This is a genomic window from Pseudomonas sp. NBRC 111123, assembly GCF_001320205.1.
Taxonomy (GTDB): Bacteria; Pseudomonadota; Gammaproteobacteria; order Pseudomonadales; family Pseudomonadaceae; genus Aquipseudomonas; species Aquipseudomonas putida_J.
On record NZ_BCAZ01000009.1, the window covers coordinates 55,352 to 113,022 of the forward strand.

Genomic DNA, 57,671 nt, shown 5'->3' on the forward strand with positions numbered 1-57,671 from the left:
ATGACCGAACCGAGGGTATCGAGCGAACGCAGCAAGGTGTACAGCTGCGGCGCACCGGCATAGGCCTTGCCGTAGATGTCCGCCGCCTGCACCTGCGACTGCGCCTGGATCTGCGCAGCCTTCACGCTCGCATCGGCCTGCAGGATCCTGGCATCGCGCTCGGCCGCCGACTGGATCTCGGCCGCCTTGCGTTTGCCTTCGGCAGTGCGCTCGGTGGCGATGGTCTCGCGCTCGGCGCGCATGCGGTCAACCGTGGCTTCAAGGGTGACCTTGGGCAAGGTCAGCCGCTCGATGCCCACTTGCACCACATGCACCCCATAGCTGTTGATCAGTTGCTGCTCGATCTGCTCACGCAGGCGCTGCTCGAAGCCATCGATGCGCACCCGGCTGGCATCGACGTTGACCAGGTCGGCCAGTTCGAAACCGCTGGCCGTGGTTTCCAGGGCCGAGCCCACCAGGGTGCGGATTTGCCGCGCTGCCTCGTCGGGCTGGTTCTGCACCGCTCGCATGAACAGCTGGATGCTCTGCGGGTCGGCCGCCACCTGCCAGGCGACATAGGCCTGGACGATGATGCGCAGGCCATCCCGTGTGCCGACATCCTGCAGCCCGCTGGAGGTGGTGCGCAGGCGCAGGTCGACCGGCACCGCGGCCTCGAACGGCACTGGCCAACGCCAGTTGAGCCCGGGCTCGATCAATACCCGCGACGGGTTGCCAAAGCGCGTGATGACCGTTGCTTCGCCGACACGAACCTGCACGAAACAGGCTGCCGCGGCCATGATAAGGACCAATAGCAAGGCGATACCGACACGCAGCCAGGCGGGACGGGCACGGTCGTGAGTGTCGGCATGATCGTGATTGTGGTCGTGGTCGTGGTCGTGGTCGTGGTCGTGGTCGTGGTCATGACCATGGGCGGTATGGGAATTCACTGGTTACGCTCCTGGGTACGGCCGGATGCGGGTTTCGGCTGCGAAGGGTCGATGGGCGCTGCATAGCTGCGCAGGTCCAGGGTCGGCGCCTGGTTCGCCGTCAGGCGGTGATCGATGATCAGGCTGTTCGCTTGCGCCATGCCTTGGGACAGCCGCTCCAGGTACTGTTCGAGGATGAACGCCTGGCCTGCGTGCAGCCAGGCGGTGTGCTCGGCGTCGAAGCGCAATGCGCCAGTGTCAGCTTTGGTCTGTGTTTCGTGGGCTTCGGCGGTGGCCTTGTCGGTCAACGTCGTGGCGCTCTGGCGGGCTTCGTCAACCTTCTGCACAGCTTGCCCGCGGTCACGGGCGACCAGTGCCTGGGCAGTGATCTGCGCCGCCTGCACGGCGTGGTAGGCATTTGCCGCACCGGCTGGCGGGTGGATCGCCTCCACCGAGGTCGCCAACAGCTCCACTCCGGTATCCATGCGGTCCAGGTCGGCCTGCACTGCCTGGCCGATGTCGCGGCCGAGCGCGGCACGTTCGGCGCCCAGCAAACCATCCAGCGAGCGAACGGCAAAATCGTGGACCAGCACGCGGTTGGCAACGCTGCGCAGCAGTTGCTCGACGTCAGCGGTGTGATAGGCCGCCGCCAGGGCGGCCGCGTCGCTCAGGCCGATACGGTAGATGAAACGCACGTCCATGTTGACGATCTGGAACCCCTGACGCCCGCCATCGGCACCGGCAATCACCTGCGAGTTCTCGCTCAGGTGGGTGGCGTCCCACAACCGGTTGGCCGTTGTCGGCGGCGTACCATCGGCGGCCGCCAAGGGTTCGGGGGTACCTTCGGCTGTTGTGGTCGCCAATTCATGGATGATGCTGTTGTCCACCCACAGCACCTTGCCAAATGGCCAGGGCAAACCAGCATGCAGGCCCGGCGGGTACACCGCCACGGGCTTGCCAAAGCGTTCGTATACCGCGCGGTTGTTGGTCGGCACCTCGATGATGCCGGTCAGCAACCAACCGACCAGCGCCACCAGCGCCGCCACCGGCAGGAACGCCCGACGCATGAAGGCAAACGCCCATACCTGGCGCAGGTCGATGCCCAGGCGCTGGTGCAGTTCGTCCTGCAGCACGGCCAAGGGCCGCGGTGGCCATTGCAGGAAGTCACCCGCCAGGCTGCGTGCCACCAGCGCCGGCTCTTCACTTGGGCGCGAGGGGCGGAACATCGACAGCGCGGCGCGTATCAGCAGTTCGAGCGCTGCCAGGCCAGGCAACACACCAATCAGCACCGCCAGGCGCGCCGGCCACAGCCGCTCGCCGTCAACACAGGCCAGGCAGGCAATGGTCAGCACCTGCACGGCAATGGCCAGCCGCAACGTGGCTGCAAGCGCGCCGGCCTCGGGCCAGGTCGCCTCGCTTTCGGCCATCAGGTGGCGTTCGAGCACGACCAGGCCGAATGCGCAAACGGCCAACAGGCCGATGGCAACCCAGGTCACTTGCCCTGCCACCGTAGGCGTCGGCAGGTCAAAGCGCCAAGCGCCCTTGACCAGCAGCAGTGCCAGCACCGCCAGGCCCATAAGCCAGGGTGCTTCTGCGCCAAGCTTGCGCCACTGCCGTCGGCAGCCGTCAGCGACCTGCCGGCACCAGCGATCGAAACGGCTGAGCGACTCAGGCTCGACGGTTTCGCCGGCAGAGCGCCAGAACATCAGCGGGACGGGCACCTGGCCCATGGCAGTGGCACGCCAGCTGGCCACCTGCCAAGCCGACTGGGCGGCGCCCGCCAACAGCAACAGCATTGCGCCGTTGACCGCGAGCAGGACCAACCAGTAGGAGTCTGGGCTGAATATCCCGATGAGCCCCTGTATCGCCAACAGCAGCCCAGCTGCCAGCAGCGCCAGGTACATCAGCACCATCAGCTTGCGCGCATGAACCATTGCCCGCTGAAAACGCGGGAAACCATCGAGGTCGGTGGCCTCAGTGTCTAGATCGACTCTCATTAAGACTCCAGGAAATACCAGGCTTCGCAAGTCATGAGCCGAGGGGGCTGACGGCCACCGGCGACGAGCGGCGTAACGTTATAACGACAAATGTAAAAAATTTGTCGCAAAACGTAAAAACCGCTGCGTCAGTTCAAATCGCCCTCGATGATGATCAGTTCACGACGATAGGCGCGCAGCGCCCACGCCTTGGCTTCTGTGTAGGCAGGGTCCTCGTAGCACGCTTTGGCCTGGGCGTAACTTTCGAACTCGACCGCCAGCACCCGCGTACTGGTGTGCGCCTCCACCAATGCCCCCGGCTCCAGGCTTTTGAGCTTCGCTCCGTACTTTTCGGCGATAGGGCCCCATAACCGCCCATAGACCTGCTGAGCCTCGGGGTCGGTCACCGCAGCCCCCAGGATGATCCAGTAACCTTTCATCAGTCGCTCCTTGTTCCATTGTTGGTCTATCGTTTTCAGGGCGCCAGCCAGGAAGCGTGCCAGTCCCCTTGCCGGCGGTCGAAGCGCGCCCGCTGCTGAACCGGCTGTGCAAGGTCCAGCCACTCCAGTGCCGTCGCCTCGATCTGCATCAGTGCAAAGTGCTCGAAGCCATCCACGGTGATTGCGCAAGCGCTTTCAGGGCTTTCAATCACCTGCCCCGGCACAGCGCCATGGCGGAACAACGCCTGAGTCTTGTCACGCGCCGCCCCCCAGCAGCGTTGAAGCTGCCCGGCATCTTTCACCAGGTTGGCCAGCCCCTGCAGGCGGATCTGCATCACGCCGCAAGGGCTCAGTGCGGTCAGCGCCACGCGTGGCTCAGCAGTTATCTGAGCGCACTTGGCCGAGCGCTTGTCCACGTAGAAGTACAACGCACCCGCACCGGCATCGACGCTTCGCAGCACCACCGTGCGGGACACCGGCCAGCCTTGCTGGTCAAGCGTAGCCAGCTGCATCAGCCTGAAAGGGTTGCGTACCGGGCCGACCGGGATTGCCAACTGCGCCCAGATGCGCTTGAGCAGATCGTCCAGCATGGGGAACTCCCTGTTGCATGACGTGCAGGCCGCAGCAGCGCTGGCTGCGGCCATGGGTAGTCAGACGCTGCGTGTCACGCCACCGTCGACCCGGATGTTCTGCCCGGTGATGTAGGCAGCGCCGTCGCTGGCGAGGAAGGCGATGGTGGCGGCAATTTCCTCGCGGGTGCCATAGCGCTTGAGCGGTACGCTGTCGCGGCGCTGCTCGGTGGCCGGCAGGCTGTCGATCCAGCCTGGGAGCACGTTGTTGATGCGCACGTTATCGCCAGCGAAATTGTCGGCGAAGATCTTGGTAAAGGCGGCCAGGCCCGAGCGGAACACGGCCGAAGTGGGGAACAGGTCAACAGGCTCGAATGCCCAGGCAGTGGAGATGTTGATGATCACCCCACCCTTCTGTTTTTGCATGTACGGCGTCACCAGCCGCGTCGGGCGGATGACATTGAGCAGGTAGGTGTCCATGCCCTTGTGCCAGTCTTCGTCGCTGATTTCCAGGATCGCGGCGCGCGGGCCGTGGCCGGCGCTGTTGACCAGCACGTCGATGCGCCCCCATTTCTCGACCACGGCATCCACCAGCCGCTGCAGGTCTGCAACCGACTGGTTGCTGCCGGTGACGCCGATGCCACCGAGCTCGGCGGCCAGTGCCTCGCCCTTGCCTGAAGAAGACAGGATACCGACCTTGAAACCGTCAGCCGCCAGCCGACGTGCCGCTGCCGCGCCCATGCCGCTGCCACCGGCGGTGATGATTGCCACTTTTTCTACAGACATGTTGCCTCCTTCGATGATGGAACTGCTGTGTTGCAAGTTTCATCACACTAGCAGCCATCCATTGGACGAGGGAGGCAGGGGAAGTTTGCCTAGCCAGTAGTTTATCTTTCGCCCACCTGGGCTTTCAGCCACCCTCTGACAAGGCCCAGCGCTGGCGCCTCCTTGCGAGGCCATACCAGGTAGAACGCCTTGTCCAGCCTCAGCTGCTGGGGGAACACCTGCTGCAGCCTGCCGGCGGCGATGTCGTCCTTGACGAAGGCGTAGCTGGCAAGGGTGATGCCCTGCCCGCCTATGGCGGCGTCGATGGCCAGCGATGTCTGGTTGAAACGGACATTTTTCGACGTCGGTTTCGGATGATCGGGGAATAACGCGGCCGTGAATTGCGGCCAGAAGTTGTGGCCATCGTGCAAGGCGACATAGCCCTGCAAGGCGGCAAAGCTCTCTGGCGTGCCCATTTCAGCCAGCAATGCCGGGCTCGCCACCGCGACGATGCGTTGCTCCATCAGCAGCTCGACGTTCAGCCCGCCACCGAACGGCGGCTGACCGTAGCGCACCGCGATGTCGACGCCATCGGTCTGGAAATGGGAAAGACGGTCGGTGGCCAGCAGGCGCAGATCGATGTCGGGGTGCGCCTCGGCGAAGTGGCCGAGCCTTGGAATCAGCCACTTCGAGGCAAAGGTAGGTGTCACGCTGACCGTCAGCTGGGATGGCGCCGGGCGCAACTGCCGGGTGGCTTCGTCGATCATCACCAGGGCGCTGCGGATGCTCGCAGCATAGCCACGCCCGGCATCGGTCAGGCCAACGCCCCGTGGCAGGCGCTCGAACAGGCGCACCTGCAGGCTGGCTTCCAGCCCGCGCACCTGCTGGGCGACAGCCGCCTGGGTCACGCCCAGCTCCTCGGCGGCGAGGCGGAAATTAAGCTGACGCGCCACCACTTCGAATACACGCAGCGCATTGAGTGACGGCAACCCGGGGAAACCTGCAGGCATGGAATGGAATTTCTATCGGCTAAAGTCTCCCGAGGCTACCGCCATCACGGCGGGTTGGGAAGCGATACCCGTCGATGATCCATCGCAAAGGCCCCGACTAGGGGTATTCTTCCCCCGAGGCTGGGTTTCAGGGTTTGCTGCGCCAATACAGGGTGACCGCCACCACATCCACGGCCAGTACGGTCGCGACAATGAAGTACATGAAGTAGTGGTCATGCATGAGCATTGGCCTATCCCCTGCCAGGTCAGGTTTTCAGTGTTGCGAGCAATTCCTGTTCCAATGGCACGCAAAAGGAGCAACGCATGTTTTCATCCGAACGGCTGAAGGGTCTCGACGTGTTCGTCACCGTCGCAGACCTGGGCAGTTTCACTGCAGCGGCCGAACGGTTGAACCTCACAGGCTCTGCGGTGAGCAAGAGTATCGCGCGCCTCGAGCAACGCCTGAATGTACGACTGTTCAACCGTACCACCCGCACCCTGGCGTTGACCGATGCGGGTGTCACCTTCTACCGTACCTGCACGTCGGTACTGGCCGACCTGGAGCAGGTAGAGCATGCGCTCAGCGCCGAAGGCGACGAGCCGCACGGCAAGGTGCGGATAGACCTGCCGGCCTCCTACGGCCGCTTGCATGTACTGCCATTGATCCTGGATTTCATCCATCAGCATCCGCTGCTGCAACCGCACATCTCATTTACCGACCGCTTTATCGACCCGGTACACGAAGGCATCGACATCGTTGTGCGCATCGGCGGCCCGGATGCCTGGCCTGCCGGCTTGGGCCACCAGTATTTCGGCGCCCAACGCCTGATCTTCTGCGCCGCACCCAGCTACCTTGCGCAGCACGGTGCCCCGCAAAACGAGCGTGATCTCGATCAGCATCACTGTGTCGGCTATGGGCACGGTGATGGCCAGGTCAGCCCATGGTTCTTCAAAGGCCGCCAGCCGGGGGAGATGGAGCGACGCACGCTACAGGCGCGCATCGCTGTTGGTGATGGCGAGGGCGAAGTGGCCGCAGTGCTCGCCGGGCATGGCATCGGCCAACTACCGACCTGGCTGACCCAGCGGCACCTCGACCAGGGCACACTGGTCGAGGTGTTGCCTGAGCTGGCAACGGACGGTCTGCCCATGAACCTGGTATGGCTGAAGAGCCGCGAGAACCAGCCCAAGGTACGTGCACTGCTGGACTACCTGTTGCCGAGGCTGACCGCCCATGGCAGCCAGGCTGGCGATAGCTGACCGCCCTGCCCTAACGCGCAGGCGCGAGGTTGCGAACGACCAGCGCCAGCAGCAGCGCGAGAACCGCCACAGCAGCGGCCACATAGCCGAGGTAGCCGATGCCCAGGCTCGACAAAGTCATGCCGCCGACGATGGCACCCACAGCAATGCCGGCATTGGCCGCCGAGACATTGCTGGTGCCCGCCAGCGCCTGTGCGTGGCTGACCGAACGCATGACGCGCACCTGGCTGACCGGGTAAAGCGCCGTATTGGCGATGCCCCACAGCCCAAGCGCAACACCGAACAACCAGCCGCCTTGAGCCAGCGCAGCGGTCGCGGCCATACCCAGGGCAAGCAGCGCGAGGAAGCCGATGGTGGCTTTGATCGGCGAATGGTCAACAGCCCTGCCCCCCATCCAGTTACCCACCAGGCCAATGGCGCCAAAGCCCATCATCCACCAGCCAACATCGGTCGGGGCCACGCCCGCGACTCGCTCGAGGATGTCGGCCAGGTAGGTGTAGGCAATGAACATGGCACTGAACACCAGCACAGAAAGCAGTATGTTGGCCAGGAAACACGGCTCCTTGAAAATCCGCGCCTGCTTGAGGAAATCCACCTTGGCCGTGCGCGCCACACTCGGCATGCAGACCCACATGGCTGCAGCCATGATCAATGAAAGCCCGGCGAGCACCCAGAACGCCCCTCTCCAGCCGATCACATTGGCCGCGACAGTCCCTAGCGGAATGCCCAGCAGCATGGCCGCCGAAATCCCCAGGTAAACCCTTGAAATAGCCTGGCCCGCCCGCAGCGGCCCGGCCAGTTGCCCAGCGGTCTCGCTGGCAGTCCCCCAGAACACCGGCAAGGCCAAGGCAGGCAGCACGCGAGCCACGGCAAGCACCCAGAAGCTGCTTGAGGCGGCGGCAACGGCGTTGGCGGCGGCGAACAGCAGCAAGATCGCGATGAACAGCTTTTTCCGCTCCAGATGCGACAGCGCCGCCGTCAGAGGCGGACCGAAAATCATCACGGTGAAGGCAAAAAGCGTCACCAGCTGCCCTGCAACGGCCATCGAAATGTCCAGTTCCCTGGCCAGCGCGGGAAGCAGGCCCACGATCAGGAACTCGGTGGTGACAATGAGAAAGGCGGAAAAGGCCAGGATCGCGATGCTGAGTCCTGCGTTTCTGGAGGTGGAAGCAACCGGTGCGGTTGTTTCGTAGGCAGACATTGGAAGGCTCCGTTCAATGGCCTTCCAGTCTATTCATTCCCAAGCATGCAATTATTGGCGAATTCTCATATATCAATGGAATTCAGTTCATCAATTACCTGCATCATCGAGCCACTGGAATCAGGCCGGAACCCCGGGCCTTCTGCGCGGCCTGGATCAGCTGATAGTTGCGATTGCGCAGCGCGATGTTGCTGCCAACGCGCTGGTTGGAGCGCACGGCCAGCACTTCAGCTTGGTCATACTGCCCCTGTTCCAGGCGCAGCACGCCCAGGTAGTGCAGCGTGGCGGGGTTGTTCGGCTGAATCTGCAGGGCACGTTCCAGCGTGGCGGCGGCCTGGTCCAGCTTGCCTGCTTCATACTGGCGCGAGGCGGCCTCGATCAGCTGGATCGAGGCTTTGTTGCTGCGCGCTGGCGCCGAATATGGACCCGCCAGCACGCCTTGGCAGGCGACGGCGCTGAACAACAGGAACAATGCTGACAGCAGACGCGGGCTTGGCATGAAGGTGGGCACTCAACAGGGTCCGGGAAGCTTGGTGAATTCGGCGAGAGGCTACAGACCGGGCCCGCTGCACGAAGTTCCCGGGGTACAATGCGCGACCTAGGTTGCACTTCAGAGATGGACAATGAACCGCCAGAAAAAACTCAAACAGCTGCTCAAGGCCCACCAGAAAAAGGCCAATGCCAAGCTGGCACCCAAGAGCAACAAACCCAAGTACATCAGCAAGGCCGACCGGCTGAAGCTTGAAGCCGAGGCGAATGTCGCTGCCGGCACCGATATGCCAGACCTGAGGCCTTAGCGGTTCATTGCGTCATGCCCAGCTCGGCATCGTCCATCAACGCATTGGCCATTGCGCTCTGGTAGTGCGAGGCTCAGATCATCATCGGCTTCTCGTCCATCAGCCCGAGGACGGTCAGTTCCCGCACATAGCCCGTCAGCTCCGAGGCTTGCTCGCGGGCGTCGCGGCACGGGATGCCGGGCTCGATGCGGAACAATGGGTGGGTCTGGTTATCACCTTCAGCAGGTGGTCTTGCCGACGGTGCATGGGGTGTTGTCTGTAGTCACTGTTCAATCTCCTTGAAATTTCTATTGCCTGATCTGGCCTCTTCGCGGGCAAGCCCGCTCCCACAGAGATCACAACAGGCCTGAAGGCTTGCGCAGCACCTGTGGGAGCGGGCTTGCCCGCGAAGAGGACCGAGCCGCCAGCACCACCTGAGCCTTAGTGCCATGTCCGAGGCCCGGTGGGCATCTGCACCTGGATAAGCGCTGATTCGAGCAAAGCCCGCAGCGCCTCCATCTCATGCATCGAAGCCATCATCATCGACGCTGGTGACGTGGGCTGCAGCAGCAATGCCTGATGCACCACGGTCGTCGCGCACAGGGCGTAGCCTGGATCAGGGTGTCTTCGAGGGAATGAATATCGTGGGGTGGATCGGGGGCAATCTTCAGCATATGTATACCGCTGTCGATGAGGCCGACACCCATCGCTGTCACACAATGGGGTGGCAGCTGTGCATGGGTTGACAGACCGGTCGACAGAGATGCAAACCCGGCGCACACAAAGGTGCCCCACGCACAGCCACCATAGAGGTAAGCCCTACCTTCACTGTCGAATACAGCCTGTCAAAGCCGTGTCGCTGATGAGCATCGACAGGCCGAGACTAGAGCGGTGCCCAAGCGGCCGCAACGAAAAAAGGCGGGAAGCGTATCGATGGGAAATGCACAACAACTAAGGGGCAAAATCAGATTTTTTTCAAACAGTATGTATAATCCCGCGTCGCCATTCGCACCCCGTGCGAACGCCCAAGGACCGGCGCCATGACCCGCGCTTGTTAAAAACACCCGATAAGGACATCCCATGCGTCAATTCAAACTCGTGCTCGCTGCGTTGCCATTCTGTGTACTGGCCGGCTGCGGCAACGATGCCCTGGAAGGCACCTATGAACAAACCACGACGGTGATGGGTATCCAGGGCCCGAAACAGAAGATCGAGTTCTCCAGCGACTACATCATCGCCAACGGCAGCAAGATCAAGGTCGATGAGTGGGAGCGCACGGATGATGTGGTCGTCGCGCGCAACAAGGATGGCCAGGCATTGATCAACGTACGCGTGCTGGACGGCGGCAAGCGCCTGGAAGCCGTTGGCGGCAGTGACTTCGCCAAGAATGTGTTTGTACGGGTCGACTGATCAAAAAGCAAAGCGCCCCGACCCGCTATCGGGTTGAGGCGCTACCCCGCGTGGCGCCTATCTCGACATCCTTCAAGCGCCTGAGGCCTCTTGGGTCAGCTTGGCGTGAGTATTCAGCGCTTCGGCAATGAACGCCGAGATCATGGCCCGGTAGACCTGTTCCATAACCGCTGCCGAAGCTCCCGCCTCTTCGGGCAATCCACGCACCTTTCGATGACCTGCTCGACCCGCGCAGGTGCACGCACGTCATCATTGGTTTTCTTGAAGCTCGCAGCCTGCGTCACCCGCTTGCCACGCTGGGCGAGCAGTGAAACCAGGCTCTGGTCGATGGCATCGATGCGCTGCCGGACTTCATCCAGAGAGGTGCAAGGTACATCCCTTTTCTTGAATTCCTTTTCATGTGCTTGAGTTGGATCGTATCCGCAATGGGTCATGACCGCCAGAAGCGACCGGCTCAATTCGACCAGTTCTCAGGAGGGGACAGGGTCAGCTCGTGAACGGCGTTCTTCGAACGCGCGCAGGTAATCGCATTGGATGTCTAAAACGGTGCATGACGTCACCTTGGGCGCCGGTCCGATGCGAGTCTGTTCGCTACCGTACAGACGCTGCTTAACGAGCGCCGCAGACTGGCAGCTGAAAGGCTAGATCGGCAAATCAGCACACCATGGACAATCCTTGGCTCAACACACTCGCCTCCCTACGTCGCCTGTACGCACATGCCGTGCGTTGGCACTCACCCCCTGATACCTTCACCTATGAAAGCCTGCTGCGCTCGGAGCTGTACAACGCCGACCAGATGGCCGAGCACGGTCTCTGGCTGGCCCATCATCATCGCTTGAGCCGACTGCCGGCGGACGACACGCTGCTCGACCGCCTGGCCGATAACGAGCGCATGCTCTGCGCCAGTTGCACTGCCCTGGCCGGCGCCCTGCCCAGCTCGCGTCCGGCATTGCCCGCTGCGCAGTGGTTGCTCGACAACTTCTACCTGGTCGAAACCCAGATCCGTATTGCCAAACGCCACCTGCCAGCCGACTACAGCCTGCAGCTGCCAAGGCTGGACAACGGCCCCTCCAGCGGCCTGCCCCGTGTCTACGACATTGCGCTTGAGACTATTTCCCATGGTGACGGGCGGATCGACGCCGAAAGCCTCAGCCGTTTCGTCGTGGCCTATCAACAGGCCGCTACCCTGACCCTGGGAGAACTCTGGGCGATCCCGATCATGCTACGCCTGGCCCTGATCGAGAACCTGCGGCGGGTGGCGGCGCGGGTCATGGCAAACTGGGCTGACCGCGACCTGGCCAATTTCTGGGCCGATCGGCTTGGCGAAACCGCCGAGCGCGATGCCAAGAGCGTGGTGCTGGTGGTCGCCGACATGGCCCGCTCGGATCCGCCGATGACCGCCGCCTTTGTCGCCGAGCTGGCCAGGAGGCTGCAGGGCCACAGCGCTTCACTGACCCAGCCGCTGCTGTGGGTGGAGCAGATGCTCAGCGAGTCGGCGCTGAGCATCGAGCGCCATGTGCAGCTCGATGCACAGCAGCAGGCCATCGATCAGGTGTCCATCAGTAACAGCATCGGCAGCCTGCGACTGCTGTCGACCATCGACTGGCGACTGTTCGTCGAGCACCTGAGCCATGTAGAGCAGACGCTGTGCCGCGACCCGGCCACCGTCTACCCAGCCATGGACTTCACCAGCCGTGACCATTACCGGCACGTTGTCGAACGCCTGGCACGCCACTGCGCCTTGAGCGAAGCCGCCGTGGCACGCACGGCCATCGAACTGGCTGAGGCTTCCGGGGCCGCCCCCGGTGAGGAGGCCGAACATGTGGGGTTTTACCTGGCAGGTGCCGGGCTGCCGTTGCTGGAGCAGCGTCTCGCTGCGCGGGTGCCGCTGGCCGAGCGCTGGCAGCGCCTGTTGCACCGGGCACCGCTAGCGTTCTATCTGGTGCCTGTGGCGCTGCTGTGCTGCCTGTTTGCGTGGGGTTTCATACGCGCCATCGACTTGGAGGGGTGGCCCATCGCGGTGCTCGCTGGCATGGCCGTGCCGATACTGCTGAGCACCAGCCGCCTGGCCATCGGCCTGGTGAACTGGCTGGTGACCCTGACCGTCAAACCGTCCTTCTTGCCGCGGTTGGACTACTCCGTCGGCATTCCCGCAGAGGCCCGCACATTGGTGGTGGTGCCAACCCTGCTGGCCACTGCCGACGATGTCGAGGAACTGCTCGAAGGTCTGGAGGTACGCTTCCTGGCTAACCGTGACGAGCACCTGCACTTCGCCCTGCTCAGCGACTTCATGGATGCCCGCGAGCAGACACGGCCCGAAGACGAAGCACTGCTCGAACTCGCCAGCAAAGGCATCCAGGCGCTCAATCACAAGTATCCAGGCCCTGGCAGCGAGCGCTTTTTTCTGTTTCACCGGCCACGCATATGGAACAACGCAGAAGGCTGCTGGATGGGGCGCGAGCGCAAACGCGGCAAGCTCGCCGAGCTGAACGCGGTGTTGCGCGGCCACGGCCATGAGTGCTTCATGCGCATCGTCGGCAACCTGCAAACCCTTGGCCACGTGCGCTATGTCATCACCCTGGACACCGATACCCAGTTGCCTCGCGGTGCCGCCCATCAATTTGTCGGTGCCATGCAGCACCCGCTGAACCGCCCGCGCTTCGACGCACATACCGGTCGTATCCAGGCAGGTTATGCAATCTTGCAACCGAGGGTGGGCATCAGCCTGCCGAGTGTGTCGCGCTCGCGTTATGCGCGGCTGTTTGGCAGCGACGCCGGAGTCGACCCCTACACACAGGCTGTTTCGGATGTCTACCAGGACCTCTTTCTCAGCGGCTCTTTCATCGGCAAAGGCATCTATGCGGTGGATGCCTTCGAGCAGGCCCTGGAGGGCCGCTTGACCGACAATCGCATACTGAGCCATGACCTGATCGAGGGTTGCTACGCTCACTCAGGGCTGCTCAGTGATGTGCAATTGTTCGAAGCCTACCCGGCCCGCTACAGCGCCGACAGCAAACGCCACCACCGCTGGATACGCGGCGACTGGCAACTGCTGCCGTGGCTGCTGCCGTGGCTGCGCACTGGCACTCAAGGTCTGGCGCAAAGTTCGCTCAGCGCCCTGTCGCGCTGGAAGATTTTCGACAACCTGCGCCGCAGCCTGGAGCCGGCGGCGCTACTGACCCTGCTGCTGTGGGGCTGGTTGGCGAGTGCCACGCCACTTGCCTGGACGCTATCGCTACTGGCGTTGCTGCTGACGCGCCCACTGCTCGACTCTCTGCTCGAAGTGCTGGGCAAGACCACCGATGTACCCGTTTCAGAACACCTGCTGGCAGCTTTGCACACATCTGGCACCTACTTCTTGCGTACCGGTCTGTCACTGGCCTGGTTACCCTTCGAGGCCTACTTCAGCCTCGACGCAATCCTGCGCACCCTGTGGAGGCTCGTGGTCAGTAAAAGGCGCCTGCTGCAGTGGAACCCCTCGCGCGAAGACGAACGCATTAGCGCCGACACGCTACAGGCAATGTACCGTGAGCAATGGGGGCAACCGGTTTTGGTGCTGCTGCTGGGCGGTACGTTGGCGATGCAGCCAGTGATACTGCTGATGGCATCGCCGGTCCTTGCCTTTTGGCTGCTCGGCCCGGCGCTGGCCTGGTGGCTCAGCCGCCCGAACAGCCGGGCCGAGTTAATGCCAGGGGCTGAAGACCTGGCATTCCTGCATCGACTGGCCCGCGCCAATTGGGCCTTCTTCGACAGCCACGTCGGCCCTGCCGACAACTGGCTACCGCCCGACAACATTCAGGAGTCACCCTTCGCCAGCATCGCTCATCGCACCTCGCCGACCAACATGGGCATGGCCCTGCTCTCGCACCTGGCGGCCCATGACTTTGGCTACCTCAGTGCCGGTCGTCTGTTCGAACGCCTGGCCCAGATGCTCGACAGCATCGGCCGCCTGGAGCGCTTCAGAGGGCACTTCTACAACTGGTACGACACCCAGACCCTCAAGCCGCTGTCGCCGCTCTATATCTCCAGCGTGGACAGCGGCAACCTGGCCGCCCTGTTGCTGACACTCAGGCCCGGGCTCCTTGAAATGCCCGAGACGCCGGTGCTTGACCGGCGCCTGACCCAAGGTTTGCTCGACACCTTTGACACGCTGCTGGACGTCTGCCCCAGCACAAGCTGTGACGCCCCACCGATCAAGGCAATGCGCGAACAGGTGTGGCAGGCCCACGTGCAGGCCAGCAACGTACCGGCCGCACTGCTGCCCATGCTGGTCGAACAGCTGCAGGCGCTGATCACGCAACCGGCTGCCATTGCCCCAGGGGCGCAAGCGGCTGACGATTGTGCATTCTGGCTAAATGCCCTGTATGAACAATGCCTGGACCTGAGCGGCGAATTGCAGCAACTGCACCTGCCGCCTGGCAACGATCAGCAGCCCCCGGCCCCGCTTAGCTGGCGCCATCTGGCACAGCTGGACGCAGAGCAGTGGCCGCAGCCCGAGCGACTTGCAGTGGCCAACGTCAGGGCACTTGCCCGCCAGCGCATCGCCCAGGCGCACGCCCTGGCCAGCCGCATTGAAGCCCTGGCCGACATGGACTTCACCTTCCTTTACGACAACCAACGCAACCTGTTCTCCATCGGCTACAACGCCGACGAGCATCGCCTGGATGCCGCGTTCTACGACCTGCTGGCATCAGAGATGCGCCTGACCAACTTCGTGGTCATCGCACAGGGCCAGGTGCCCCAGGACAGCTGGTTCGCACTGGGCCGGCTGCTCACCAGCAATGCCGGCGTGCCTGTGCTGCTGTCCTGGTCCGGCTCGATGTTCGAGTACCTGATGCCGTTGCTGGTGATGCCGAACTATGAAGGTACACTGCTCGACCAGACCTGCCAGGCCGCTGTCAATCGCCAGATCGAACACGGCAAGCAGACTGGCCTGCCGTGGGGCGTCTCGGAGTCGGCCTACAATGCGCTGGACGCGCACTTCAACTACCAGTACCGGGCGTTCGGCGTTCCGGGGCTTGGCCTCAAGCGCGGCCTGGGTGAAGACCGGGTGGTGGCCCCATACGCCAGCGCGCTGGCCTTGATGGTGGCGCCCTCTGCCGCCCGCCGTAACCTGCAACGGCTGGCCACGCTCGGTCTGGCTGGCCGCTTCGGGCTCTACGAAGCCGTGGACTACAGCGAGGCACGCCTGCCGCCCGGGCAGGACGCCGTGATCGTCCGCTCCTTCATGGCCCACCACCAGGGCATGAGTTTCCTGGCGCTGACCGCTGTACTGCTGAACAAGCCCATGCAACGGCGTTTTGCATCCGACCCACAGTTCCAGGCCAGCATGCTGCTTTTGCAGGAGCGCGTACCGAAAACGGCTGCCCCGTACCTGCATACCCTCCAGGCCCCGCCCTTGGAGGCCGCCGAGCGCGCCGCCGAGATACGCCTGCGGGTGTTCGGCGAGCCAAACCGGCGCCACCCGGCCGTGCAGCTGCTGTCCAACGGGCGCTATCACGTCATGGTCAATCACGTGGGCAGTGGCTACAGTCAGCGCAATTCACTGGCAGTCACTCGCTGGCACGAAGACACCAGCTGCAATGACCTGGGCAGCTTCTGCTACCTGCGCGATGTTGCCAGTGGCGTTTACTGGTCCACCACCTACCAGCCGACGCGGCACCGCGCGAAAGTGCAGGAGGCGATCTTCAGCGACGGCCGCGCGGAGTTTCGCGTGCGCGAGCGCGACTTCGACTGCCACACCGAAATTGCCGTGTCGCCCGAGGACGACATCGAGCTGCGCCGCCTGCACCTGACCAACCATGGCGACCAGCCCCGCACCCTTGAGCTGACCAGCTACGCCGAAGTGGTGCTGGCACCGGCCTTGAGCGATGCCATGCACCCGGCCTTCAGCAAGCTGTTCATCCAGACCGAACTGATCCGCCCGCTGCAAGCGATTCTCTGCACGCGGCGGCCGCGCTCGCAACACGACCCCGTGCCGTGGATGTGCCACGTGCTGGCAGTGCACGGCGCCGACATCGATGCGCTGTCCTACGAAACCGACCGGGCCCGCTTCATCGGGCGTGGGCGCACGCTGGCAAGGCCGGCAGCGCTGGACCGCAGCACCGAGGTATTGTCCGGCAGCGCAGGGGCCGTGCTGGACCCGATCGTGGCCATCCGCTGCCGCATCACCTTGATGCCCGGCCATGCGGCCACGGTCGATCTGGTCACCGGCGTGGCCGACAGCCGCGACGCCTGCCTGCAACAGGTCGCCAAGTACCGCGACCGACACTTGGCTGACCGGGTGTTCGACCTCGCCTGGCCACACAGCCAGGTGCTGCTGCACCAGCTCAACGGCTCGCTGGCCGACGCCCGGCTGTTCGAGCAGATGGCCGCCTCGGTGCTCTACCCCAATGCCAGCCTGCGCGCCAGCGGAGCGCTGCTGGCCAGCAACCGGCGCAGCCAGTCCGGCCTTTGGGGCCAGGGCTTGTCCGGTGACCTGCCGATCGTGTTGGTGCAGATCGGCGACCCGGCCAACATCCATCTGGTCAAGCAGATGGTGCTGGCCCATGCCTACTGGCGCCAGAAAGGGCTGGCACTCGACCTGGTGATCTGGAACGAGGACCAGGTGGGCTACCGCCAGCAGTTGCAGGAACTGATCATGGGGATCGTCGCCTCCGGCAGCGAAGCCGCCCTGCTCGACCGCCCTGGCGGCATCTTCGTAAGCCCTGCGCAGCAACTGTCCGCCGAGGATCGGCTGCTGACCCTGTCGGTAGCGCGGCTGGTGCTCGACGACAGCCTCGGTACGCTGGCCGAGCAACTGCACCTGCGGCGCCAGCCGCCGGTTCCCCCAGCCCTCCAGGCCAGTGCGCCCAAACCCAGGCCCTCACTCGCCAGCCCTTTGTCAGCGGAGCAGACGGCGCTGATGCTGGGCAATCCTTATGGCGGGTTCAGCGCCGATGGCCGCGAATACGTCATCCCGTTGCTTCCCGGCACACCGCCGCCGGCACCGTGGGTCAACATCCTGGCCAATCCGCAGTTCGGCTGCGTGGTCTCCGAGGCTGGCAGCGCCTACACCTGGTACGAGAACGCCCACGAGTACCGGTTGACGCCCTGGCATAACGACCCGGTTGCCGACCCCAGTGGCGAAGCCTTCTACCTGCGCGACGAAGACAGCGGCGAGTACTGGTCGCCGACCCCGCAGCCCTGCCCGGGCCCTGGCCGTTACCGCACCCGCCATGGCTTTGGCTACAGTGTGTTCGAGTACGCCGAAGCCGGACTGCATACGGAGCTCTGGGTGCATGTTGCACTGGATGCCCCAGTCAAGTTCAGCCGGCTCAAGGTGCACAACACCTCAGCCCGTGTGCGACGGTTGTCTGTCACCTGCTTCGCCGAGTGGGTGCTAGGCGACCTGCGCAGTAGAACCGCCATGCATGTGGTAAGTGAGACTGACCCGGTCAGCGGCGCACTGTTTGCCCGTAACAGTTTCGCAGTGGATTTTTCCACCCAGGTGGCGTTTCTCGACTGCGACTTGCCCGTGCAGGGCCAGACCTGTGATCGCAGCGAGTTCCTGGGACCCAACGGCGATTACCAGGCACCCTTGGGCATGCGCCAGACGCGGCTGTCGGGACGCACGGGCGGTGGCCTGGACCCGTGCGCGGCGCTGCAGGTGGCGCTGCAGCTGGAGCCTGGCGAAAGCCGTGAAGTGGTGTTTCGCCTGGGCGCCGCCAAGGACGCCAGCGCTGCGACCCGCTGCGTCCAGCAATATCGTGGCGTGCAAGCCGCCAAGGACACCCTCGACAAGGTCTGCGGCTACTGGCGACAGACACTGGAAGCCGTGCAGATCGAGACGCCGGAACCCGCGCTCGATGTGCTGGCCAACGGCTGGTTGATGTACCAGGTGATCGCCTGCCGGTTCTGGGCGCGCAGCGGCTACTACCAGTCCGGAGGCGCCATCGGTTTTCGCGACCAGCTGCAGGACAGCATGGCCATGGTCCATGCAGCCCCAATGGCGGCGCGCCAACACCTCCTGACCTGCGCCGCGCACCAGTATGCCGAAGGTGATGTGCAGCACTGGTGGCACCCACCGCTGCAGCGAGGCGTGCGTACCCGCTGCTCGGACGACCTGCTGTGGCTGCCACTGGCAGCCAGCCGCTACGTGGAAGTCACTGGGGACTACAGCGTGCTCGACGAGCCGGTCGGTTATCTGCAGGGGCGTGTACTCAACACCGGCGAAGAGTCCTACTACGATATGCCCACCCACTCGGAGCGGGTCGAGAGCCTTTACCAGCATTGCCAGCGCGCCCTCACCCATGCTCTGCAGTGCGGGGCTCACGGCTTGCCATTGATGGGCAGCGGCGACTGGAATGACGGCATGAACCGGGTCGGCGAACAAGGAAAAGGCGAAAGCGTATGGCTGGGCTTCTTCGGCCACGAGGTGCTGCGGGCTTTCGGCAGCGTCGCCCTGCGACACGGCGACAGTGGCTTTGCGCTGCAGTGCGCCAACCAGGCCGGCGCACTCGCGCAAGCACTGGAGGCACATGCCTGGGATGGCGGCTGGTATCGTCGCGCCTGGTTCGACGATGGCCAGGTGCTGGGTTCAGCGAGCAACCAGGAATGCCGAATCGACTCGCTAGCGCAAAGCTGGGCCGTGCTGTCCGGGGTCGCCTCGCCCGAACGTGCCCGCCAGGCCATGGCCGCACTGGACAGTCACCTTGTACGCCGCGACATCGGCATCGTCAAACTGCTCGACCCGCCCTTCGACCAAGGTGACCTGGACCCTGGCTACATCAAAGGCTACCTGCCAGGCGTGCGTGAAAACGGCGGGCAGTATACCCATGCGGCCATCTGGGCAAGCATGGCCCATGCTCGCCTGGGCGATACCCATGAAGCCTGGGAACTGCTGCGCCTGATCAACCCGGTACGTCAGGGCTGCAGCGCGTTGATCGACACCTACAAGGTCGAGCCCTATGTCATGGCCGCCGATGTCTACGCCGTTGCGCCCCACGCCGGGCGGGGTGGCTGGAGCTGGTACAGCGGATCTGCCGGCTGGATGTACCGGTTGATCATCGAGAGCCTGCTAGGACTGAAACGCGATGGCGAAACCCTGCGCCTGCAGCCTTTGTTGCCGGCGGGCTGGCCGGGGTATGTCCTGCATTACCGTTTTGGCAGCACCCGGTACCGCATCGAGGTGCGCAACGGCACTTGCGGCGAACTGGCCCTGAGCCTTGACGGCGAGGCGCTTCCCGAAGCCTGGCTGCAGCTGGAGGACGACGGGCGCCTGCACCACGTCATCGCCCAGTGCCAGATCTGCGCCTTGCCCATCAACTGAACCGTTGGGCGAGCAACGGCCTGACGGACGCAAGACCAAGCCTGACTAGGCTAATCTTGTTCCGACACCCGTTGCCGTCAATGGTCCCACGTATGCACCGCGCGCCTCCCCGCTTGCAGAACCACTTGCTGGCTGCACTTTCGGCAGAAACGTTCAGCCGGCTGGAGCCGCACCTGGAGCGCGTGAACCTGCCCCTGGGCAAGGCTCTGTACGAGTCCGGCGACACCCTGCGACACGTGCACTTCCCGGCCGATGCGATCGTTTCATTGCTGTATGTAATGGAAAACGGCGCATCAGCCGAAATCTCGGTAGTGGGTAACGAGGGGCTGGTGGGCATCGCCGTGTTCATGGGCGGAGAAAGCACACCCAGCCGGGCCATCGTGCAAAGTGCAGGACATGCCTACCGCCTACCCGTGCAGAAGCTCAAGGACGAATTCAACCGCCATGGCGAGATGATGATGTTGATGCTGCGCTACACCCAGGCACTGATTACCCAGATGGCACAAACGGCAGTGTGCAACCGCCATCACTCTATCGACCAGCAATTGTGCCGCTGGTTACTGCTGTCGCTCGACCGCCTGCCAGGCGATCGCCTGTGCATGACCCAGGAGCTGATCGCCAACATGCTGGGAGTGCGCCGCGAGGGCGTGACCGATGCTGCAGGCAAGCTGCAGCGTCTTGGGGTGATCGAGTACAACCGCGGGCAGATCAAAGTGCTCGACAGGGCACGCTTGGAGCTGCTGAGTTGCGAATGTTACGCCGTGGTAAAGAAAGAGACCGAACGACTGCTGCCCTACATGCCAGTGCCTTGAGTCAGCACAAGGTGCTATGTCCGGGCTGGCGAAGCAGCGCATCAGCCATGCTGTCAGATGCCGACCTGTAAATTACTCCAATGGGCGCTTGTGATAGCTATAGCGCTCGGCATTGGAGGCCCGCGATGGGTCCGGCGGCCCCTGCCTCTGCTCGCGACGAAAGGGGCGCTTTTCGATGTAGTCATCGCGATCCTCGGGGAGCGTTTTTTTCCCCTCGCCACCTTGGCCCTGCGACGAACCGTCGCTTTTGGCTGGGCTACCCAACCGATTATTGTCTAACCCATATCTGTCTCTGGTCATACACACCTCTGGATGCTCAGAATTTCTGAGCTACATCGAGTGTGCGCCCACGCTGACCAGAGAAGTTTTATATCAGACCGCCGGGCCCCATCGACCATTCAGGCATGGTTATATCGGCGTGAAGGAGTGCCGCATGAATAAAAGGGGACTTTTCTCCAGAAGCCGGCACCGCGGTGGATGGCACCGGCTGTGACGGTGTTCGCGGCGGTGCGGCGATCCGACAAGCCCGCTCTCACAGGTCCGTGCAAACCAGCCTGTCATGTGCCGTGCTGTGAGAGCAGGGCCGCTTTGCGGCCCATCGCCGGCAAGCCCGGCTCCCAGGGAGGGTGCAGATCTGAAGGCCGGTGATATCCCTGTGGGGGCCGGCTGCCACAACCGAAGCCTTCGATCAGGCATACAAAAACAGATGCTCGTCAATCAACCGAGCAACTTCGATGGCGTGGCTGTTACCCAGGTCATGCCCGGCTTCGGGGAACACCTCCAGCCTTGCCCCGGGTATCAGTTGCGCCAGCCGCTTGCCAACAGCGACCGGGCTGATCGGGTCGGCGTCCCCCCACAACAGCAGTACCGGCATTCTCAATTCGTGCAGGCGGGCCGAGAGGTCGGTGCGGTCATCCAGGAACCAGCGAGGCAGGTTCGGGTTCTGGGTCTCGAACTCAGCACGCCAGTCCTCGGCGCCGGAGTCAGCGAGGTTCACGCCTCCTGAAGTGACGGTCAGGATCAGATGGGTGATCAGTTCAGGTCGCTTTAGCGCCATGTGCACGGCAACGACGCCGCCCATGGACTGCGCCACCAAGGCGGTGGGGCCGTCGAGTTCGGCGAGTGCCAGGGCGGCCAGGTGCTCAAGGCAGGTGATGTCCGGGTTGGGCGGCGTCTCACCGAAGCCGGGCCAGCCCCTATGCTGGGTAATGGCAGGCGTTTTGAGGGCATCGGCGACGGGGTGCCAGAACCGGGTGTTGCCGGAGGCGCCAGGCAGGAACAGGATTTTTTCAGCGGCAATCTTCATGGCTCAGTCCTTGAGTCAGTGTCGAAACATCGTGGGTTAACGGGTTACTGCCGGCGCATCGTGAGAATCGCCGCACCAAAGCCGATGAAGGTAGTCCCTACAACCCGGCTCACCCAGCGCGACAGCGCCGGCCGGGTCAGCACACCCTTGGCCCGTGCGGCCAGCGCGGCATACAAGCTCAGCGATGTCAGCGACAACGCCACGAAGATCCCGGTCAGGGTCAGGAACTGCGGCAGCAGCGCCGCCCCCTGGTCGATGAACTGCGGGAACAGTGCAGTGAAAAACATCGTCGCCTTGGGGTTGGTGACAGCGGTCAGGAACGCAGACTTGTACAACTTCAACGGGGTCGGCCTGCTGACCTTCGCCGCCGTCTGATCCACCAGCATCGGGCCTTTCTTGAGCAACTGACGGGCACCGAGGTAGAACAGGTAGCCGGCACCGATCAGCTTGACCGCGTTGAACAGCACCTCAGAACTGGCCAGCAAGGCCCCGAGCCCGAGCATGGCTGCCGCCGACAGGCAAAACAGCCCCGTGCCATTACCCAGCGACGACCATACGGTGCTGCGCTGGCCATGGTTGAGGCTGTTGTTGATGGCCATCAAGGTGGCAGGCCCGGGGCTTGCGATAGCGATGGCAGCGACCAGGGTAAAGGCGAGTAGCGAGTGGGTTTCCATGGGGCAGGCTCAGGCACGGTGCGGAGCCAGCATCTTACACAAGCGCAGCAGCTTCAGTCGCTGCCCTGGCGCTTGGCGTTCTTCTTGGTGATTGCCTTCATCCGTGTAGCTGCGCGTTGCACGGTGGCCATCTTCTCCGGGCGCTTCATGCCACGCCACTTGCGGATTTCTTCACGGGTACGGCCGCAGCTTGTGCACAACTCGCTATTGAGCTGGCAAAGCGAGACGCAGGGGTTTTCGATGTCTTTGGCCATGGCGGGCTCCAATCACGGCCGCGGATCATACCCTGTGGGAGCGGCCTTGCCGGGGCGCCGGACCGGTCGGAAAGGGCTGCGCAGCGGCCCCGGCAATCTATGGTGTTCCATAGATCCTGGGGCCGCTGCGCAGCCCTTTCCGACCGGTCCGGCGCCCCGGCAAGGCCGCTACACCGACCGTGCACATTCAGGCGGCAGCGCGCTCGCACTTGCTGCTGACCTCGAACTGTCCCACCAGCTTCTGCAGCTTGCTGGCATTGACCTTCACCGTCTCGGCACTGCTTTGCAACACCACGGCCGTCTGGCGCATCTCGCTGGAGGACTGGTTGACCTGCTCGATGGTCTTGCCATATGCCAGGCTGCGCTGGTTGAGCTGCTGGATGATTGCGAACATCGCCTCCACTGCCTGATGCAGCTGCACGTTCTCCGAAGAGGCGTCCTCGGCCAGGCGCAGGCTGTGATCGACGTCCTGTACCCCCTCCTCCATGAAGCTTACGGCTTGCTGTGTTTCGTTCTGCAGGCCTTCGACCATGTGCCGGATGTCATCGGCAGCACGCGAGGTGCGCGCGGCCAGGCTACGCACCTCATCGGCCACCACCGCAAAGCCACGCCCGTGTTCCCCGGCCCGCGCAGCCTCGATGGCGGCATTGAGGGCCAGCAGGTTGGTCTGGTTGGTGATGTCGCTGATCAGCCCGGTGATGTTGCCGATCTGGCCCATGCGGCTGTCGAGCAACTGCACACTCGACGACGAACGCGCCACCACGTCGCGAATCGACTGGGTGCCAGTCTGCACCGCCAGGAACTGCTCACGGGCGCGGCTGACCACCTCGTCCATGGCCTGTTTCATCTGCTCGGCGCTGACCGAAGCCTGCTGCAGCTCGCCCAGTTGCTCTTCCATGATGATCATCATCTGGTGCACCGCATCGGCCACGTCGGCGCAAGTCCCGCTCGCTTCCTGGCTGCGGCCCAGCATGGTCTGGTTGGTGGCGCCAACCGTGCGGCTGGCCTTGACCACCTGCCCGACCACCGCGTCCAGGCGGTCGATGAAACTGTTGATCCAGCGAGCCATGTCGCCACTTTCGTCATTGGCCAGGGCGTTGATGTCCAGGCGCTGACGCAGGTTGCCTTCCCCCTCGGCAATGGTACGCAGCACCGCGCTCATGCCGTTCAGGCGTGCGGCCAACGGTTTGGGCCCGAGCACGCTGAACAGCAGCGTTGCAGCGACCATGCAGAGCGCCTCGACGGCGTCGTTCAGCCCTTGTGGCAAGCCGGCATAGTGCTGCACAAGATAGTTGCAGCCGAACAGCCCGGCCATGGTTGCTACATAGGGTTTCATCAGCCCGTAGCTGAGCGAGCGGCGGCGGTAGACTTCTTCCAGGTCAGCTTCGCACATCATCCCCCAGCGGTCTGGCGAGCCGGGCAACTGGAAGGTGACGCCCTTGCCGATCACCGGCACATGGCGATAGTCCGAGTAGCCTGGGTAGGTCACGAACAGGTTGGCGCCACTACGGATGGTTTCCCGCACGCCAGGGTGTAGCTCGCGTGTCGATGGGTCGGTGAAGCGCAGCTCCAGCTCGGTGTGGCGCTGGATCTGCACCGTGGTCCAGGGCGTGTGCACGCCGCCCTTGAGGTTCTCGCCATGGGTGAAGGTGCCATCCTCGAACCGCGAACGGGACAAGGCCGTGCCGGGCTGGATGGTGCGGTCGAAGTGTGACTGCGCCATGAACAGGTAGTTGTCGCCAGATTCGGCAAAGATATGCCCGGCCTCACGCTGGATCAGGTCACCCAGCACATCGTTGGGCACCCGGCCACAGAGGCAGCCGACGGCTTTGCCATTGTGTTTCAGCGGCTGGTAGAACATCAGCGTCACTTCATCGTGGAAACGCGACGATGACGGGCCGATCTGCAGGGTCAGCGGGTCGCTATAGGGGCCGTGCAGGAACGGCGCCTCGAGGCCCTGGGCCAAAGCCTGCATCTGATCGATCCGCGCGTTGCCCCGCTGTGCCCAGGTAGAGACGATGACATTGCCGGCGGTGTCGATCACGCACAGCTCGGAAAAATCTTCAGCCTGGGCCAGCTTGTCGAGCAACAACGGCCGGTCGACCTCGGTGCCGCCGGGAGCCAAATGTTCCGCCAATTCAGCCAGATGCTCCCACTGCTCGCGGGCCCAGTTGTGCAGCAACTGCACGCGGGTCTGGGCAATGGCTTCAAAGGTTTGCTCGACCACCGGGTAGTTAGCGCGATTGAGGTGGCAGGCCCAGCCCATGCTGAACTTGCCGGTCTTGCCAAACCAGGGCAACCACCCCTTTTCACGCGATGACAACTGCATGGAACTGCTTGAAAGCGACATCATTTTCACCATACGCGACATCGGAATAGCAAAGTGACAGCAAGTTGCACGCCAACTCGTATGCAAGCTAACTATTCGCGCTGTCCAGCGTTCGACGCGCCCCGCAAGCGCACCGGCACAGTGCGCCTGCTCAGATGCGCCCCATAACAGGGCGATTGCTCCAGCGCCGCCAGACCAAGCGCCCGAAGGTGATCGACCAATTGGCCAGGGCAATCACCAACAGCAGTTGCAGCAGCGCGGGCAGGCCTGCGTGGACGATGACCTTGCCGGCCAGCAGCGGAAACCCGAACACGCCGACAAAATAGGCCAGGCTGAACAGTACAAGCGACTGCGCGGTCTGCCCGGTGGGTGCTTCGTTGGCCGCAAGGCCGTTGATCACCGAATAAGTCAGGCCATAGCCGACACCCAGTACCACCGCCGCCAGCACGTAGGCCGCCGCGCTGTCGACGCCATACATGAACATCAGCACCGACACCACCATCAACGCGGTCAGCAGGCAGGCCATGCGGTACGGGTCACGCTTGACGATGAAACCGGCAATCAGCAGCCGGCACGAAATGGCGGCCGACATGAAACCGAGGAAAAACAGCGAGTAGTCCAGTTGCCTGGCGTTGGCGTACGTGGTCTGGAAGCTCGACAACCCACCGAAGATCGCGCCGCCCAGGCCAACCATGAGGATGGCGAAGGCCGCCTTGGAGGACAGCACCGAACGCGCAGCGGTCGGGGTGATCTTGCACACGGCAACGGCGCCGCTTTGCAGCCGCTGCATGCGCGGCCCCATCAGCAGGAACAGCGCGCCACCCAGCAGGCTCGCCCCGGCAGCAACGACGAAGGCCGCCTCCACCGGATAACCCAATGCCTGCGCTGCGCGCCCCAGCAGCGGCCCGGTGCCGATGCCGGTCATCATGCTGCCCGAGAGCAAGGCAAAGTATTTGACCCGTCGGGCTGGCTCGATCAGCATCGCCACGATGATCGGCCCCAGCGTGTAGAACAGGCCCCAGCCAACGCCCAGCAGCAGGCCACACAGCAGAATCGCCGCGCCGAACCCAGGTGCGGCGGCAAAGCCCAGGCAGGCCGCAGCAAGAAACAGCGCGCCACCGGCCACTGCCTTGGGCGCGCCGATCAGGTCGGTCAGGTGCCCGGAGAAGATCACGGCAAGGAAGGTGCTGAGCATCGCGGCAGCTATCACCGAGCCGGCATCGGCTTCGCTGGCACCGTGTGCGCGCAGCGTCATCGCCAGCAGGAAGGTGATGCCGTAAGACAGCGAAAGCAGGTAGCTGCTCAGGCAGAAGGTGGCGAACAGGCCGTTGGCAGGTGGGTGGTTCGAGGACATCAGGTATTCCGCTTTTTTATTGATCTGGTTCAGGGCCGATTTCTATCAAGGCGTATTGGCCGCTTGGGTATGAAAGCAGCGGAGTAAAGCGTTGCAGACTCATAACTATTGGCCCTGCAGGCTAGCGCAGATTAAGCTCAGGCAAACTTCCGAAGGCCGCATCTTGCACTCACCCATCATCCTTCGCAGGGCCGATTTCGCTGATGTCGAAGCCATCACCGAGCTGGTTCGGGCGGCCTACTCGCCCTACATCGCGCGCATCGGCAAGCCGCCGGCACCGATGCTGGATGACTATCGCCAGGTAGTAGCTGATGCCGAGGTGCATGTGGCGCTGAAAGGTGCGCGCATTGCCGGTGTGCTGGTGCTGGAGCGTGAGGGCGACGAGATGCTGCTGGCCAATATCGCGGTGTTGCCCGAGTGCAAGGGCCAAGGGATCGGCAAGATGCTGATGCAGCTGAGTGAAACCCGCACGCGCCAGGCTGGGTGCAGCGCGGTCAGGCTCTATACCCACGAGCGGATGACCGAAAATATCGAGATTTATCGCAAGCTGGGTTATGTCGAGACTCACCGGGCCGAGGAGCAGGGGTTTTCCCGAGTGTTCATGCGCAAGGCGCTGTAAACGTGCGCCGGCCTCTTCGCGGGTAAACCCGCTCCCACAAAAAAATGTTGCTCCCACAGGGTCATCACAATCCCTGTGGGAGCGGGCTTGCCCGCGAAGAGGCCAGAGCAGTCAATCCGTTACTTGCGCCTGAGCACCGGCAACCGCACCAGCGACCACCCCGCCTCGGATTCGGCCAGCGCCAGGCGAATGCCATCGCGCGGCAAGGTGTTCAACAGGGTCTGGGCCAGGTCACCGACCATCCAGTTCGCTGTGTTCGAGGCAATCACCCGCCCGTCCGCCGAGATCAGCACTGCCTCGTGCTCCAGGCGCATCAGGCTGCGCACCAGCAGGCGTTCGACATTGTGCAACGACAGGTCCAGCCCGGCCACGCCGATGAACCGGCCCTGCACCTCGATCGGCATGGTGAAGGTCAGCACATACATGTTGGTGCCGTACAGGTCCACATACGGCCCTTCGACCACACTCTTGCCGGTCTTCATCGGCCGGCTGTACCAGGGCATTTCGGTGTAGTCGTAGTAGTTTTCGCGGCGCCGGTCGAAGTTCGGGCGCAGCGGCAGGGTCTTGCCGCCGTCGGCCAGGTACCACCATTCAAGGTGCATCTCGCGGTCGGCCAGGCCATTGGGCTCGACGATGATGCCGCCGCCACAGCCAAAGGCACCGGTGGTCAGCAACTGCTGGTCGATGGCCGGGCGCAGGGTCGCCAGGTCCTTGGCACTTGGCTGGCGGCCTTCGGCCAATACCCGCTCCCATAACGCTCGGGTTTCTTCCACAAGCTGGCGGACCTGGCCGAAGATGGTCCCCAGGGTGTGGTCCAGCTGCTGGGCACAGGCTGACAGCGGGTCGTTGTCGCTCAGGGCAAACATGGCATTACCTCACGCAGGTACAGCTTTGTTGTTATGCACGGCTCAATCCTGCTCGTCGGCCAGCAGCTCCAGGCGCAGGCTGATCAGGCGCTTGATGCCACGGCTGACGTGGGCTTCGGCCAAAGCGCCGGCCAGCACTGCATCCCCGGCGACCAACGCTTCGAGAATCGCCCGGTGCTCGTGCTCGACCACGGTCACATCACCACCGCCAGCGGCCTCCATCCACAGCAGCTCGCCGACCTCCGACTGCAGGCGCATTTCCGCGCTGGTCAGGCGCAGCGACTGGGCGGCGGCGGCCACTTCGATATGAAAGCGCGCATCGGCGCGGTGGCGGGCCAGGCGCGAACTGGCCTGGCTGAGGGTTTCGATATGCTGGGCGATGCGCGCCTGCTGCTCCGGCGAGCTGCGCTTGGCGGCCAGGCGCGCCGCCGTACCGGAAATTGCGGTCTGTTCATCGCCCAGGTCACGCAGGTCGGGGCCGCTCATGTCACGCAGGCGTTGCAGCAGCAGCGCCTCGGGCAGCTCCACTGGAGCGCAGACAAAGCTGCCGCCATTGCGCCCGCGGCGGGTCTCGATCAAGCCACGCTGGCGCAGCACCACCAGCGCTTCGCGCAAGGTCACCGTGGCGACGCCCAATTGCAGGGCCAGTTCCGATTCGCTGGGCAGTTGCTGCCCTTCAGCGAACATCCCCAGCTCGATCGCCTCCACCAGGCGGCGTGCCACTTCATCGGTCCGCCCTTCCTGGCGCAACCGGATGAAGGCGGTGTTACGAGCACTATTCAGGGCAGTCATTGCCTCTCCCTATCGAGCATTGCAAGGCTTGGCGCGGACCTCGGCTAAAAGGTTCAGTTCCGCATCTTATAGCGAACGGGCCAGCGCCCGATACCGATTGACGAGCCATTCTACCGCCTGGAAGTGGGTTTTCGCAGTGGTTGGCAAACTAAAAATATTAAGATATGGTTTCATAGGTTTAGATTTCTACCAATAAGACCGACCAAGGAATCCGCCATGCAAACCAAACTCTTGATCAACGGCCAGTTGGTCGACGGGCAAGGCAGCCCGTACGCCGTGTACAACCCGTCCGCAGGCACGGTGCTGGTGAATATCGCCGAAGCCAGCGCTGCCCAGGTCGATGCCGCAGTGCAGGCCGCCGACCAGGCTTTCGCCGGCTGGTCGCAGACCGCGCCCAAGGATCGCGCCCAGTTGCTGCTCAAGCTGGCCGACCGCATCGAAGCCGAAGCCGCCAACCTCGCCCGCCTGGAGTCGCAGAACTGCGGCAAGCCTTACCTGGCGGCACTGAATGACGAAATCCCCGCCATTGCCGACGTGTTCCGCTTCTTTGCCGGCGCCAGCCGTTGCCTGTCGGGCGCGGCCGGTGGCGAGTACCTGCCGGGCCACACCTCGATGATCCGCCGCGACCCACTGGGCGTGGTCGCCTCCATCGCGCCGTGGAACTACCCGCTGATGATGGTCGCCTGGAAGCTCGCCCCTGCGCTGGCCGCCGGCAACTGCGTGGTGCTCAAGCCCTCCGAGCAAACCCCGCTGACCGCCCTGGCGCTGGGCGAGATCATGGCCGAGCTGTTCCCCGCCGGCGTGATCAACATCCTGTTCGGCCGCGGCCCGAGCGTTGGCGAGCCACTGGTCAACCACCCCAAGGTGCGCCTGGTGTCACTGACCGGCTCCGTGGCCACCGGTGCACGCATCATCGCCAGCACCGCCAGCAGCGTGAAGCGCACCCACATGGAACTGGGTGGCAAGGCGCCAGTGCTGATCTTCGATGACGCCGATATCGATGCTGCAGTCGAGGGTATCCGTGCGTTCGGTTTCTACAACGCAGGCCAGGACTGCACTGCGGCCTGCCGCCTGTATGTGCAGCAAGGCGTCTACGAGCAGTTTGTCAGCAAGCTGGGCGAGGCCGTGGCCAGCCTGCGCATGGGCCTTCAGGACGACCCGCACACCGAACTCGGCCCACTGATCACCCGCGAGCACCTTGAGCGAGTCGAAGGGTTCGTCGAACGCGCCAAGGCCCAGCCGCACATCCGCCTGGTCACCGGTGGCCAACGGGGTGCAGGCGACGGCTTCTTCTTCGAGCCGACCGTACTGGCCGATGCCCGCCAGGACGACGAGATCGTTCAGCGCGAAGTGTTTGGCCCGGTGGTCAGCATCACCCCGTTTACCGACGAAGCCCAGGCCCTGGCTTACGCCAACGACTCTGACTACGGCCTCGCCTCTTCGGTATGGACCCGCGACGTCGGCCGCGCCAACCGCCTGGCTGCGCGCCTGCAGTATGGCTGCACCTGGGTCAACACGCACTTCATGCTGGTCAGCGAAATGCCCCACGGCGGCATGAAGCAGTCGGGCTACGGCAAGGACATGTCCATGTACGGCCTGGAAGACTACACCTGCGTGCGCCACGTGATGTTCAAGCACTGATTGTCGACTTTGGTCATAAAACATATAAAACCATAGGCAATATGGCATGGGTTCTGCTTTCACCCGTGCCCGAGCCTGAAATCAGCCCTCAACGTTACCTTCCGGCACAAGCCGGGGTATCGGGCTTACGAGGTGTGTCACCATGCTTATCACCGGCATCAAAAGCCGCCCGGTCTATGACCAGTTGCGGCCCATGGCAGGCGGCCTGCGCCACCTGATCGCGGGCCAGGGCAGCGGCGGCGCGGCCATGCTGCGCCTGGTCGCGGACATGTCCCCCGCGCAGCGCGCGCACAGCACCCTGCTCTACTCCACCGAGTCGTTCTCCGGTCACGACCACCTGCAGGCCCTGCAAGCCGCACAAGCGGCCGGGCTCGAAGTGTTCCCCAGCAACCAGGCGCTGATCGCCGCCCTGCGCGAACGGCTGGGCCAGGCCCACATGGGTACTCGCCTGTACCTCAGTGGCTCGGAAAGCTTCATCGGCACCGCCATGCAGGCCGCCAATGCGGTCGACCTGAACCGCGATGAAGTCCTGCGCGAACACAGCGGCACCTTGGTCCGCCGTGTGTGGTGCGCACACTGCGACACCTACACCGAAAACGTCACCCAGCGGGTGTTCAGCTGCCCCGGTTGCCAGCTTGACCTGGTGGTGCGCGACCACTATTCCCGCCGTCTGGCTGCCTTCCAGGGCATCAAGGCCGATGGCGAAGTCCCGGGCGAACTGCCAGCAGCCGAGGAACTCGACACATGAACACCCACAACGGCACCCTCAGTGTGCGCGTCGCCCGCATCGAAGCGCTCACTCCGGAAATTACCCGTTTCACCCTGCTCGACCCGGCCGGCAAGCACCTGCCGGCGTTTTCCGGCGGCAGCCACGTGGTGGTGGTCCTCGAAGACGGTGACAAGACCCACCGCAACGCCTACTCCCTGATGAGCTCGCCCTACGACTCCAGCGCCTACCAGATCGCCGTGCGCCGGGTCAGCGAGGGCCGGGGCGGCTCGCGCTACCTGCATGACCAGGTAGCTGAAGGCGACCTGTTGCAGATCCTGCAGCCAGCCAACCTGTTCCCGCTGGCCAAGCATGCCCGCCAGCACGTGTTCATCGCGGGTGGCGTGGGCATTACCCCGGTCTATTCGCAGCTGGAAGAACTGCAGCTCAAGCAGGCCACCTTCGAGCTGCACCTGGCCGTGCGCGGCCCCGAACACACCGCCCTGGGCCTGGAGCTGCAGGCACGTTACGGCGAGCGTGTGCACCTGTACGTGCAAGGCGTCGATGCGCGCATGGACATCCGCCACATCCTCGAAGACCGCCCGCTGGGCAGCCATGTGTATGTCTGCGGCCCGGACAGCATGATCGACGACACCCTCGACAGCGCCCACGCGCTGGGCTGGACCGACAGCCACATTCACTACGAACGCTTCGTCGAACAAGGTTCCAGCGGCCAGCCATTCAGCGTCACCCTGGCGCGCCAGGGCGTCACCCTCGAAGTGCCGGCCGAACAGTCGCTGCTCGAAGCCGCCGAGCAGGCAGGCTACAAGGTGCCTTACCTGTGCCGCGGCGGTGCCTGCGGCTACTGCGAGACCGAAGTACTGGACGTCGATGGCGAGCTCGACCATCGCGATGACTGGCTCAGCGAGGAAGACAAGCTGAGCAAGCGCAAATTCATGCCCTGCGTATCCCGCGCCAATTGCAGCCGCCTGGTCGTAGACCTCTGAGACAGGAAAACAACAACATGACCGTATTCAAGCCGATCGAGACCTACGCCGACGCAGGCCAGGGCCACACCTACAGCAACAGCCGCGAAGCCGTGCTGCGCCTGCCCTTCCCTTATCCGGAAGACCAGTACATGTACTCGATGAATGTCGAGCCACACGTGCCGTTCGGTACTGGCGCGCTGCGTGGGCAGTTCGACATCGACGAACACTACATCTCCGAGTGCCACCACCGTGCGCACACCCTCGACAGCCAGCCGGGTGTGCACTACGCCGCCCTGCCGCACATGATGGAAGCCCAGTGGGACCTACTGGAGCTGCTGATGGAGTCGTATTCGCGCGACTACCCCGAGCACTTCACCCTGGAGAAGAACGGTAGCCAGTGGCACTGGATCAACCGCCCGCTGCAGATCGACCAGACCTTCACCTTCGGCGACGCCAGCACCCTGCCGATGGAGCCGATGGAGTACATCACCCGCCAGGCCCAGGGCGAGTTCATTCTTCTTGAGGAGCGTGACGACACCCTGGTGATGGGCGCGGGCATGGCCACCCAGCGTGCCGACTACTCGCTGCGTTTCAACCTCGGCATGAGCTTCATGGAGTTCCACGGCCCGGTACCCAAGCTGCATGAAATGGGCATCCTGCAGCGGGCGTTGAAGTTCCTCCTGCGCCTGCGCCCTGGCCACCCGGTGCGCCGCACCAACTGGTCGATCACCGTCAACCCGCGCCTGGAAACCTCTGCCGAAACCCTGCCCGACTGGGCCCCGGAGCGCACCACCGTGACTGCCGAAAACGCCGGCGAACTGGTCAACCTGCGCATCGAGCTGCAACCCCTGCACCGCTTGCCACGCAGCAACGCCGTACTGTTCCCGGTGCGCACCTACCTGGTCAGCCTGCAGGAACTGGCCGAATTCGCCCCGCAATGGGCCAAGCGCATGCACCGGGTTATCCGCGACCTGGACCAGCAACTGGTCGACTACAAGGGCTTCACCCGTTACCGCGATGCCATGGTCAGCTGGCTGTCGCAGTACGACGACGGCACCCCGGTCGACGAAAGCCAGCAGTAACCCGTACCCTGCGCGCGCCAACCAACGGCGCGCGTCTACCCAACGCTGTGCATGCCATTCAGGGGTTACCCCAATGAAAACAATAAAACACTGCTTGCCCGAGAGCTGGAGCCTGGTGTTCTCCGCCGCCGCGTCTGCCTACGGCGTCGGCCTGCTCGGGCTGTGGGCCTTGCCGTTCCTGATCAGCGCCATCATTCACGATTTGCAGCTCAACGAAGCCCAGGCCGGGCTGCTGATGTCGGCCGAGTTCGGCTTCACCATGCTCGCCTCGCTGCTGGTCGCCCCATTCATGGGCCGCGCACCACGGCGCACCCTGGCGCTGGCCGGCACCGTGCTGGCGGTTGCCGCCAACCTGCTCAGCGCCAATATCGACAGCATCTATTCACTGGCGGCGGTACGCTGCATTGCCGGTATTGGCGCCGGCCTGGCGCTGGCCTGTGGCAATGCCGCGGTGTCCAGCGCCAAGCACCCCGACCGGGTCGCCGGGCATATGAACGTGCTGTCGGTGCTGTTGATGATCGTGGTGATGCTGGGTTACGCCAAGGTCATGGCCAGCCATGGCTTGCACGGCTTGTACTACGCGATGGCAGCGACCATGGCGGTGATGCTGCTGGCCATCCCGGCGATGGCGCAACGCGCGCCGCTTGCCGAGCCTGCATTGCAGGCGCCTGCCGGCAAACCTGAGTCGGGCAATATCCTTCTGAGCCTGCCGGCCCTGTGCATGATGCTGGCGATGTTCGTGTTCCAGGCCCGCGACACCATGGGCTGGGCCTTCGTCGAACGGATCGGCACCATGGTCGGCTACAGCGGTGATGAACTGGGCGTGCTGCTGTCGTTCCAGTCGTTCGTCGGCCTGATCGGGCCGTTGATCGCAGCCATGGTCGGCAAGCGCTTCGGCATGAGCACGCCGGTGATCCTGGCGATCCTGCTGACCGGTGCAACCAGCCTCAGCTATGTGCTGGGCGAGCATTCCAAGACCTTGTACACCGCCGGGGTGATGACCATCTGCATCACCTATTTCTACGCGCTCAGCTACCTGACCGGCCTGGCCGCAGCGCTGGACCGCGAAGGCCGTGTGGTAGCGGCAGCCGGCAGCTTCCTCAGCCTCGGGCTGGCGGTGGGCCCGGCGATTTCCGGTGGGTTGATTTCGCTGGGTGGTTTCAGCCTGGCGGCCTGGGGCATTGGGGTAACGGTGGTGCTGACCTTGCTGCTGGTGGCGGTGCCGCTGGCCAGCATTCGGCGCGAGCAAGCACCCTTGCCGGTTGCCGCGACCGCCTGATCACGGTGGCAGCGAGCTTGTCGGGTCACCGCACCGCCGCCGAGTGTCCGACAGGGCACTCGGCGGCGGCAGGCAGGGATAAGACAATTTTCACATCCGCTTCACTGTCGGGCCACAAACCCGAGGATAAGGTGCTGCCAGCCTTGTCCCCGGAGTGGCAACATGCTGGAAAATGTAATCGCGACGCACCCGCGCCTCCTGCGCCCGAAACGCCGAAAACTGCCTGCAGCCCTGCTGCTGGCGGTACTGCTGGCGATGACGGCGTTTGGCCTCTTGCACGTATTTCGTGCGCATGTCACCAACCTGGGCAGCTCCCAACTGATGACTGAGCACGGCGTCTACAGCGCCTGGAACAGCGGCAATGTGATTGTTCTGGTTCGCCACGCCGAACGCTGCGACCGCTCCAGTCATGCCTGCCTTGGCGACCCTGCCGGCATCACCGTGGACGGCAGCCAGGCAGCAACCGCCGTGGGCGACGGCATCCGGCACCTGGGCCTGGCCAATGCGGATATCCTCAGCAGCCCGGAAGTCCGCACCCAGCAGACCGCTTCGTTCGTCTTCGGCAAGGCCATCGAAACCCAGGAGTGGCTGGCGCGCTGTGACAGCACCTTTGCCAACGCCGCCCTGGCGCACAAACGCGAGGGCCACAACCTGGTGCTGGTCACCCACAGCGGCTGCATCGACCACCTCGAACGGCAACTGCGCGTAGCCGGCGGCGAACGCGTTGCCGGCTATGCCAGTGCGCTGTTCGTCAGCAAAGACAGCAATGGCAAAACCCACCTGCTCGGCCAACTCAACGCCAGCCAATGGCAGACTCTCAACAGCCTCACAGGGAAGTAAGCATGCCCGTTTCTTCACGCACCACGTTCTACGTCAACAACCTGCTAGTGCCACTGCTGCTGGCAGCGATCGTGTTCGTGCTGTTCGACCTTACCGAACTGGATCGCTGGATCAGCAACCTGCTGCTCGATCCGGTCACTGGGCAGTTCCCGCTGTTGCATGACCAGCTGTTCGAGAAAGTGACCCACAAATGGCCGCGCATCCTGCCGAACTGGACCGGCGAAGCGGCGATCATGGGTTCGCTGCTGTCGTTCATCTGGCCACGCCTGGCGAACCACCCCGACGCGCTGATCACCCGCGGCCTGAATGCCGCCAGAATCAGCCCGGTGCTGCGCTTCACCAGCCGTCATCGCCGTGACTTTCTGTTCGTGGTGGTCGCATTTGCCCTGTGCACCACGGTCATTCACTACCTGAAAAGCCACACCAGCGTGTATTGCCCGGTGGAAACCACCCTCTACGGCGGCCCCGAAGCACGCGTGGAGTGGTATGAGAACTTCAGCTGGTTCAGCAAGGCTGGCGAAGGCCGATGCTGGCCAGGTGGCCACGCCTCCAGCGGCTTTACCCTGCTGGCGCTGTACTTCGTGGCGCTGCGCCACCGCTGGCAGCATGCGCGCAAGCTGCTGGTGGCCATCCTGCTGATCGGTTTCATCTACGGCACCACCCGTGTGCTGCAAGGTTGGCACTACATGTCGCATACCTTCTGGGCCGGGATCTTCGTGTGGTTGACCACGTGGGCCACCGCCCTGGGCTTCTACGGGCGCCAGGCGCTTCAGGCACCGGCACGTGCAAGCGCAGACAAGGCAGCGGTGAATGCCTATGCTTGAGCAGTCCCACTGCTAAGGAACAGCAACATGGCCAACCCCGAAGACGCCCTGCTGCACAGCTGGCAGCACAACGCCCAGGCCTGGATAGACGCTGTGCGTGGCGGCGCCATCGAGAGCCGCCAGCAGGTCACCGACCAGGCGATCCTGCTGGCGATTCTCGGTCGCCAGCCTGAGCGGGTGCTGGACCTTGGCTGCGGCGAGGGCTGGTTGCTGCGGGCGCTGAGCGACCGCGGCATCGAGGTGACCGGCGTGGATGGCGACGCTGCGCTGGTCGAGGCTGCGCGGGCTGCCGGCTCGCCTCAGGTGCACCAGGCCAGCTATGCGCAGCTGGCCGAAGGTGAAGTGGATATCGGCAGCGGCTATGACCTGGTCTGCGCCAATTTCGCACTGCTGCAACAAGACATCATCCCGTTGCTGGCGGCCATCAAGGGCCTGTTGCTACCCGGTGGCGCGCTGGTGATCCAGACCTTGCACCCCTGGAGCGTGGCGGGCGGTGACTATCAGGACGGCTGGCGCGAAGAGTCGTTTGCCGGGTTTGCCGGCAACTGGCGGCCAATGCCGTGGTACTTCCGCACCTTGGCCACTTGGCTGAATGCACTGGACATGGCGGGGTTCAGGTTGCTCAGCCTGCAGGAGCCGCAGCATCCGCAGAGCCCGGGGCCGCAGTCGTTGCTGCTGGTAGCTGGCTAACCTGTTGCCCCCGAAGAAGCCGGAACGGGAAACATCAATCTTGTAGTCCTTGGCTGCAACCCTAGCCCGCGCGTTCCCTTTCTTGGGTCGTCCCTGCCCCACGCAGCCACGCGATATCGCCGCCTGCCCAGTTAGCGCTGGGCGGTGGCCTCGTCGGCGGGCGGGGTCAGCTGCAGCACGCGATTGCGCCCGCCCTCGGCGAGCAGGTAGCCGCCTTTGCCATCCGCCACGATCGACTGCGGCGCCTTGAGGAAGGTCAGCACGGTGTGCTGTTTACCCTCGGCGTCCACACGCAGCAGGCGGGCGCGGTGGGTGTTGTCTTCGCTGATCCACAGGCCGCGCTGGTCGCACATCAGGAAGGTGGGATGGCGCAGGCCCTGGACCACCACCGGGTCTTCACCGTCGTCGGACAATGCACGCACGATGCCGGTGCCCTTCTCGGTGTACAGCAGGCGGCCGTCGGCGCAGCGGGTCAGGCCTTCGGTTTCGGTCAGCCCTGAGCGCAGCACGTGGAGCTGGCCGCTGGCCCAGTCATAGCGCATCAGGCGCCCATTGCCCTTGCGGTCTTCGATGGCATACAGATGATCGCCATCGTTCCACAGCCCCTGCACGCTGTCTCCGTCGAACAGGCGGGTGAGCTGGCCATCGCGCGACAGGCTCACCGGTGCACGGCCGCCTTCCTGGCTGAATACCCAGCCACCCTGCACCGCGGCCATGCCGTCGGGCTTGGACAGGTTGTCGATCAGCACCACGCGGTCGCCGCTGGCGGTAATCTTGAGAATGCTGCCTTTGCCGTCATCCAGTTCGCGGCTGACCAGCAGGCTGCCGTCGGCCTGGGGCAGCAACGAAGCGGCTTTGGCCAGGTCACGGTGCAGCACCTCGACACGCCAGCCACTGGCGGCCTGTACCGGGTAAAACGACTGCCAGGCGAAAAAGCCCAAGGTCGCGGCAATCAGGCCGGTGGTAGCAGTCAGGGCGATACGGGTGCTGCGCCGGCGCAGGATGGGCATGTACGGGGCTCCTCAAGGTTGGCCCGAATCCTAACAAGAGGATGTGAAAAATTCGTCAACAGTCGGAGCAAACACAAAAGGATATAAAAAGAACAAAACAATCTAACAAAATGGAATTAAAAAATTGAAAGCCAAACGCCACCTCCTTAGGCTGGGGACACCGTTTCCCACCCCGTTCAAGGAGCGACGCCCATGCCCTTTTCTCCCCTGCGCCGCCTGCTGGTAGGCGGTCTCCTGGCGACTGTCGCCAGCAGCCTGCTACCGTGGTCCAGTGCCTTGGCCGAAGACGCCAAGACCCTGCGCATCGGCTATCAGAAGTTCAACAGCATCAACATCCTCAAGGGCAGCGGCGAGCTGGAAAAAGCGCTGGCGCCTCAAGGCGTGAAAGTCAGCTGGCACGAATTTGCCGCCGGCCCGCAACTGCTTGAAGCGCTAAGTACCGGCGCGATCGACCTGGGCCACGCTGCCGACGCACCATCGGTATTCGCCCAGGCCGCCGGCAAGCCGGTGGTGTACCTGGCCGCCGAACAACCCTACCCACGCGGCATCGGCCTGGTGGTGCGCGAGCAGGACCATCTCACTACAGTGCAGGACCTCAAAGGCAAGCGCGTGGCCACCGGCCGCGGCTGGAACGCACAATACCTGCTGGCGGTGGCCCTGGAACAAGCCGGCCTGAGCTATCAGGACATCACCCCGGCCTATGTCAACAACGCCGCAGATGCCGTCGCCGCCCTGCAATCAGGCAGCGTGCAGGCCGTGACCCTGTGGGACCCGTTCCTCGCTGGGGCCGAAAGCCAGCCGGGCCTGAAGAACCTGCGCGATGGCAGCGGCCTGTCCAACAACCGCACCTTCTACCTGTCCACTGCAGCCTTCGCCGACCAGCACCGCGACCTGCTCAAGACCTTCTTCGGTGAACTGGGCAAGGTCAGCCAGTGGGCCAACGCCAAGCCCGCGGAAGTCGCCGCACTGCTGGCACCGCAACTGGGCATCAACGCCAACGTCCTGGAAGTGGCCAGCGAGCGGCGCAACTACAACGCCGTGGCCATCACCCCGCAGATTGTCGCCGAGCAACAGAAACTGGCCGATACCTTCCAAGGCCTGGGCCTGATCCCGCACAAGGTCCAGGTGGCCGATGCGATCTACCCGGCTTCTGTATTGCCGTGACCAGGGAGTGAAGGCAATGCCCCGCCACATCCGTTTCAACGCGTTCAGCATGAACGCCGCCAGCCACCAGTCCCCGGGGCTGTGGCGCCACCCGCGCAACACCAGCGTGGCGTTCAACCGCCTGGGCTACTGGACCGACCTCGCCCGCCTGCTGGAACGCGGGCTGTTCGATGCGCTGTTCATCGCCGACGTGCTGGGTATCTACGACGTCTACCAGGGTGGCCCGCAAGCTGCCCTGCGCGGCGGCGTGCAGGTACCGGTAAACGACCCCCTGCTGCTGGTGCCGGCCATGGCCGGGGTCACCGAGCACCTGGGGTTCGGCGTGACCTTTTCGCTGACCTACGAACACCCTTATCCATTCGCCCGGCGCATGTCCACGCTCGACCACCTGAGCAATGGCCGGGTCGGCTGGAACATCGTCACCGGCTACCTCGACAGCGCCGCGCGCAACCTGGGCCTGGCCCGCCAGCTGGGCCATGACCAACGCTATGACCTGGCCGAGGAATACCTGGAAGTGCTGTACAAGCTCTGGGAGCAGAGCTGGGAAGACGATGCCGTGCAGCTGGAGCGCGAAACCGGCCGTTACATCGAACCCTCGAAAGTGCACGCCATCCGCCATGCCGGCGAACACTTCCAGGTGCCCGGCATGCACCTGTGCCAGCCTTCGCCACAGCGCACCCCGGTACTGTTCCAGGCCGGCGCCTCGGCACGTGGCCAGCAGTTCGCCGCCCGGCATGCCGAATGCGTGTTCATCAGTGGCCCGACGCCCACGGTGCTGCGCCGCTACGCCGACGGCATCCGCCAGGCCAGCGAGGTGGCCGGGCGAGGCCGTGACGAGGTGCTGATCTATGCCCAGGCGCTGCTGATCGTTGCGCCGACCACGCAAGCGGCCCAGGCGCGCTTTGCCGAATACCGCCGCTACGTCGACCTGGACGCCGCCCTCGCCCTGCTTTCGGGCTGGACCGGCATCGACTTCGCCGGCCTCGACCCGGATGCACCCATCGAGTATGTCGAGAACGATGCTGGCCGTGCCGCCCTGGCCGCCTTCACCGCCGCCGACCCGAACCGCCGCTGGACCGTGCGCGAAGCCGCCGAATTCGTCGGCCTGGGCGGGCGTGGCCCGGTGCTGGTCGGCTCGCCCAGCGAGGTTGCCAACCAACTGGAACACTGGCTCGACCAGACCGGCATCGATGGTTTCAACCTCACCTACGCCGTGCAACCAGACGACCTGGCCAACGTCGTGGAGCTGCTGGTTCCGGAACTGCAGCGCCGCGGCCGCTACCCACTGGGCTACACCGACGGCACCTTGCGGCACAAGCTCTTCGGCCAAGGCGACCGGCTGCCCGAGGCCCATGCAGGGCGTAAGGTTCGCATTCAGTAACTGAATGTCGAGTATTTCAACATTTAATTTGTGGATGACGCGGGCTGCCCCCTATGCTGTCCGCACATCCCCTGCACGCACCGGCCGGTGTGGTCCAAGGCACGGGGAGAGAACAACAAGTCGAGACCGCTCATGTCGAACCACTCCTACTTCGCCCCCCACGGTGGGCACCCAGCTCAGACCGAGCTGCTGACTGACCGTGCCATGTTCACCGAAGCCTATGCCGTCATCCCTAAAGGCGTGATGCGTGACATCGTCACCAGCCACTTGCCGTTCTGGGACAAGATGCGCATGTGGGTCATCGCCCGCCCGCTGACCGGTTTTGCCGAAACCTTCTCGCAGTACATCGTCGAAGTGGCCCCGGAAGGCGGCAGCGAGCGCCCTGAGCTGGACCCGAACGCCGAAGCCGTGGTGTTCATCGTCGAAGGCGAACTGGACATCACCGTCGAAGGCAAGCACCACACCCTGACCCCAGGCGGCTATGCCTTCCTGGCCCCGGGCGCCGAGTGGAGCCTGCGGAACAACAGCAAGGCCAACGTCACCTTCCACTGGCTGCGCAAGCACTACCAGAAAGTCGAAGGCCTGGCCGTACCTGAGTCGTTCGTCACCCACCGCGACAACGCCACCGTCATCGAAATGCCCGGCACCGAAGGCCGCTGGGTCACCACCCGCTTCGTCGACATGGCCGACATGCGTCACGACATGCACGTCAACATCGTCACCTTCCAGCCGGGCGGCGTAATTCCGTTCGCTGAAACCCACGTCATGGAACACGGCCTGTATGTGCTGGAAGGCAAGGCGGTGTACCGCCTGAACCAGGACTGGGTCGAAGTGGAAGCCGGCGACTTCATGTGGCTGCGCGCCTTCTGCCCGCAGGCCTGCTACGCCGGTGGCCCAGGCAAGTTCAGCTACCTGCTGTACAAGGACGTCAACCGTCACGTTCACCTGACCCTCAACCCACAGCGTTGAGTTCAGGCTGATGCCCGAAAGCCCGCCACCTGGCGGGCTTTTTGTTTGCCGCGCATACTGAACAGCCCGGCCCCGTCGCGCGGTACTCACCATGAACCGCTGCCTGATACTTGCCATACTGCTTGTCTGCACCGCCAGCCTGGCGGCCGACAACTGGAAGATCGCCTACGATCGCGAGGGCATCCGCGTGTACCTCAGGGGGGTGGCCGACTCGCCCTACCAGCAGTTTCGCGGCGTCAGCACCATGAAAGCCAGCGTGCGTACCCTCACCGACCTGCAGGAGAACCTGCGGGTTGCGTGCAAATGGCTGTACGCCTGCGAGCAGATGCGCTTGCTGGACGTGGATGGCGACAGCACCTGGGTTTACCTGACCACCAACCTGCCGTGGCCGACCCTGCCGCGCGACGTCATTCTCAAGGTCCGCACCGAGCGCCTGGATGATGGCACCCTGGTGCGGCACCTGAGCGCCGAGCCGGGCCGCTTGCCCGAAGAACCAGGGTTGATCCGCGTGCAGCACCTGTCGGGCGAATGGATCATGAAGCCACTCGGCGAGCGGGAAACCGAGGTGACCTACCAGTTGCAGGCGGACCCTGCCGGGGACGTGCCGGGCTGGCTGGCCAACCGCTTCGTCGTCGACGCCCCGGTGGTGACCCTGCGTACATTGCGTGCAGTAGCCGAGCGCCAGCCCTGAGCAGCCCTACAGCAGTGTCACCCTGGCAGCCCGCGAGCTGGGCGTGACCCAGGCGGCGGTAAGCACGCAGATCAGGCAACTCGAGGGCAACCTCGGGGGGGGCCAGCTGCTCCACTGCCTGGCCCTGTCGCGCTTTACTGAACCACACCGCAGGCCACACGGGCGCCGCCACCACCGAGCTTCTCGGGGTGGTCGCTGTGGTTGTCGCCACCGGCATGCACCATCAGTGCATGGCCTTTGAAGTCGGTAGCCTTGAGGCGGGGTGCCAATACCGGGTAAGTGGCCTTGCCGTCGGCACCGACATACAGTGCCGGCAAATCGCCGCGGTGGCCGCTGTCGTCATAGGGGCCTTTGTGTGCATTGGTGGAATCCGGGTCCCAGTGCCCACCCGCCGCGCCCGCTGGCACCGGTTTCCCGTTTTCCTCTGCCGCTGCACAGGAACCCTTCTGGTGCAGGTGGAAACCATGCACGCCCGGCGGCAGGTCCTTGAGGTCTGGGGTAAGCACGGTGCCGTACGTGTTCTGCTCAATGCTGATGGTACCGATCGACTTGCCCGGGCCATCCGCCCCGGCCAGCTTCAGTTCCACCGTCTGCGCGGCCTGGGCGAGACCGGCCGAGGCCAGCAAAGCGGTGAAGACTACTGCTTTCATGTCGTTTCTCCATGGCTTGGAATAGGCGGGTTTCGTACCCACGTGACTTATCAGACTGTGCAGCTTGCCAGGCATTCCATCCAGCCACAGACTGAAACACTTCCCTTGCCGCCCGGAGCCCGTTCGCGTGTCCCTCAAAGCCCTGCGCACCTTGGTGACCATCGCCCGCCACGGCACGTTCGCCCGTGCCGCCGACCTCCTCAGCCTTACCCCTTCAGCCGTGAGCCTGCACATCAAGACCCTTGAAGACGAAATGAAGGTCGCGCTGTTCGACCGCAGCCGCCGCCAGGTGGTGCTGACCGAGGCCGGGCAACTGGCAGTGGCGCGGGCCGAGCACATCCTGGCCGCCTACGACGAACTGGCCGATGCCATGGCCAGCGGCGCGAGCCTGCGTGGCCGGCTACGCCTGGGGGCGATTCACACCGTACTGGCCCGACGCCTGCCCAAGGCCCTGGTATGGATCAAGGCTCATCACCCGGAACTGCACATCAGCGTCAACTCCGGGATGTCTGCCGAGCTTGCACGGCGCGTCGAAGATGGCGAGCTGGATGCGGCGATCACCACGGAACCGGTCAGCCCCTACCCACAGAGCCTGGGCTTCACGCCCCTGTTCGAAGACCGCTTCTGGGCAATCGCCAGCCCCGACCTGGCAGGCCAGAGCCTGCCGCAGCTGCTGGCCAGCCAGCCATTCCTGCGCTTCGACAAGCGTGCCTGGGCCGGGCGGCAGATCGAGCAGGAGCTGCGCCGCCAACATCTGCAGGTCAGCGAACAGATGGAGCTGGACAGCCAGGAAGCGCTGGCGCGCATGGCCGTGATGGGCTTGGGGGTGGCGATCATTCCCATGGCCGATGACGACCTGCAGCGCTTGCCAGCGGCGACCTGCCTGCCATTTGGCGAGCCGCAACTGGTGCGGCGGGTGGTGTTGCTGGAACATGAAAAGAGCCAGCGGCGGCACCTGACAGCTGTTTTGAAGACCGCCATGGAGGCCTGAACGTACAGTTTTTATCAACAGTCACTGCAGAATTCAACGTTTTTCCCAACCAGTCAGCCGCGCTAACCTGTGCCCGTACCCGACCACGGAATCACACCCATGCTCCACCTGCTGCTGACCACCCTGGTACCCATCATCCTGCTGATCGCCCTGGGCACCTTCCTGCGCATCCGTGGTTTCCTTGCCGAGTCGTTCTGGCCTGGTGCCGAACGCCTGAGCTACTACGTGCTGCTGCCCTCGTTGTTCCTGCATGGCCTGGCCACGGCCGACCTCGATGGCGTGCCGGTGCTGGGCATGGTCGGCGTCCTGATGCTTTCGACCTTGCTGGGTGCCGTGCTGCTGGTGCTCTATCAGGGTGCGGTGAACCACGAGGGCGCCGACTTCACCTCGGTGTTCCAGGGCGGCGTGCGCTTCAACAACTACATCGGCGCCACCCTCGCCGCCGGTATCTACGGCAGCGCCGGGATTGCCCTGGCGGCCGTGGCCAACGCCGCCATCGTGCCCTTGGTCAATCTGCTTTGCGTGCTGGTGTTCGCCCGTTTCAGCGCGCGCCACAGCGCGCCAGCCACCGTGTTGCGGGCCATTTTCGCCAACCCGCTGATTGTCGGCTGCGCCGGTGGCCTGTTGCTGCGGGTCACTGGCCTGGGGCTGCCAGCAGGTCTGGAGCCAACGGTCAAAGCGCTGGGCCAGGCCGCCCTGCCCCTGGGCCTGCTGTGCGTGGGTGCCGCCCTCGGCGGCGCCAGCCTCGGCCAGCACGTGCGGCCACTGCTGGCGGCATCGGCCTTCAAGTTCCTGGTCATGCCGCTGACCACCTGGGGCCTGTGTCGCCTGCTTGGGCTGGGTGGCCAGGCAGCGGTAGTGGCGGTGCTGTTCCAGGCCCTGCCGACCGCTTCGTCGTCTTACGTCATGGCGCGGCAGATGGGCGGCAACGCGCCGCTGATGGCCACCATCATCGCCTTGCAAACCGTGTTGGCCGCCGTGACCTTGCCTTTGGTGCTAATGCTTGCGCTGAAGTGAAGCCGCTTGGCTAGACTGTGATTCAGCCCACACTTCGGAAGCTCGACCATGCGCCTCTCGTGGATGGTGATCGCCTTGACCTCGACCCTGCTTGCAGGCCCGTTGCATGCCGCCGACAGCGCCAAGGCCGCAGTGGCCGAAGACAAGGCAGAAAAGCTGGAGAAAAAGGTGGTGGAGGATGCCCCGCCGCCGAAAAGAACGGAAACCATCACCCCGGGCGAGGTGCAGGCGGTGGACCCGGCAGGCCAGGCGCCGATGGACGACAGCATCACCTGCCTGGCTCGTACCATCTATTGGGAAGCCAAGGGCGCCGATGCCCAGGACATGACCGCGGTGGCCAGCGTGGTACTCAACCGGCTAGGCCACGATGGCTTCCCCGACACCATTTGCGGCGTGGTCAAGCAGGGTGTGGAGACCAAGGCCTGCCAGTTCTCCTGGTGGTGTGACGGGCGCCCCGACCAGGTCGAGGAAGCGCAGCGGTACGACGTGGCCAAGGAAATCGCGCGCAAGGCATTGAACCAGCAGCTCAAGGACCCGACCGGGGGCGCGCTGTATTTCCATGATCGCAACGTGCATCCGGACTGGGCCAAGGCTTATCGCAAGACGGCCGAAACCCGGCACTTTCTGTTCTACAAACCGAACCAGGCACTGGCGCGTTGACACGCCATCGCACTTTTCTGGCGCTCACCGGTCTACTCCCTCTTTTGCCGCCAGCAAGTCATTGCTGGCGTTTCCTTTGCTTTGCACGAGACTGGGCCAAAAGCCTTGCGCTTGTGTAGGATGAGCAGCGCATACCAAGACGCTGCCAGTCACAGGGAGATCCACATGCGCGTCGTGTCAACCGTTGCCGCCTTGTCGCTGGGCCTGGTCATGTCAACCGGAGCCCTGGCCGTCACCGGCGAAGAGGCGCAGCTGATCGCTTCGATCAATACCTACCGCAGCCAGGCCCAGCGCTGCGGCGACGAGGTGTCGGTGGAACTGCCGCCGCTCAACAGCGATACGCGCCTGGCATTGTCGCCGGAAGGTACACGCGACCTGCAGCAGGCCATGAGCCGTGCGGCCTACCCAATGGTCAACGTCCAGGCCATCAGTTTGTCTGGCCCGCGTGATGCGAACGCGGCCATGAATGCCATCAAAGAGAGCTTCTGCCAGGTGGTGCTCGACCCGCAGTTCGTCGATATCGGCGTCAGCCAGGAAGGCCGCGACTGGCGCATCGTGCTTGCCCGGCCCCTGCTCAGCGGGCGCCTGGGCGACTGGCAGGCCGAAGGGCAGAAGCTGCTGCAGGCCATCAACAGCGCGCGCAAGGCCCCCCACCAGTGCGGTGGCCAGCCATTCCCCGCAGCGCCGGCGTTGAGCTGGAGCACCGCACTGGCGGGCGTGGCGGCGAACCACACGCGGGCGATGGCCAACCAGAACTTCTTCGACCATATCGACAAGGACGGGCGCACGCCTGGTGACCGGGCAGAGCTGGCTGGTTATCTGTATCGGCAGATTGGCGAAAACATCGCTGCCGGCCGTGACACGGCACAGAAGGTGGTGGATGGCTGGCTGGACAGCCCCGGGCACTGCGCTACCTTGATGAACGCAGATTTCCGCGAGATGGGCGCGGCCTATGCGGTGGACCCGAAGAGCGATGCGGGCATCTACTGGACCGGCTTGTTCGGCACACCGCAATGACCCTGTAGGAGCGGCCTTGCGTCGCGAAAGGGTCGCGTAGCGGCCCCAGGGCTTCAGCGTTGCAACTGATATCGCCGGGGCCGCTACGCGACCCTTTCGCGACGCAAGGCCGCTCCTACACGGTGTGCGAAGTACTTTTGCGCAACGCTAGCGCCGTGCAGCCAAACCGCCGGCGTACACACTTGCCCAGGTAACTGGCATCCCCCAACCCAACCTCATCGGCGATCTGCGCCAGGCTGTGGCTGGAGTTGAGCAATCGCCAGCGTGCCTGCTGCAGGCGCATTTCCAGCCACCAGGCCTTGGCGCTCATGCCGTGGCTGGCCTGAAACTGACGATCCAGCTGACGCCGGCTGATGCCCAGCTCCGCAGCCAGCTGTTCGATCGACCACTGTGCCCCCAGGTGATGGCGCATCAGCGCCAGCGCGCGCTGCACCTGGCGCCCCTACCCCGCAACAGTTTCCAGCGAACGCAGGGCATGGCGACTGTCACGCGATTCGTCGACAAGCATGTCGGCCAGGCCCTTGAGTGCCCGGGCGCGCCCACAGGTGCGCGCCAGCAGTTCCACCGCCAGGTCGATGGCTGCCGTGCCACCGGCGCAGGTGATGCGCGCGCCATCCATGCAGTACAACTGCTCACGCAGCACTTGCAGGTGCGGGAAACATGCCCGGAACTCTGCCTCATGGCGCCAGTGCACCACGACCTTGTGGCCGTCCAGCAGCCCGCAGGCGGCCAGCAAGAAGGCGGCGTTGTCGATGGCGACCAGTTTCACCCCCGCCTTGGCCGCACGCTTGAGCATGCGCTTGTAATGGGGCGCCAATGCAGCGGTGGCTTCGGCATTGCGGCTGCCGAACAGCACCAGGTAGTCGTAGTCATCCCACTGCAGCTGTTCGGTAGTGGCCTGCACCTGCATCACCGCGCCACTGCTCGACGGCACCGGCTCGCCGCTGAGGCTGGCCAGGGTCCAGCTGCAGTAGCGCTGCTGGCTGTAGTCCTCGTCGTCTGCGCTGAAGCGCAGCTTGTCAAGAAACGCACCGAACGGCAGCAAGGCGAAATCCGGCAACGGCAGGATCAGCAGGCGGATATCAGGGGGCATTCGAAACAGGTCCAGAAAACACCATTGAATGTCCAGATCATACCCTTCACTTGCAGCACCGTCGCATAGACTGGCCGCTCGTGAATACCCAAGGCACACATCATGGCTCTGGATACCTGGTTCATCTACCTGCTGGCGAGCATCGGCCTGTCGTTGACGCCAGGCCCGAACAGCCTGCTCGCCCTGACCCACGGCGCACGGTATGGCGCGCGCCGCACGCTGTTCACCATCTTCGGCGGGGTGTTCGGCTTCAGTGCCCTGATTGCCCTGGCGATGTTCGGGCTGACGGCACTGCTGCAGACATCAGCCTCGGTGCTGACTGTGCTCAAGTGGGTGGGCGGCGCCTATCTGGTGTGGCTGGGCATTCAGCTCTGGCGCAGCCCTGCTCTGCATCTGGAGATGACCGAGCGCGCTGCACGCCTGAGCAACCTGGGGATGTTCCGTCAGGGCCTGCTGTCTGCCATCGCCAACCCCAAGGTACTGCTGTTCTACGGTGCCTTCCTGCCGCAGTTCATCGATCCGCAGCGGGGGCTGTTGGTGCAGTTCGCGATGATGGCTGCGACCTTTGCCAGCGTGGAATGCGTGGTCGAATACCTGCTGGCGCGCCTGGCGTTTCGTATCCGGCCATGGCTGGCCAAGGGCGGCAAAGGATTCAACCGTTGCTGCGGCAGCCTGTTCGCTTTGATTGGCGTGGCCTTGCCCTTGGGCCGGTGACACTGGTAGCCCCATCGCTGGCAAGCCAGCTGCCGCTTTCCTGTGGGAGCCGGCTTGCCGGCGAAATGGGCGCTGAGCGCTCCCTCTCAAGCGCGCCGCGACACCCACAGGAAGACCACCAGCGCCATGCCCGGCAATGCCGCCCCTACCAGCGCCACCCCCTGCCAGCCCTGTTGGGCGAACACCGCACTGGCCACCGCCGACCCCGCTGCCCCGCCCAGGAAGATGCTGGTCATGTACAGCGCATTCAGCCGCCCGCGGCTGGCCGGGTCCAGTGCATACACCTCTCGCTGGCCGATGACCATGTTCATCTGCACCGCAAAGTCCAACAGCACGCCGGTCAGCCCCAGGCCAATCACGCTGTAGCCGGGCGTGGTCAACCCCATCAGCAGTGCCACCGGCGCCAACACCAGCGCCAACAAGGAACCGGCACGGGCATGACCGGCGTCGGCCAGGCGGCCCGCCATGGGCGCAGCGATGGCGCCCACCGCGCCGACCAAGGCAAACAAGGCGATCTGACTTTGCGACAGGCCATGCTCGGTGGCCAAGGCCAACGGTACCGCGGTCCAGTAGAGGCTGAACGCTGCGAACATCAACGCCTGGTACAGCGAGCGCTGACGCAGCACCGGGTGTTGGCGCAGTAGCGCAACCAACGACAGCATCAGCCCGGCATAACTCGCCTTGTGCTCAGGCACCCGGCGTGGCAGCGTGAACGCCAGCAACAGGATGATGGCCAACATCAACCCGGCAGCGCCAATGAACACCGTGCGCCAGCCAAAGTGGTCAGCGACCAGGCTCGACAACGGCCGCGCCAGCAGAATGCCCAGCAACAGGCCACCCATGATGTTGCCCACCACCCGCCCGCGCTGTTGCTCAGGCGCAAGGTGCGCGGCCAATGGAATGAGCATCTGCACGGCCACCGAGCTGAAACCGATCAGCAAGGCATAGCCCAGGAACAGTTGCCCCTGGCCGCTGCTGCTGGTCCCCGCCAGCAACAGACTGACGCAGGCCAGCACGGCGGTGATGATCATCAAGCGGCGGTTTTCCACCAGGTCGGCCAGCGGCACCAACAGCAGCAAGCCCAGCGCGTAGCCCAGCTGGGTCAGCGACACGATAAGGCTGGCACGCTCGGTGGACAGGCCCAGGTCCGGGGCTATCAGCCCGACGATGGGCTGCGCATAATAGATATTGGCGACAATCGCGCCACAGCAGAACGCCAGCAGCGCGACCAAGGCACGGCTGAGGCCGGCATGGGCTGGCTGGGCAGCGGCAAGGGAGGAATTCATGCGAGGTACCTCGGCATCGGGTTGGTGTATGCCGGGCACCTTACCGGGCGCTTGCCGGTGAGAGAATCCGGCCCTGGCGCAACGGGGCTTTGCGCCTAGCGCAACGGCAGGGATCAGGGCTTGAGCAGGCCTTCGCAAAAACCGATGAAGGCGTTGACCCGCCGTGAGCCACGGTGGTTCGGCAAGTACAAGGCATTGATGCTGTCGTTGGCATTGCCCGGGCTGACTTGCCAGTCCGCGAGCAGCCGTTGCAGCCGCCCGGCGGCGACCTCTTCACGCACCAGCCAGTCGGCCAGCAAGGCGATACCGCTGCCGGCCAGCGCTGTTTCACGCAACAGGTCGGCGTTGGCGCTGCGCAACGGCCCACTCACTTCCAGTTCCAGCACCTCATGTGCGCGTTGCAGGCGCCAGGCGCGCGCCTTCTGCCCGTAGCGAAAACGCAGGCAGGCATGCTGCAGCAACTGCTCGGGGTGCAGCAGTGCACCACGTCGGGCCAGGTAATCCGGGCTTGCCACCAGCCAGCGCTGGAAGCGGCCGAGTTGCCGGCACACCAGTTCGTCGTTCGGTTGCGGATCGCCCAAGCGAATGGACAGATCGTAGCGGCCGTCGAGCAAGTCATCGAGCCGATCGCTCATGTCGATGTCCAGCTCCAATGAGGGGTGCCTCGCCAGGAATGTACCCAGGTGCGGCGCAATCACACGGCGACCGAACTCCACCGGGAGGCACAAGCGCAGCACGCCGACCGGCTCATCACCACGGTCGGCGACGCTGGCATCGGCTTCTTCCAGCGCGTCGAAGATGTCCCTTGCCCGCGCATAATAACGTGCACCCGCTTCGGTCAGGCTGACCTGGCGCGTGGAGCGGTTGAGCAAGGTGCTGCCGAGTTCCGCCTCCAGTGCATCGACCAGGCGCGTCACCGACGACGTAGCCACGCCGAGCCTGCGCGCCGCCGCGGAAAAGCCCTGGGCATCGACTGTCGCGGTAAACATCTTCATCGCCAGGAGCTTGTCCATAGGCACTCCAGTTTTAGATTTCGGAACACTCCTACAATCCACAAGGCGGGTCAAGAAGCGCACAGCAGAGCGATCAGGTCCATAGTGGAAATACCTCCACCCGCGCGAGAACAGCCCATGACCATCAGCAATCTGCTCCATGCCCTGCCCCATTGCGACCCTGCCGCTGGCGAGCGGGTCGATGAACTTCTGCAGCGCCCTGGCTTGCGCGTGGAACGTATTGTTTCCTGCGGTCAGGCGAGCCCGCCCGGCTACTGGTACGACCAGGCCGAAGGCGAATGGATCATGTTGCTGGCCGGCAGCGCGGGGCTCCGTCTTGAGCATGAGGCCTACACCCGCCTGCTGGTGCCTGGCGATTGCCTGGACATCCCTGCGCGTTGCCGGCACCGCGTGGAATGGACTGCCCAGGGGCAGCCGACCATCTGGCTTGCAGTGTTTTATGGCATCGGCACTCCATGGCCGAGCCATTGAAACACCCTTCGTTCATGCTACAAAAGTCTAAGCCGTCACATTCACATGCCGCTCAAGCACCCTGTTCACTGCATTTTTTGGCGCATGATCTAAACTTTTAGCCACATCTTCGCAAGTTCAGCCCTGCGACAATAAGTCTCATAAAATTATGTACTAACTTGTTAATTAGCAAGCTAAGGGCTTAAACTGCGCACATTCCACCTGCTGAGATCCCTGGCATGAACGAAACACCGCGCGCCTCTGGCGCCACAAACATCATCCTGGTCGGTTTGGGCGTGATCGTCGCCCTGCTTGGCCTCCTCCTGGCTGCTGGCGGCGTCAAGCTCGCCGGCCTGGGCGGTTCCTGGTACTTCCTGATCGGCGGCCTGGCCATGGCCATCGCCGGTATTCTCATCGCCCGTCGCAAGCAGGCCGGCGCCTGGCTGTATGCGGCGTTTCTGGTCGGTACCGCGATCTGGGCGCTGATCGACGCTGGCCTGGTGTTCTGGCCGCTGTTCTCGCGCCTGTTCATGTTCGCCGCGATCGGCATGGTGGTGGCGCTGGTCTACCCGATGCTGGCCCGCGCCAATGGCGCCAGCGCCGGCCGTGGTGCCTACGGCATCGCCGGCGTGCTAGCCGTGGTGCTGGTGATCGCCGCTGGCAACATGTTCGTCGCTCACCCAAGCGTTGCCCCTACCGGCAAAGGCCCGGGCATGACCCCGGTAGAAACCGGCAAGGAGCAGAAAGACTGGGCCCACTACGGCAACACCGAGGGTGGCAGCCGCTTCGCCGCGCTGGACCAGATCAACCGCGACAACGTAAACAAGCTCAAGGTGGCCTGGACCTACCACACCGGTGACGTCGCCATCAGTGACGGCAACGGTGCCGAAGACCAGCTGACCCCGCTGCAGATCGGCAACAAGGTGTTCATCTGCACCCCGCACAACAACCTGATCGCCCTCGACGCCGACACCGGCAAAGAGCTGTGGAAGAACGCGATCAACGCCCAGTCCAAGGTCTGGCAGCGTTGCCGTGGCATGGCCTACTTCGACGCCACTGCCGCGATCGCCCAGCCGACCCAGCCGAACAGCTCGCCGATCACCGGCGGTAGCGTCGCGGCCGGTGCCAACTGCCAGCGCCGCCTGCTGACCAACACCATCGACGGCCGCCTGATTGCCGTCGACGCCGACAACGGCGAGTTCTGCCAGGGCTTCGGCAACAACGGCCAGGTCAACCTGATGGCCGGCCTGGGTGACGTGCCGGACTCCTACTACCAGCTGTCTTCCGCACCGTTGATGGCCGGTACCACCGTGGTGGTTGGCGGCCGCGTCGCCGACAACGTCCAGACCGACATGCCTGGCGGCGTGATCCGTGGTTTCGACGTGATCACCGGTGAAATGCGCTGGGCCTTCGACCCGGGCAACCCGGAAGACCGCAAGGCACCAGAAGGTGACAGCACCTACGTGCGCAGCACCCCGAACAGCTGGGCACCGATGTCGTACGACCCGGCGATGAACACCGTGTTCCTGCCAATGGGCTCGTCGTCCACCGACATCTATGGCGTTGAACGCAACAAGCTGGACCACACCTACGGCGCGTCCGTACTGGCCCTGGATGCCACCACCGGCAACCAGAAGTGGGTCTTCCAGACCGTGCACAACGACCTCTGGGACTTCGACCTGCCCATGCAGCCAAGCCTGATCGACTTCACCAAGGACGACGGCAAGTCCGTGCCTGCGGTGGTGATCGGCACCAAGGCCGGGCAGATCTACGTACTCGACCGTGCCACCGGCAAACCGCTGACCCAGGTCGACGAAGTACCGGTCAAGCCAAGCAACATCCCCAACGAGCCGTACTCCCCAACCCAGCCCAAATCGGTCGGCATGCCGCAGATCGGCGCGCAAACCCTGAGCGAATCGGACATGTGGGGTGCCACTCCGTATGACCAGCTGCTGTGCCGTATCGACTTCAAGAAGATGCGCTACGACGGCCTGTACACCGCGCCGGGTACCGACCTGTCGCTGAGCTTCCCAGGTTCGCTGGGTGGCATGAACTGGGGGAGCATCTCCACCGACCCGGTACATGGTTTCATCTTCGTAAACGACATGCGCCTGGGCCTGTGGATCCAGATGATCCCGTCGCAGAACAAAGGTGACGCCGCATCCGGTGGCGAAGCGCTGAACACCGGCATGGGCGCCGTGCCGCTCAAGGGCACCCCGTACGCGGTGAACAAGAACCGCTTCCTGTCGGTTGCCGGCATTCCCTGCCAGGCCCCGCCATTCGGTACCCTGACCGCCATCGACATGAAGTCGCGCCAGATCGCCTGGCAGGTACCGGTCGGCACCGTGGAAGACACCGGTCCCCTGGGCATCCGCATGCATCTGCCAATCAAGATCGGCCTGCCGACCCTCGGCGGCACCCTGTCGACCCAAGGCGGCCTGGTCTTCATCGCCGGCACCCAGGACTTCTACCTGCGCGCCTACGACAGCAGCAACGGTAACGAAATCTGGAAAGCCCGCCTGCCTGTGGGCAGCCAGGGCGGCCCGATGACCTACGTTTCGCCGAAAACCGGCAAGCAATACGTGGTGATCACCGCTGGCGGTGCACGCCAGTCGACTGATCGTGGCGACTATGTGATTTCTTACGCACTGCCGTAAGACCGCGTCGCTGCATTCGCGGGCTAGCCCGCTCCCACAGGTTCTCTCCTGATCCCTGTGAGAGCGGGCTTGTTCGCGAATGGCCCCCGAAAACAACACGAGACACAGCAATGCCATCCGCTATCCGCATTACCCCAACCCTGCTACTGGCCCTGGCCAGCACGTCTGCCCTGGCCGACGCCGACCTGCTGAACCGCAGCACCATGACCGGTGACTGGGGCGGGCTGCGTCACCAGCTCGAGGAAGACGGCGTCAAGATCACCGGCGACTACAGCGGTGAAACCGCCTACAACGCCCACGGCGGTTTGCACCGTTCGGCGCGCTATTCGCAGAACATCAAGCTCGGCGCACAGTTCGACCTGTCGAAGCTGTACGGCCTGGAAAACGGCGGCAAGGTCCAGTTGACCATCAACGACCGCCGCGGCAACAGCGCCTCGGAAGACCTGGTCGGCAACCGCCTGCCGATCCAGGAAAACTACGGTGGCCTGTACACCCGCCTGACCGAACTGAGCTACGAGCGCACCCTGTTCACCCCGGCACTCAACGTCAAGCTCGGCTACATGGCCATGGGCAACGACCTCGGCGGCCTGGACAGCGGCATCCTGTGCAACTTCATGAACGCCGGCTTCTGCGGCCACCCGCTGAACATGTCTGGCGGCAGCGGCTGGACCAACTACCCCAACGCCCACCTCGGCGTGCGCGTGAAGTACGACCTGTCACCATCCTGGCAGCTGCGTGTGGCGGCGTTCAACGTCGACCCGCAAAGCAATGGCAACTCCAGCCGAGCCTGGCACCTGGGGCCCAAGCACACTACCGGTACCGTGGTACCCGTGGAGCTGGTTTACAAGCTGCAGGGCGAACTGCCGGGTGAATACAAGCTGGGTTACTACTACGACAGCTCCGACGTGAAGCGCGTCGACAGCACCAAGGAAGTGTCTGGTCGCGGTGGCCACTACCTGCTGGTCGACCAGGCAGTATGGAACGACGCCGGTTCGCCAGGCCGCAGCCTGCACGCCTTTGGCCAATACTCGGCATCGAGCGAGGCCGCCTCGCCGTTCACCAAGTGGTATGGCGCTGGTGTGGTGCTGTACAAGCCGTTCGAAGGCCGCCCGCGCGATACCGTGGCCCTGGGCTATGGCCGCGCCGTGCCGAACCCGCGTAGCCGTGATGTGCTGGAAGACGCTGCATTCAATGCCGGGCAGCAGTTCCCCAACATCGACAATGCCGAGCAGCTGATCGAACTGAGCTATGGCTACCAGGCCACGCCGTGGCTGAACCTGCGCCCGGATGTGCAGTACATCATCGAGCCAGGGGCGTTCTCCGGGAAGGACATCGACAACGCGCTGGTGGTTGGCCTGCAGGTCAAGGCGACCTTCTAAGCCATCAGGGCCGCGCTGCGGCCCATCGTCGGCAAGCCGGCTCCCACAGGTCCAGCGCTGCCCGCAAGGGCTGTGATTTCACTGTGGGAGCGGGTTTACCCGCGAAAGGTCCAACCCGGTCAATCCTGCCTGAGGTAGTCCACCAACCTCAGCAACATCGCATCACAGCCCAGCAACTGCTCGACGCTGACGAATTCATCAGGCTTGTGCCCCTGATCCATGCTGCCTGGCCCACACACAACGGTCGGAATACCAGCCTGGTCAAACAAGCCACCTTCGGTGCCAAACGCAACGGTGCCGAAGTCATCCGAGCCGCTGACCAATGCCACCAGCCGCGCGGCCTCACTGTCGGCTGACGTGGCCAGCCCAGGGTATGCACTCAGCGGTTGCAGGCGAATGGCACTGGCAGCGTTCACCTTGCGCATGCGTGGCAGCAACTCAGTCTCGGCGTAGGTCTGCAACTGGTCGGCCACCGCCTGTGCTGCATACCCCGGCAAGGCGCGCACCTCGAAATCGAACACACACTCTTCCGGCACGATGTTCAGTGCCCTGCCCCCTTTGATCACCCCGGTCTGCACCGTGGAGAACGGTGGGTCGAAGCGCGTGTCGTGATGTGCCGGCAAGGCCAGGGCATCACCGATCTCACCCAGCTTGCCGATCAGCTTCGCAGCGTACTCGATAGCATTTACCCCGTAAGGTGCGTATGCCGAGTGGCACGCCGCACCGTGGACCTCGCAACGCATCGCCAGCTTGCCCTTATGGCCAAGCACCGGCTTGAGTTCGGTAGGCTCACCAATCAGGCACAGGCGCGGCTTGTGCGGTCGCTTTTCCAGTGCGGCCAGCATCGAGCGCACGCCCAGGCAGCCGACTTCCTCGTCATAGGAGAACGCCAGGTGCACCGGCATGCGCAGCGGTTGCGCAAGGAACGCTGGCACCGCAGCCAGCACCGAGGCGATGAAACCCTTCATGTCAGCCGTGCCACGGCCATACAGGCGCCCGTCGCGCTCGGTCAAGGCGAAGGGCGGCAGCGTCCAGGCCTGGCCTTCCACCGGCACCACATCGGTATGCCCGGATAGCACCACACCACCGACATCCTTGGGGCCGATGGTGGCGAACAAGTTGGCCTTGGTGCCTTCAGGGTTGTGGAACAGTTCGCACTCCACGCCAAGCTCGGCCAGGTAGTCGTGGATGAAACCGATCAGCTCGAGGTTGGAGTCGCGGCTGACCGTGGCAATGCCGATCAGCCGCTCCAACAGGGCGCGGCTGCTGAATTCACTCATCGCCCGGCACCCCATAACTCGGCGCGGCGGTTGGGTCGAGGGCGCGGGTGACATAGTCCTGCATCTGCGGGCGATACGCTTGCCACAGGCCATCGAGAACACCAATCGGGTCTTGCTCAGCCCAGTCCACACGCAGGTCCACCAGCGGCCAAGTCAGCTCGCCGGCGATCTTCAGTGCTGCCGAGTGCACGGGGCCTGCTTCGCCACCGGCTGCCATCGCCGCATGCATGGCCGCCAGCAGGCGGTCAGCCAGATGCCCGCCGGCCTGTTCGAAGGCCTTCACCATGGCCTCGATCACCTGCAGCGAGGACAACAAGTTACCAGCGGCCGCGCACTGCTCACCCGCCACAGCGTTGTGTACACCCAGGGCTTCCTTGCCGGTGAACAGCGCCACTTGGCCCTGACTGTCGATCACCGTGACCTGGCGATACTCGCTCCAGCCATTGGCGCTGAGCACCCGGTCCAGCGCGGCAGCTGGCGACAGCTGGCCTTGCTCCAAGGCATCGAGGATCTGCGGGCCGAGCGCTGGCAAGGTGATGTTCTGGGTGGAAACTGCGCCGACGCCAGCACGTACCCACGGGCAGCGTGCGCCCACGGCGATGCTTGACGAGCTGATGGCGATACCGACCTGGCCGGTTTCCTGGCAGCGCCCGATGATGGAGAAGGTCATGGTGGAACTCCTGTTGTTCTGTGCGATGCCCAGCATTCTGGGTGGAACCTTCAGGGCCACGAAACCAACATTTTCCTGTGCCTTGAACAGGAAAAAACTAAGGCTCGTCAGTAACGCCCGCAAACCACTGAAAACCCCGGCCAAGCCCTTGCATGTCGGGGCCTTCGCCGTTTTATCGGCAAGCCCCAGCTAAATACTATTTTCGCGATTTTCCGAGCGTCCCTAGTCTGGCCCCAGGTAACGGCGGTCCACCAAACCGACCTGACAAAAACCGCCTGACAAAGGGCTCGGACATGACACTGAACAACATCGAAATCGACACCCTCGTGGTTGGCGCCGGCCAGGCCGGCGTGGCCATGAGCGAACACCTGAACAAGCTTGGCGTGCCGCACCTGGTGCTGGAGCGCAAGCGTATCGCCGAGGCCTGGCGCACCGGCCGCTGGGATTCGCTAGTGGCCAACGGCCCGGTCTGGCATGACCGCTTCCCGGGGCTGGAATTCAACCTCGACGCCGACGCCTTCGCTGGCAAGGACCAGGTCGCCGATTACTTCGAGCAGTACGTACGCAAGTACAACCTGCCGGTACGCACCGGCATCGAAGTGAAGAAGGTGGTACGCAATGCCGACCGCCCCGGCTTCACCATCGAAACCAACGAAGGCGTGATCCGCGCCAACCGCGTGGTGGCTGCCACTGGCCCGTTCCAGAAGCCGGTCATCCCGGCCATCGCGCCGAAAGACGCCAACCTCCACCAGATCCACTCCGCCGCCTACTACAACCCCGAGCAACTGCCTGAAGGCGCCGTACTCGTGGTCGGTGCCGGCTCTTCCGGCGTGCAAATCGCCGAGGAACTGATGCGCGCCGGGCGCCAGGTGTACCTGTCGGTAGGCGCCCACGACCGCCCACCACGGGCCTACCGCAACCGCG

General features: G+C 64.0%; 49 protein-coding genes and 4 pseudogenes (2 of these 53 running past the window's edge). 28 read left to right on the plus strand and 25 right to left on the minus strand.

Annotated features, from left to right (window positions below; all coding sequences use genetic code 11):
* From hflC to APH27_RS07235, 6 genes are all read right to left on the minus strand, one after another.
* Window positions 1–926, minus strand: the 5' portion of a protein-coding gene (hflC, locus tag APH27_RS07210) for a protease modulator HflC (protein ID WP_060484425.1). 103 nt of this gene lie to the left of the window's left edge; 926 of the gene's 1,029 nt are visible here — the first part of the coding sequence; it begins with the start codon at window positions 924–926; the stop codon falls past the left edge of the window.
* A complete protein-coding gene (gene hflK, locus APH27_RS07215; RefSeq protein ID WP_060484426.1) occupies window positions 923–2,902 on the minus strand; it encodes a protease modulator HflK in 1,980 nt (659 codons plus the stop codon). Before hflK ends, hflC begins: the two co-directional genes overlap by 4 nt.
* 128 nt (window positions 2,903–3,030) lie before the next feature.
* Window positions 3,031–3,321, minus strand: coding sequence for a DUF1330 domain-containing protein (locus APH27_RS07220; RefSeq protein WP_060484427.1), 291 nt, complete (start codon window positions 3,319–3,321; stop codon window positions 3,031–3,033).
* A gap of 35 nt (window positions 3,322–3,356) precedes the next feature.
* Window positions 3,357–3,911, minus strand: coding sequence for a pyridoxamine 5'-phosphate oxidase family protein (locus APH27_RS07225; protein ID WP_060484428.1), 555 nt, complete (start codon window positions 3,909–3,911; stop codon window positions 3,357–3,359).
* A 60-nt stretch (window positions 3,912–3,971) separates the two neighbouring features.
* A complete protein-coding gene (locus APH27_RS07230; RefSeq protein WP_060484429.1) occupies window positions 3,972–4,676 on the minus strand; it encodes an SDR family oxidoreductase in 705 nt (234 codons plus the stop codon).
* A gap of 101 nt (window positions 4,677–4,777) precedes the next feature.
* Entirely contained in the window at window positions 4,778–5,665 is an 888-nt protein-coding gene (locus APH27_RS07235; RefSeq protein ID WP_060484430.1) for a LysR substrate-binding domain-containing protein, read from the minus strand.
* A 303-nt stretch (window positions 5,666–5,968) separates the two neighbouring features.
* Between APH27_RS07235 and APH27_RS07240 the strand changes: the two genes are divergently transcribed.
* On the plus strand, window positions 5,969–6,901 hold the full coding sequence (locus APH27_RS07240) for a LysR family transcriptional regulator (RefSeq protein ID WP_060484431.1): 933 nt from the start codon (window positions 5,969–5,971) through the stop codon (window positions 6,899–6,901).
* Window positions 6,902–6,911: 10 nt separating this feature from the next.
* Here the strand turns inward: APH27_RS07240 and APH27_RS07245 are convergent, their stop codons facing one another.
* Window positions 6,912–8,102, minus strand: a complete 1,191-nt coding sequence (locus tag APH27_RS07245; protein ID WP_060484432.1) for an MFS transporter — start codon at window positions 8,100–8,102, stop codon at window positions 6,912–6,914.
* A 103-nt stretch (window positions 8,103–8,205) separates the two neighbouring features.
* A complete protein-coding gene (locus APH27_RS07250; protein WP_256250561.1) occupies window positions 8,206–8,613 on the minus strand; it encodes a tetratricopeptide repeat protein in 408 nt (135 codons plus the stop codon).
* 112 nt (window positions 8,614–8,725) lie between these two features.
* Between APH27_RS07250 and APH27_RS25720 the strand changes: the two genes are divergently transcribed.
* Window positions 8,726–8,899, plus strand: coding sequence for a DUF2986 domain-containing protein (locus APH27_RS25720; RefSeq protein ID WP_082435044.1), 174 nt, complete (start codon window positions 8,726–8,728; stop codon window positions 8,897–8,899).
* Between the two features lie 4 nt (window positions 8,900–8,903).
* Here APH27_RS25720 and APH27_RS07255 read toward each other — a convergent pair.
* A pseudogene (locus APH27_RS07255) lies at window positions 8,904–9,165 on the minus strand (DUF3077 domain-containing protein).
* A gap of 154 nt (window positions 9,166–9,319) precedes the next feature.
* Window positions 9,320–9,552 (minus strand): annotated as a pseudogene (locus APH27_RS26565) (hypothetical protein).
* A gap of 406 nt (window positions 9,553–9,958) precedes the next feature.
* On the opposite strand from APH27_RS26565, the gene APH27_RS07265 reads away from it, so the two are divergent.
* A complete protein-coding gene (locus tag APH27_RS07265) occupies window positions 9,959–10,288 on the plus strand; it encodes a hypothetical protein (protein WP_060484433.1) in 330 nt (109 codons plus the stop codon).
* 72 nt (window positions 10,289–10,360) lie between these two features.
* Here the strand turns inward: APH27_RS07265 and APH27_RS07270 are convergent.
* Window positions 10,361–10,722: pseudogene (locus tag APH27_RS07270) on the minus strand (chorismate mutase).
* Window positions 10,723–10,952: 230 nt separating this feature from the next.
* Between APH27_RS07270 and APH27_RS07275 the strand changes: the two are divergent.
* Window positions 10,953–19,598 (plus strand): GH36-type glycosyl hydrolase domain-containing protein, encoded by an 8,646-nt coding sequence (locus APH27_RS07275; protein ID WP_060484434.1) that lies wholly within the window; start codon window positions 10,953–10,955, stop codon window positions 19,596–19,598.
* Between the two features lie 92 nt (window positions 19,599–19,690).
* Window positions 19,691–20,410 carry a Crp/Fnr family transcriptional regulator gene (locus tag APH27_RS07280; RefSeq protein ID WP_256250562.1) on the plus strand — a complete coding sequence of 240 codons (720 nt, stop codon included), beginning with the start codon at window positions 19,691–19,693 and terminating at the stop codon, window positions 20,408–20,410.
* Between the two features lie 688 nt (window positions 20,411–21,098).
* Here APH27_RS07280 and APH27_RS07290 read toward each other — a convergent pair.
* The 5 genes from APH27_RS07290 to APH27_RS07310 form a co-directional block, all read right to left on the minus strand.
* Window positions 21,099–21,716 carry an alpha/beta fold hydrolase gene (locus APH27_RS07290; RefSeq protein ID WP_060484437.1) on the minus strand — a complete coding sequence of 206 codons (618 nt, stop codon included), beginning with the start codon at window positions 21,714–21,716 and terminating at the stop codon, window positions 21,099–21,101.
* A 44-nt stretch (window positions 21,717–21,760) separates the two neighbouring features.
* Window positions 21,761–22,390, minus strand: coding sequence for a LysE family translocator (locus APH27_RS07295; protein WP_027918855.1), 630 nt, complete (start codon window positions 22,388–22,390; stop codon window positions 21,761–21,763).
* 53 nt (window positions 22,391–22,443) lie between these two features.
* The gene (locus APH27_RS07300; RefSeq protein WP_027918854.1) at window positions 22,444–22,644 is read right to left on the minus strand and encodes a DUF1289 domain-containing protein; all 201 of its coding nucleotides are present in this window, start codon (window positions 22,642–22,644) and stop codon (window positions 22,444–22,446) included.
* A 187-nt stretch (window positions 22,645–22,831) separates the two neighbouring features.
* Complete coding sequence (locus tag APH27_RS07305; protein WP_371262704.1) at window positions 22,832–25,015, minus strand: methyl-accepting chemotaxis protein; 2,184 nt, start codon at window positions 25,013–25,015, stop codon at window positions 22,832–22,834.
* A gap of 109 nt (window positions 25,016–25,124) precedes the next feature.
* A complete protein-coding gene (locus APH27_RS07310; RefSeq protein WP_060484439.1) occupies window positions 25,125–26,327 on the minus strand; it encodes an MFS transporter in 1,203 nt (400 codons plus the stop codon).
* 163 nt (window positions 26,328–26,490) lie between these two features.
* Between APH27_RS07310 and APH27_RS07315 the strand changes: the two genes are divergently transcribed.
* A complete protein-coding gene (locus APH27_RS07315) occupies window positions 26,491–26,946 on the plus strand; it encodes a GNAT family N-acetyltransferase (protein WP_060484440.1) in 456 nt (151 codons plus the stop codon).
* 119 nt (window positions 26,947–27,065) lie between these two features.
* On the opposite strand, the gene APH27_RS07320 is transcribed toward APH27_RS07315, so the two are convergent.
* Both APH27_RS07320 and APH27_RS07325 read right to left on the minus strand, forming a co-directional pair.
* Complete coding sequence (locus APH27_RS07320; protein ID WP_027918851.1) at window positions 27,066–27,812, minus strand: cache domain-containing protein; 747 nt, start codon at window positions 27,810–27,812, stop codon at window positions 27,066–27,068.
* Window positions 27,813–27,854: 42 nt separating this feature from the next.
* Window positions 27,855–28,604 (minus strand): FadR/GntR family transcriptional regulator, encoded by a 750-nt coding sequence (locus APH27_RS07325; RefSeq protein WP_060484441.1) that lies wholly within the window; start codon window positions 28,602–28,604, stop codon window positions 27,855–27,857.
* Between the two features lie 216 nt (window positions 28,605–28,820).
* Between APH27_RS07325 and APH27_RS07330 the strand changes: the two genes are divergently transcribed.
* From APH27_RS07330 to APH27_RS07365, 8 genes are all read left to right on the plus strand, one after another.
* Entirely contained in the window at window positions 28,821–30,245 is a 1,425-nt protein-coding gene (locus tag APH27_RS07330; protein WP_060484442.1) for a gamma-aminobutyraldehyde dehydrogenase, read from the plus strand.
* A 142-nt stretch (window positions 30,246–30,387) separates the two neighbouring features.
* On the plus strand, window positions 30,388–30,993 hold the full coding sequence (locus tag APH27_RS07335) for a dimethylamine monooxygenase subunit DmmA family protein (RefSeq protein WP_027918848.1): 606 nt from the start codon (window positions 30,388–30,390) through the stop codon (window positions 30,991–30,993).
* Window positions 30,990–31,958 (plus strand): PDR/VanB family oxidoreductase, encoded by a 969-nt coding sequence (locus tag APH27_RS07340; protein ID WP_060484443.1) that lies wholly within the window; start codon window positions 30,990–30,992, stop codon window positions 31,956–31,958. The genes APH27_RS07335 and APH27_RS07340 overlap by 4 nt, the downstream gene beginning before the upstream one ends.
* A gap of 17 nt (window positions 31,959–31,975) precedes the next feature.
* Window positions 31,976–33,022 (plus strand): DUF3445 domain-containing protein, encoded by a 1,047-nt coding sequence (locus APH27_RS07345; protein ID WP_027918846.1) that lies wholly within the window; start codon window positions 31,976–31,978, stop codon window positions 33,020–33,022.
* A 73-nt stretch (window positions 33,023–33,095) separates the two neighbouring features.
* Entirely contained in the window at window positions 33,096–34,301 is a 1,206-nt protein-coding gene (locus tag APH27_RS07350; protein ID WP_060484444.1) for an MFS transporter, read from the plus strand.
* A gap of 162 nt (window positions 34,302–34,463) precedes the next feature.
* On the plus strand, window positions 34,464–35,141 hold the full coding sequence (locus tag APH27_RS07355) for a histidine phosphatase family protein (protein WP_060484445.1): 678 nt from the start codon (window positions 34,464–34,466) through the stop codon (window positions 35,139–35,141).
* Between the two features lie 2 nt (window positions 35,142–35,143).
* Window positions 35,144–35,965 (plus strand): phosphatase PAP2 family protein, encoded by an 822-nt coding sequence (locus APH27_RS07360; protein ID WP_027918843.1) that lies wholly within the window; start codon window positions 35,144–35,146, stop codon window positions 35,963–35,965.
* A gap of 27 nt (window positions 35,966–35,992) precedes the next feature.
* Window positions 35,993–36,655: a bifunctional 2-polyprenyl-6-hydroxyphenol methylase/3-demethylubiquinol 3-O-methyltransferase UbiG gene (locus APH27_RS07365; protein ID WP_060484446.1), complete on the plus strand. Its 663-nt coding sequence runs from the start codon at window positions 35,993–35,995 to the stop codon at window positions 36,653–36,655.
* A gap of 131 nt (window positions 36,656–36,786) precedes the next feature.
* Here APH27_RS07365 and APH27_RS07370 read toward each other — a convergent pair whose 3' ends face one another.
* Entirely contained in the window at window positions 36,787–37,665 is an 879-nt protein-coding gene (locus APH27_RS07370) for a hypothetical protein (protein WP_060484447.1), read from the minus strand.
* 192 nt (window positions 37,666–37,857) lie between these two features.
* Between APH27_RS07370 and APH27_RS07375 the strand changes: the two genes are divergently transcribed.
* The 5 genes from APH27_RS07375 to APH27_RS25725 all read left to right on the plus strand — a co-directional run bounded on the left by APH27_RS07375 (window position 37,858) and on the right by APH27_RS25725 (window position 42,111).
* Window positions 37,858–38,829 carry an aliphatic sulfonate ABC transporter substrate-binding protein gene (locus APH27_RS07375; protein ID WP_060484448.1) on the plus strand — a complete coding sequence of 324 codons (972 nt, stop codon included), beginning with the start codon at window positions 37,858–37,860 and terminating at the stop codon, window positions 38,827–38,829.
* 16 nt (window positions 38,830–38,845) lie between these two features.
* Window positions 38,846–40,210 carry an LLM class flavin-dependent oxidoreductase gene (locus tag APH27_RS07380; RefSeq protein ID WP_060484449.1) on the plus strand — a complete coding sequence of 455 codons (1,365 nt, stop codon included), beginning with the start codon at window positions 38,846–38,848 and terminating at the stop codon, window positions 40,208–40,210.
* A 132-nt stretch (window positions 40,211–40,342) separates the two neighbouring features.
* The gene (locus APH27_RS07385; RefSeq protein WP_027918838.1) at window positions 40,343–41,179 is read left to right on the plus strand and encodes a bifunctional allantoicase/(S)-ureidoglycine aminohydrolase; all 837 of its coding nucleotides are present in this window, start codon (window positions 40,343–40,345) and stop codon (window positions 41,177–41,179) included.
* Between the two features lie 91 nt (window positions 41,180–41,270).
* Window positions 41,271–41,870, plus strand: coding sequence for an START domain-containing protein (locus tag APH27_RS07390; RefSeq protein ID WP_027918837.1), 600 nt, complete (start codon window positions 41,271–41,273; stop codon window positions 41,868–41,870).
* 22 nt (window positions 41,871–41,892) lie between these two features.
* Complete coding sequence (locus APH27_RS25725) at window positions 41,893–42,111, plus strand: LysR family transcriptional regulator (protein WP_082435046.1); 219 nt, start codon at window positions 41,893–41,895, stop codon at window positions 42,109–42,111.
* Here APH27_RS25725 and sodC read toward each other — a convergent pair.
* A complete protein-coding gene (sodC, locus tag APH27_RS07395) occupies window positions 42,005–42,520 on the minus strand; it encodes a superoxide dismutase family protein (protein WP_027918836.1) in 516 nt (171 codons plus the stop codon). The two genes, APH27_RS25725 and sodC, sit on opposite strands and share 107 nt — an antisense overlap.
* Window positions 42,521–42,647: 127 nt before the next feature.
* Here sodC and APH27_RS07400 point away from each other — a divergent pair, with 127 nt between their 5' ends.
* The 4 genes from APH27_RS07400 (at window position 42,648) to APH27_RS07415 (ending at window position 46,205) form a co-directional block, all read left to right on the plus strand.
* Complete coding sequence (locus tag APH27_RS07400; protein ID WP_060484450.1) at window positions 42,648–43,511, plus strand: LysR substrate-binding domain-containing protein; 864 nt, start codon at window positions 42,648–42,650, stop codon at window positions 43,509–43,511.
* A 99-nt stretch (window positions 43,512–43,610) separates the two neighbouring features.
* Window positions 43,611–44,528 carry an AEC family transporter gene (locus tag APH27_RS07405; RefSeq protein WP_027918834.1) on the plus strand — a complete coding sequence of 306 codons (918 nt, stop codon included), beginning with the start codon at window positions 43,611–43,613 and terminating at the stop codon, window positions 44,526–44,528.
* Window positions 44,529–44,576: 48 nt separating this feature from the next.
* Window positions 44,577–45,188, plus strand: coding sequence for a cell wall hydrolase (locus APH27_RS07410; protein WP_060484451.1), 612 nt, complete (start codon window positions 44,577–44,579; stop codon window positions 45,186–45,188).
* Between the two features lie 165 nt (window positions 45,189–45,353).
* Window positions 45,354–46,205: a CAP domain-containing protein gene (locus APH27_RS07415; RefSeq protein WP_027918832.1), complete on the plus strand. Its 852-nt coding sequence runs from the start codon at window positions 45,354–45,356 to the stop codon at window positions 46,203–46,205.
* A gap of 115 nt (window positions 46,206–46,320) precedes the next feature.
* Here APH27_RS07415 and APH27_RS07420 read toward each other — a convergent pair.
* A pseudogene (locus APH27_RS07420) lies at window positions 46,321–47,298 on the minus strand (GlxA family transcriptional regulator).
* A gap of 102 nt (window positions 47,299–47,400) precedes the next feature.
* Here APH27_RS07420 and APH27_RS07425 point away from each other — a divergent pair.
* Window positions 47,401–48,012 carry a LysE family translocator gene (locus APH27_RS07425; RefSeq protein ID WP_060484452.1) on the plus strand — a complete coding sequence of 204 codons (612 nt, stop codon included), beginning with the start codon at window positions 47,401–47,403 and terminating at the stop codon, window positions 48,010–48,012.
* Window positions 48,013–48,098: 86 nt separating this feature from the next.
* Here APH27_RS07425 and APH27_RS07430 read toward each other — a convergent pair whose 3' ends face one another.
* Window positions 48,099–49,298, minus strand: a complete 1,200-nt coding sequence (locus APH27_RS07430) for an MFS transporter (protein ID WP_060484453.1) — start codon at window positions 49,296–49,298, stop codon at window positions 48,099–48,101.
* A gap of 113 nt (window positions 49,299–49,411) precedes the next feature.
* Window positions 49,412–50,311 (minus strand): LysR family transcriptional regulator, encoded by a 900-nt coding sequence (locus APH27_RS07435; protein ID WP_060484454.1) that lies wholly within the window; start codon window positions 50,309–50,311, stop codon window positions 49,412–49,414.
* Window positions 50,312–50,428: 117 nt separating this feature from the next.
* On the opposite strand from APH27_RS07435, the gene APH27_RS07440 reads away from it, so the two are divergent.
* From APH27_RS07440 to APH27_RS07450, 3 genes are all read left to right on the plus strand, one after another.
* Window positions 50,429–50,782: a cupin gene (locus tag APH27_RS07440; protein WP_060484455.1), complete on the plus strand. Its 354-nt coding sequence runs from the start codon at window positions 50,429–50,431 to the stop codon at window positions 50,780–50,782.
* A 218-nt stretch (window positions 50,783–51,000) separates the two neighbouring features.
* Complete coding sequence (locus APH27_RS07445) at window positions 51,001–53,418, plus strand: glucose/quinate/shikimate family membrane-bound PQQ-dependent dehydrogenase (protein ID WP_060484456.1); 2,418 nt, start codon at window positions 51,001–51,003, stop codon at window positions 53,416–53,418.
* 110 nt (window positions 53,419–53,528) lie between these two features.
* Window positions 53,529–54,797: a carbohydrate porin gene (locus APH27_RS07450; protein WP_027918825.1), complete on the plus strand. Its 1,269-nt coding sequence runs from the start codon at window positions 53,529–53,531 to the stop codon at window positions 54,795–54,797.
* A 119-nt stretch (window positions 54,798–54,916) separates the two neighbouring features.
* Here the strand turns inward: APH27_RS07450 and argE are convergent, their stop codons facing one another.
* Window positions 54,917–56,077, minus strand: coding sequence for an acetylornithine deacetylase (gene argE, locus APH27_RS07455; RefSeq protein WP_027918726.1), 1,161 nt, complete (start codon window positions 56,075–56,077; stop codon window positions 54,917–54,919).
* On the minus strand, window positions 56,070–56,747 hold the full coding sequence (locus APH27_RS07460) for a DUF1028 domain-containing protein (protein ID WP_027918727.1): 678 nt from the start codon (window positions 56,745–56,747) through the stop codon (window positions 56,070–56,072). Before APH27_RS07460 ends, argE begins: the two co-directional genes overlap by 8 nt.
* Before the next feature lie 293 nt (window positions 56,748–57,040).
* Here APH27_RS07460 and APH27_RS07470 point away from each other — a divergent pair, with 293 nt between their 5' ends.
* Window positions 57,041–57,671, plus strand: partial view of an NAD(P)/FAD-dependent oxidoreductase gene (locus tag APH27_RS07470; protein WP_060484458.1) — the 5' end (the start) only. 689 nt of this gene lie beyond the right edge of the window; 631 of the gene's 1,320 nt are visible here — the first part of the coding sequence; its start codon is at window positions 57,041–57,043; the stop codon falls past the right edge of the window.

Coding starts and splice junctions, on each gene's coding strand:
- APH27_RS07235 (WP_060484430.1), bottom strand. CDS start 5,665: ATGCCTGCAGGTTTCCCCGGGTTGCCGTCACTCAATGCGCTGCGTGTA.
- APH27_RS07425 (WP_060484452.1), top strand. CDS start 47,401: ATGGCTCTGGATACCTGGTTCATCTACCTGCTGGCGAGCATCGGCCTG.
- APH27_RS07300 (WP_027918854.1), bottom strand. CDS start 22,644: ATGGCCAAAGACATCGAAAACCCCTGCGTCTCGCTTTGCCAGCTCAAT.
- APH27_RS07345 (WP_027918846.1), top strand. CDS start 31,976: ATGACCGTATTCAAGCCGATCGAGACCTACGCCGACGCAGGCCAGGGC.
- APH27_RS07445 (WP_060484456.1), top strand. CDS start 51,001: ATGAACGAAACACCGCGCGCCTCTGGCGCCACAAACATCATCCTGGTC.
- APH27_RS07460 (WP_027918727.1), bottom strand. CDS start 56,747: ATGACCTTCTCCATCATCGGGCGCTGCCAGGAAACCGGCCAGGTCGGT.
- APH27_RS07220 (WP_060484427.1), bottom strand. CDS start 3,321: ATGAAAGGTTACTGGATCATCCTGGGGGCTGCGGTGACCGACCCCGAG.
- APH27_RS07450 (WP_027918825.1), top strand. CDS start 53,529: ATGCCATCCGCTATCCGCATTACCCCAACCCTGCTACTGGCCCTGGCC.
- APH27_RS07310 (WP_060484439.1), bottom strand. CDS start 26,327: ATGTCCTCGAACCACCCACCTGCCAACGGCCTGTTCGCCACCTTCTGC.
- APH27_RS07435 (WP_060484454.1), bottom strand. CDS start 50,311: ATGGACAAGCTCCTGGCGATGAAGATGTTTACCGCGACAGTCGATGCC.
- APH27_RS07325 (WP_060484441.1), bottom strand. CDS start 28,604: ATGACTGCCCTGAATAGTGCTCGTAACACCGCCTTCATCCGGTTGCGC.
- APH27_RS07290 (WP_060484437.1), bottom strand. CDS start 21,716: ATGAAGATTGCCGCTGAAAAAATCCTGTTCCTGCCTGGCGCCTCCGGC.
- APH27_RS07430 (WP_060484453.1), bottom strand. CDS start 49,298: ATGAATTCCTCCCTTGCCGCTGCCCAGCCAGCCCATGCCGGCCTCAGC.
- APH27_RS07280 (WP_256250562.1), top strand. CDS start 19,691: ATGCACCGCGCGCCTCCCCGCTTGCAGAACCACTTGCTGGCTGCACTT.
- APH27_RS07355 (WP_060484445.1), top strand. CDS start 34,464: ATGCTGGAAAATGTAATCGCGACGCACCCGCGCCTCCTGCGCCCGAAA.
- APH27_RS07365 (WP_060484446.1), top strand. CDS start 35,993: ATGGCCAACCCCGAAGACGCCCTGCTGCACAGCTGGCAGCACAACGCC.
- APH27_RS07305 (WP_371262704.1), bottom strand. CDS start 25,015: ATGTCGCGTATGGTGAAAATGATGTCGCTTTCAAGCAGTTCCATGCAG.
- APH27_RS07230 (WP_060484429.1), bottom strand. CDS start 4,676: ATGTCTGTAGAAAAAGTGGCAATCATCACCGCCGGTGGCAGCGGCATG.
- APH27_RS07385 (WP_027918838.1), top strand. CDS start 40,343: ATGTCGAACCACTCCTACTTCGCCCCCCACGGTGGGCACCCAGCTCAG.
- APH27_RS07225 (WP_060484428.1), bottom strand. CDS start 3,911: ATGCTGGACGATCTGCTCAAGCGCATCTGGGCGCAGTTGGCAATCCCG.
- APH27_RS07370 (WP_060484447.1), bottom strand. CDS start 37,665: ATGCCCATCCTGCGCCGGCGCAGCACCCGTATCGCCCTGACTGCTACC.
- sodC (WP_027918836.1), bottom strand. CDS start 42,520: ATGAAAGCAGTAGTCTTCACCGCTTTGCTGGCCTCGGCCGGTCTCGCC.
- APH27_RS07410 (WP_060484451.1), top strand. CDS start 44,577: ATGCGCCTCTCGTGGATGGTGATCGCCTTGACCTCGACCCTGCTTGCA.
- hflK (WP_060484426.1), bottom strand. CDS start 2,902: ATGAGAGTCGATCTAGACACTGAGGCCACCGACCTCGATGGTTTCCCG.
- APH27_RS07245 (WP_060484432.1), bottom strand. CDS start 8,102: ATGTCTGCCTACGAAACAACCGCACCGGTTGCTTCCACCTCCAGAAAC.
- APH27_RS07405 (WP_027918834.1), top strand. CDS start 43,611: ATGCTCCACCTGCTGCTGACCACCCTGGTACCCATCATCCTGCTGATC.
- APH27_RS07415 (WP_027918832.1), top strand. CDS start 45,354: ATGCGCGTCGTGTCAACCGTTGCCGCCTTGTCGCTGGGCCTGGTCATG.
- APH27_RS07390 (WP_027918837.1), top strand. CDS start 41,271: ATGAACCGCTGCCTGATACTTGCCATACTGCTTGTCTGCACCGCCAGC.
- APH27_RS07335 (WP_027918848.1), top strand. CDS start 30,388: ATGCTTATCACCGGCATCAAAAGCCGCCCGGTCTATGACCAGTTGCGG.
- APH27_RS07340 (WP_060484443.1), top strand. CDS start 30,990: ATGAACACCCACAACGGCACCCTCAGTGTGCGCGTCGCCCGCATCGAA.
- APH27_RS07295 (WP_027918855.1), bottom strand. CDS start 22,390: ATGGAAACCCACTCGCTACTCGCCTTTACCCTGGTCGCTGCCATCGCT.
- APH27_RS07360 (WP_027918843.1), top strand. CDS start 35,144: ATGCCCGTTTCTTCACGCACCACGTTCTACGTCAACAACCTGCTAGTG.
- APH27_RS07240 (WP_060484431.1), top strand. CDS start 5,969: ATGTTTTCATCCGAACGGCTGAAGGGTCTCGACGTGTTCGTCACCGTC.
- APH27_RS07330 (WP_060484442.1), top strand. CDS start 28,821: ATGCAAACCAAACTCTTGATCAACGGCCAGTTGGTCGACGGGCAAGGC.
- APH27_RS07380 (WP_060484449.1), top strand. CDS start 38,846: ATGCCCCGCCACATCCGTTTCAACGCGTTCAGCATGAACGCCGCCAGC.
- APH27_RS07320 (WP_027918851.1), bottom strand. CDS start 27,812: ATGTTTGCCCTGAGCGACAACGACCCGCTGTCAGCCTGTGCCCAGCAG.
- APH27_RS07265 (WP_060484433.1), top strand. CDS start 9,959: ATGCGTCAATTCAAACTCGTGCTCGCTGCGTTGCCATTCTGTGTACTG.
- APH27_RS07275 (WP_060484434.1), top strand. CDS start 10,953: ATGGACAATCCTTGGCTCAACACACTCGCCTCCCTACGTCGCCTGTAC.
- APH27_RS07350 (WP_060484444.1), top strand. CDS start 33,096: ATGAAAACAATAAAACACTGCTTGCCCGAGAGCTGGAGCCTGGTGTTC.
- APH27_RS07440 (WP_060484455.1), top strand. CDS start 50,429: ATGACCATCAGCAATCTGCTCCATGCCCTGCCCCATTGCGACCCTGCC.
- APH27_RS07375 (WP_060484448.1), top strand. CDS start 37,858: ATGCCCTTTTCTCCCCTGCGCCGCCTGCTGGTAGGCGGTCTCCTGGCG.
- argE (WP_027918726.1), bottom strand. CDS start 56,077: ATGAGTGAATTCAGCAGCCGCGCCCTGTTGGAGCGGCTGATCGGCATT.
- APH27_RS25720 (WP_082435044.1), top strand. CDS start 8,726: ATGAACCGCCAGAAAAAACTCAAACAGCTGCTCAAGGCCCACCAGAAA.